Annotated in this window: 57 protein-coding genes and 2 pseudogenes (2 of these 59 running past the window's edge); 25 read left to right on the top strand and 34 right to left on the bottom strand. The window is 60.2% G+C overall.

All coding sequences use genetic code 11. The features are described from left to right. Both ACEN83_RS30615 and ACEN83_RS30610 read left to right on the top strand, forming a co-directional pair. Window positions 1–137: the final stretch of a DUF2782 domain-containing protein gene (locus ACEN83_RS30615; protein WP_104450417.1), read on the top strand. 151 nt of this gene lie to the left of the window's left edge; only the last 137 of its 288 coding nucleotides appear in the window; its start codon lies beyond the left edge, outside the window; the stop codon is at window positions 135–137. Between the two features lie 60 nt (window positions 138–197). Next, a complete protein-coding gene (locus ACEN83_RS30610; protein ID WP_007989412.1) occupies window positions 198–1,148 on the top strand; it encodes a homoserine kinase in 951 nt (316 codons plus the stop codon). Between the two features lie 84 nt (window positions 1,149–1,232). Here ACEN83_RS30610 and znuA read toward each other — a convergent pair whose 3' ends face one another. Then, window positions 1,233–2,153, bottom strand: coding sequence for a zinc ABC transporter substrate-binding protein ZnuA (znuA, locus tag ACEN83_RS30605; RefSeq protein ID WP_495579161.1), 921 nt, complete (start codon window positions 2,151–2,153; stop codon window positions 1,233–1,235). Between the two features lie 66 nt (window positions 2,154–2,219). Between znuA and zur the strand changes: the two genes are divergently transcribed. The 4 genes from zur to ACEN83_RS30585 are packed head-to-tail and all read left to right on the top strand — an operon-like array spanning window position 2,220 to window position 5,022. Continuing rightward, window positions 2,220–2,702: a zinc uptake transcriptional repressor Zur gene (gene zur, locus ACEN83_RS30600; protein WP_007969799.1), complete on the top strand. Its 483-nt coding sequence runs from the start codon at window positions 2,220–2,222 to the stop codon at window positions 2,700–2,702. Next, window positions 2,702–3,487, top strand: a complete 786-nt coding sequence (gene znuC / locus ACEN83_RS30595) for a zinc ABC transporter ATP-binding protein ZnuC (RefSeq protein ID WP_095967855.1) — start codon at window positions 2,702–2,704, stop codon at window positions 3,485–3,487. Before zur ends, znuC begins: the two co-directional genes overlap by 1 nt. After that, window positions 3,480–4,268: a zinc ABC transporter permease subunit ZnuB gene (gene znuB / locus ACEN83_RS30590; protein WP_015092904.1), complete on the top strand. Its 789-nt coding sequence runs from the start codon at window positions 3,480–3,482 to the stop codon at window positions 4,266–4,268. Before znuC ends, znuB begins: the two co-directional genes overlap by 8 nt. A 37-nt stretch (window positions 4,269–4,305) precedes the next feature. Next, window positions 4,306–5,022, top strand: a complete 717-nt coding sequence (locus ACEN83_RS30585; RefSeq protein WP_495579160.1) for a PA5502 family lipoprotein — start codon at window positions 4,306–4,308, stop codon at window positions 5,020–5,022. A gap of 106 nt (window positions 5,023–5,128) precedes the next feature. On the opposite strand, the gene katE is transcribed toward ACEN83_RS30585, so the two are convergent. After that, window positions 5,129–7,267 carry a catalase HPII gene (gene katE, locus ACEN83_RS30580; RefSeq protein WP_495579159.1) on the bottom strand — a complete coding sequence of 713 codons (2,139 nt, stop codon included), beginning with the start codon at window positions 7,265–7,267 and terminating at the stop codon, window positions 5,129–5,131. A 210-nt stretch (window positions 7,268–7,477) separates the two neighbouring features. On the opposite strand from katE, the gene ACEN83_RS30575 reads away from it, so the two are divergent. From ACEN83_RS30575 to ACEN83_RS30565, 3 genes are read left to right on the top strand one after another with little or no spacing between them, the layout of a single operon-like run. After that, window positions 7,478–8,485 (top strand): methionine ABC transporter ATP-binding protein, encoded by a 1,008-nt coding sequence (locus ACEN83_RS30575; protein ID WP_102701561.1) that lies wholly within the window; start codon window positions 7,478–7,480, stop codon window positions 8,483–8,485. Further along, on the top strand, window positions 8,485–9,159 hold the full coding sequence (locus ACEN83_RS30570) for a methionine ABC transporter permease (RefSeq protein ID WP_495579158.1): 675 nt from the start codon (window positions 8,485–8,487) through the stop codon (window positions 9,157–9,159). The genes ACEN83_RS30575 and ACEN83_RS30570 overlap by 1 nt, the downstream gene beginning before the upstream one ends. Before the next feature lie 60 nt (window positions 9,160–9,219). Beyond that, window positions 9,220–9,993, top strand: coding sequence for a MetQ/NlpA family ABC transporter substrate-binding protein (locus tag ACEN83_RS30565; RefSeq protein ID WP_007969811.1), 774 nt, complete (start codon window positions 9,220–9,222; stop codon window positions 9,991–9,993). Between the two features lie 111 nt (window positions 9,994–10,104). Here ACEN83_RS30565 and ACEN83_RS30560 read toward each other — a convergent pair whose 3' ends face one another. The 5 genes from ACEN83_RS30560 to ACEN83_RS30540 are packed head-to-tail and all read right to left on the bottom strand — an operon-like array spanning window position 10,105 to window position 14,007. Further along, a complete protein-coding gene (locus ACEN83_RS30560) occupies window positions 10,105–10,740 on the bottom strand; it encodes an SCO family protein (RefSeq protein ID WP_116579863.1) in 636 nt (211 codons plus the stop codon). Next, entirely contained in the window at window positions 10,737–11,636 is a 900-nt protein-coding gene (gene cyoE, locus ACEN83_RS30555) for a heme o synthase (RefSeq protein ID WP_007969813.1), read from the bottom strand. Before cyoE ends, ACEN83_RS30560 begins: the two co-directional genes overlap by 4 nt. Further along, complete coding sequence (locus ACEN83_RS30550) at window positions 11,624–12,697, bottom strand: COX15/CtaA family protein (protein WP_495579157.1); 1,074 nt, start codon at window positions 12,695–12,697, stop codon at window positions 11,624–11,626. The genes cyoE and ACEN83_RS30550 overlap by 13 nt, the downstream gene beginning before the upstream one ends. A gap of 10 nt (window positions 12,698–12,707) precedes the next feature. Continuing rightward, on the bottom strand, window positions 12,708–13,301 hold the full coding sequence (locus ACEN83_RS30545; protein ID WP_007969815.1) for a PA_0111/PP_0108 family redox-active disulfide protein: 594 nt from the start codon (window positions 13,299–13,301) through the stop codon (window positions 12,708–12,710). Continuing rightward, complete coding sequence (locus ACEN83_RS30540; protein ID WP_495579156.1) at window positions 13,267–14,007, bottom strand: SURF1 family protein; 741 nt, start codon at window positions 14,005–14,007, stop codon at window positions 13,267–13,269. The genes ACEN83_RS30545 and ACEN83_RS30540 overlap by 35 nt, the downstream gene beginning before the upstream one ends. Window positions 14,008–14,078: 71 nt before the next feature. Between ACEN83_RS30540 and ACEN83_RS30535 the strand changes: the two genes are divergently transcribed. Beyond that, window positions 14,079–14,282 carry a twin transmembrane helix small protein gene (locus tag ACEN83_RS30535; RefSeq protein ID WP_008045798.1) on the top strand — a complete coding sequence of 68 codons (204 nt, stop codon included), beginning with the start codon at window positions 14,079–14,081 and terminating at the stop codon, window positions 14,280–14,282. Window positions 14,283–14,315: 33 nt separating this feature from the next. Here ACEN83_RS30535 and ACEN83_RS30530 read toward each other — a convergent pair whose 3' ends face one another. The 5 genes and pseudogenes from ACEN83_RS30530 to coxB form a co-directional block, all read right to left on the bottom strand. Beyond that, a complete protein-coding gene (locus ACEN83_RS30530) occupies window positions 14,316–15,203 on the bottom strand; it encodes a cytochrome c oxidase subunit 3 (protein WP_495579155.1) in 888 nt (295 codons plus the stop codon). 25 nt (window positions 15,204–15,228) lie between these two features. Continuing rightward, window positions 15,229–15,780, bottom strand: coding sequence for a cytochrome c oxidase assembly protein (locus ACEN83_RS30525; RefSeq protein WP_429397221.1), 552 nt, complete (start codon window positions 15,778–15,780; stop codon window positions 15,229–15,231). Between the two features lie 13 nt (window positions 15,781–15,793). After that, window positions 15,794–15,910 (bottom strand): annotated as a pseudogene (locus tag ACEN83_RS30520) (outer membrane lipoprotein carrier protein LolA); the annotation flags it as partial. Then, complete coding sequence (ctaD, locus tag ACEN83_RS30515; RefSeq protein ID WP_007969820.1) at window positions 15,907–17,499, bottom strand: cytochrome c oxidase subunit I; 1,593 nt, start codon at window positions 17,497–17,499, stop codon at window positions 15,907–15,909. The gene ctaD and the pseudogene ACEN83_RS30520, both read right to left, overlap by 4 nt. Window positions 17,500–17,581: 82 nt before the next feature. Beyond that, entirely contained in the window at window positions 17,582–18,709 is a 1,128-nt protein-coding gene (gene coxB, locus ACEN83_RS30510) for a cytochrome c oxidase subunit II (protein WP_007969821.1), read from the bottom strand. A gap of 369 nt (window positions 18,710–19,078) precedes the next feature. Here coxB and ACEN83_RS30505 point away from each other — a divergent pair, with 369 nt between their 5' ends. After that, window positions 19,079–19,729 (top strand): hypothetical protein, encoded by a 651-nt coding sequence (locus ACEN83_RS30505; RefSeq protein ID WP_116579859.1) that lies wholly within the window; start codon window positions 19,079–19,081, stop codon window positions 19,727–19,729. Between the two features lie 109 nt (window positions 19,730–19,838). Here the strand turns inward: ACEN83_RS30505 and ACEN83_RS30500 are convergent, their stop codons facing one another. The 3 genes from ACEN83_RS30500 to ACEN83_RS30490 form a co-directional block, all read right to left on the bottom strand. Beyond that, window positions 19,839–21,365: a SulP family inorganic anion transporter gene (locus ACEN83_RS30500; protein ID WP_495579154.1), complete on the bottom strand. Its 1,527-nt coding sequence runs from the start codon at window positions 21,363–21,365 to the stop codon at window positions 19,839–19,841. A gap of 90 nt (window positions 21,366–21,455) precedes the next feature. Further along, window positions 21,456–22,187 carry a carbonic anhydrase gene (locus ACEN83_RS30495; protein ID WP_007969824.1) on the bottom strand — a complete coding sequence of 244 codons (732 nt, stop codon included), beginning with the start codon at window positions 22,185–22,187 and terminating at the stop codon, window positions 21,456–21,458. A gap of 244 nt (window positions 22,188–22,431) precedes the next feature. Next, window positions 22,432–23,490 (bottom strand): PA0069 family radical SAM protein, encoded by a 1,059-nt coding sequence (locus ACEN83_RS30490; RefSeq protein WP_495579153.1) that lies wholly within the window; start codon window positions 23,488–23,490, stop codon window positions 22,432–22,434. A 209-nt stretch (window positions 23,491–23,699) separates the two neighbouring features. Between ACEN83_RS30490 and ACEN83_RS30485 the strand changes: the two genes are divergently transcribed. Together ACEN83_RS30485 and ACEN83_RS30480 are read left to right on the top strand one after the other, a co-directional pair. Beyond that, window positions 23,700–24,005, top strand: coding sequence for a hypothetical protein (locus ACEN83_RS30485; RefSeq protein WP_116579856.1), 306 nt, complete (start codon window positions 23,700–23,702; stop codon window positions 24,003–24,005). 221 nt (window positions 24,006–24,226) lie between these two features. Beyond that, complete coding sequence (locus ACEN83_RS30480; protein ID WP_495579152.1) at window positions 24,227–24,871, top strand: dual specificity protein phosphatase family protein; 645 nt, start codon at window positions 24,227–24,229, stop codon at window positions 24,869–24,871. Window positions 24,872–25,082: 211 nt separating this feature from the next. On the opposite strand, the gene ACEN83_RS30475 is transcribed toward ACEN83_RS30480, so the two are convergent. Both ACEN83_RS30475 and prlC read right to left on the bottom strand, forming a co-directional pair. Next, window positions 25,083–25,370: a YheV family putative zinc ribbon protein gene (locus ACEN83_RS30475; protein WP_007969831.1), complete on the bottom strand. Its 288-nt coding sequence runs from the start codon at window positions 25,368–25,370 to the stop codon at window positions 25,083–25,085. Next, a complete protein-coding gene (gene prlC / locus ACEN83_RS30470; protein WP_495579151.1) occupies window positions 25,367–27,418 on the bottom strand; it encodes an oligopeptidase A in 2,052 nt (683 codons plus the stop codon). The genes ACEN83_RS30475 and prlC overlap by 4 nt, the downstream gene beginning before the upstream one ends. A gap of 88 nt (window positions 27,419–27,506) precedes the next feature. Between prlC and ACEN83_RS30465 the strand changes: the two genes are divergently transcribed. The 3 genes and pseudogenes from ACEN83_RS30465 to ACEN83_RS30455 form a co-directional block, all read left to right on the top strand. Beyond that, the gene (locus tag ACEN83_RS30465) at window positions 27,507–28,052 is read left to right on the top strand and encodes a gamma carbonic anhydrase family protein (protein WP_056726737.1); all 546 of its coding nucleotides are present in this window, start codon (window positions 27,507–27,509) and stop codon (window positions 28,050–28,052) included. A gap of 26 nt (window positions 28,053–28,078) precedes the next feature. Continuing rightward, window positions 28,079–28,726 carry an HAD family hydrolase gene (locus ACEN83_RS30460; RefSeq protein ID WP_218503749.1) on the top strand — a complete coding sequence of 216 codons (648 nt, stop codon included), beginning with the start codon at window positions 28,079–28,081 and terminating at the stop codon, window positions 28,724–28,726. Window positions 28,727–28,761: 35 nt separating this feature from the next. After that, window positions 28,762–28,839: pseudogene (locus tag ACEN83_RS30455) on the top strand (outer membrane lipoprotein carrier protein LolA); the annotation flags it as partial. 18 nt (window positions 28,840–28,857) lie between these two features. Here ACEN83_RS30455 and ACEN83_RS30450 read toward each other — a convergent pair. From ACEN83_RS30450 to ACEN83_RS30405, 10 genes are all read right to left on the bottom strand, one after another. After that, window positions 28,858–29,484, bottom strand: a complete 627-nt coding sequence (locus tag ACEN83_RS30450) for an ABC-type transport auxiliary lipoprotein family protein (RefSeq protein WP_495579150.1) — start codon at window positions 29,482–29,484, stop codon at window positions 28,858–28,860. Continuing rightward, window positions 29,481–30,419 carry an MlaD family protein gene (locus tag ACEN83_RS30445; protein WP_495579149.1) on the bottom strand — a complete coding sequence of 313 codons (939 nt, stop codon included), beginning with the start codon at window positions 30,417–30,419 and terminating at the stop codon, window positions 29,481–29,483. The genes ACEN83_RS30450 and ACEN83_RS30445 overlap by 4 nt, the downstream gene beginning before the upstream one ends. A 1-nt stretch (window position 30,420) precedes the next feature. After that, on the bottom strand, window positions 30,421–31,224 hold the full coding sequence (locus ACEN83_RS30440; protein ID WP_007969839.1) for an ABC transporter ATP-binding protein: 804 nt from the start codon (window positions 31,222–31,224) through the stop codon (window positions 30,421–30,423). Next, entirely contained in the window at window positions 31,221–32,369 is a 1,149-nt protein-coding gene (locus tag ACEN83_RS30435) for an ABC transporter permease (protein ID WP_495579148.1), read from the bottom strand. The genes ACEN83_RS30440 and ACEN83_RS30435 overlap by 4 nt, the downstream gene beginning before the upstream one ends. Window positions 32,370–32,423: 54 nt before the next feature. Next, window positions 32,424–33,452 carry a DUF5924 family protein gene (locus ACEN83_RS30430; protein ID WP_495579147.1) on the bottom strand — a complete coding sequence of 343 codons (1,029 nt, stop codon included), beginning with the start codon at window positions 33,450–33,452 and terminating at the stop codon, window positions 32,424–32,426. A 144-nt stretch (window positions 33,453–33,596) separates the two neighbouring features. After that, window positions 33,597–34,973, bottom strand: a complete 1,377-nt coding sequence (locus tag ACEN83_RS30425; RefSeq protein WP_495579146.1) for a M16 family metallopeptidase — start codon at window positions 34,971–34,973, stop codon at window positions 33,597–33,599. Between the two features lie 56 nt (window positions 34,974–35,029). Then, on the bottom strand, window positions 35,030–36,688 hold the full coding sequence (locus tag ACEN83_RS30420) for a Na/Pi cotransporter family protein (protein WP_493725546.1): 1,659 nt from the start codon (window positions 36,686–36,688) through the stop codon (window positions 35,030–35,032). Window positions 36,689–36,897: 209 nt separating this feature from the next. Then, window positions 36,898–37,815, bottom strand: coding sequence for an IS110 family transposase (locus ACEN83_RS30415; RefSeq protein WP_495578386.1), 918 nt, complete (start codon window positions 37,813–37,815; stop codon window positions 36,898–36,900). A gap of 312 nt (window positions 37,816–38,127) precedes the next feature. Beyond that, window positions 38,128–38,895, bottom strand: a complete 768-nt coding sequence (locus ACEN83_RS30410) for a TerC family protein (protein ID WP_102669504.1) — start codon at window positions 38,893–38,895, stop codon at window positions 38,128–38,130. An 85-nt stretch (window positions 38,896–38,980) separates the two neighbouring features. Then, window positions 38,981–40,288: a CitMHS family transporter gene (locus ACEN83_RS30405; protein WP_007969845.1), complete on the bottom strand. Its 1,308-nt coding sequence runs from the start codon at window positions 40,286–40,288 to the stop codon at window positions 38,981–38,983. Between the two features lie 417 nt (window positions 40,289–40,705). On the opposite strand from ACEN83_RS30405, the gene ACEN83_RS30400 reads away from it, so the two are divergent. Continuing rightward, a complete protein-coding gene (locus tag ACEN83_RS30400; RefSeq protein WP_258683020.1) occupies window positions 40,706–41,107 on the top strand; it encodes a GFA family protein in 402 nt (133 codons plus the stop codon). Here the strand turns inward: ACEN83_RS30400 and ACEN83_RS30395 are convergent, their stop codons facing one another. Continuing rightward, on the bottom strand, window positions 41,108–41,434 hold the full coding sequence (locus ACEN83_RS30395; RefSeq protein ID WP_015092870.1) for a DOPA 4,5-dioxygenase family protein: 327 nt from the start codon (window positions 41,432–41,434) through the stop codon (window positions 41,108–41,110). Between the two features lie 83 nt (window positions 41,435–41,517). Here ACEN83_RS30395 and ACEN83_RS30390 point away from each other — a divergent pair, with 83 nt between their 5' ends. Next, complete coding sequence (locus tag ACEN83_RS30390) at window positions 41,518–42,183, top strand: NAD(P)-dependent oxidoreductase (RefSeq protein WP_007969850.1); 666 nt, start codon at window positions 41,518–41,520, stop codon at window positions 42,181–42,183. A 43-nt stretch (window positions 42,184–42,226) separates the two neighbouring features. On the opposite strand, the gene ACEN83_RS30385 is transcribed toward ACEN83_RS30390, so the two are convergent. Further along, on the bottom strand, window positions 42,227–43,177 hold the full coding sequence (locus ACEN83_RS30385) for a choline sulfate utilization transcriptional regulator (protein WP_495579145.1): 951 nt from the start codon (window positions 43,175–43,177) through the stop codon (window positions 42,227–42,229). A 114-nt stretch (window positions 43,178–43,291) separates the two neighbouring features. Between ACEN83_RS30385 and betC the strand changes: the two genes are divergently transcribed. The 3 genes from betC (at window position 43,292) to ACEN83_RS30370 (ending at window position 47,457) form a co-directional block, all read left to right on the top strand. Next, on the top strand, window positions 43,292–44,806 hold the full coding sequence (betC, locus tag ACEN83_RS30380; RefSeq protein ID WP_495579144.1) for a choline-sulfatase: 1,515 nt from the start codon (window positions 43,292–43,294) through the stop codon (window positions 44,804–44,806). Between the two features lie 16 nt (window positions 44,807–44,822). Continuing rightward, entirely contained in the window at window positions 44,823–45,743 is a 921-nt protein-coding gene (gene choX / locus ACEN83_RS30375) for a choline ABC transporter substrate-binding protein (RefSeq protein ID WP_495579143.1), read from the top strand. A 145-nt stretch (window positions 45,744–45,888) separates the two neighbouring features. Then, complete coding sequence (locus ACEN83_RS30370) at window positions 45,889–47,457, top strand: SulP family inorganic anion transporter (RefSeq protein WP_495579142.1); 1,569 nt, start codon at window positions 45,889–45,891, stop codon at window positions 47,455–47,457. Between the two features lie 78 nt (window positions 47,458–47,535). On the opposite strand, the gene aroE is transcribed toward ACEN83_RS30370, so the two are convergent. Further along, window positions 47,536–48,357 (bottom strand): shikimate dehydrogenase, encoded by an 822-nt coding sequence (gene aroE, locus ACEN83_RS30365; protein WP_495579141.1) that lies wholly within the window; start codon window positions 48,355–48,357, stop codon window positions 47,536–47,538. Between the two features lie 13 nt (window positions 48,358–48,370). Further along, entirely contained in the window at window positions 48,371–49,285 is a 915-nt protein-coding gene (gene hemF / locus ACEN83_RS30360) for an oxygen-dependent coproporphyrinogen oxidase (RefSeq protein WP_015092863.1), read from the bottom strand. A 163-nt stretch (window positions 49,286–49,448) separates the two neighbouring features. Between hemF and ACEN83_RS30355 the strand changes: the two genes are divergently transcribed. Then, window positions 49,449–50,426: an NADPH:quinone reductase gene (locus tag ACEN83_RS30355; protein WP_007969863.1), complete on the top strand. Its 978-nt coding sequence runs from the start codon at window positions 49,449–49,451 to the stop codon at window positions 50,424–50,426. Window positions 50,427–50,542: 116 nt separating this feature from the next. Here the strand turns inward: ACEN83_RS30355 and tsaC are convergent, their stop codons facing one another. From tsaC to ACEN83_RS30340, 3 genes are all read right to left on the bottom strand, one after another. Further along, complete coding sequence (gene tsaC / locus ACEN83_RS30350; protein ID WP_007969864.1) at window positions 50,543–51,100, bottom strand: L-threonylcarbamoyladenylate synthase type 1 TsaC; 558 nt, start codon at window positions 51,098–51,100, stop codon at window positions 50,543–50,545. 54 nt (window positions 51,101–51,154) lie between these two features. Beyond that, window positions 51,155–52,261 carry a DNA-processing protein DprA gene (gene dprA, locus ACEN83_RS30345; RefSeq protein WP_476199464.1) on the bottom strand — a complete coding sequence of 369 codons (1,107 nt, stop codon included), beginning with the start codon at window positions 52,259–52,261 and terminating at the stop codon, window positions 51,155–51,157. Between the two features lie 81 nt (window positions 52,262–52,342). Continuing rightward, window positions 52,343–53,167: a peptidoglycan-binding protein gene (locus ACEN83_RS30340; RefSeq protein WP_495579140.1), complete on the bottom strand. Its 825-nt coding sequence runs from the start codon at window positions 53,165–53,167 to the stop codon at window positions 52,343–52,345. A 187-nt stretch (window positions 53,168–53,354) separates the two neighbouring features. Here ACEN83_RS30340 and def point away from each other — a divergent pair, with 187 nt between their 5' ends. The 3 genes in view from def to rsmB are tightly spaced (at most 57 nt apart) and all read left to right on the top strand, a layout consistent with a single transcriptional unit that may run on beyond the window. Further along, window positions 53,355–53,861 (top strand): peptide deformylase, encoded by a 507-nt coding sequence (gene def / locus ACEN83_RS30335; protein WP_007969867.1) that lies wholly within the window; start codon window positions 53,355–53,357, stop codon window positions 53,859–53,861. A 57-nt stretch (window positions 53,862–53,918) separates the two neighbouring features. Beyond that, window positions 53,919–54,878, top strand: a complete 960-nt coding sequence (fmt, locus tag ACEN83_RS30330) for a methionyl-tRNA formyltransferase (RefSeq protein ID WP_495579139.1) — start codon at window positions 53,919–53,921, stop codon at window positions 54,876–54,878. Then, window positions 54,875–55,344 carry the beginning of a 16S rRNA (cytosine(967)-C(5))-methyltransferase RsmB gene (rsmB, locus tag ACEN83_RS30325; RefSeq protein WP_495579138.1) on the top strand. 841 nt of this gene lie beyond the right edge of the window, so the window shows 470 of its 1,311 coding nt (coding positions 1–470); it begins with the start codon at window positions 54,875–54,877; its stop codon lies off the right edge, out of view. Before fmt ends, rsmB begins: the two co-directional genes overlap by 4 nt.

Below are 55,344 nucleotides of genomic sequence, written 5' to 3'. Positions count from 1 at the left end.
TTCTGTATGCGATCAAAGTCACGCCCAAAGGCGGCAAGCCGTATTTCCTGGTACGCGCCGACGGATCAGAAGGTAACTTCATCCGCTCTGATTACCCGGATATGCTGATTCCGGCGTGGGAAATTTTTAAGTGGTAAGTCGTCCTTAACTTTAATCGGCGCTGGCTCAATAGCGGCGCCCGTACTGGCAGTTTAAACATGTCTGTGTTCACCCCCCTGGCTCGGCCCGAGCTGGAAGCTTTTCTCGCCCCTTATGGTCTCGGCCGCCTGCTTGATTTCCAGGGGATTGCCGCCGGTAGCGAAAACACCAATTTCTTTATCAGCCTGGAGCAGGGCGAATTTGTCCTGACCCTGGTCGAGCGCGGTCCGGTTCAGGAAATGCCGTTCTTCATCGAGCTGCTCGATGTGCTGCACGGCGCCGACCTGCCAGTGCCTTACGCCCTGCGCACCACCGACGGCGTGGCCTTGCGCGAACTGGCGGGCAAACCGGCGTTGCTGCAACCGCGCCTGGCCGGCAAGCACATCAAGCAAGCCAACGCGCAACATTGCGCTCAGGTCGGTGAACTGCTCGGCCATCTGCACCTGGCGACCCAGGCCAACATGATCAAGCGCAAAACCGATCGCGGCCTGGACTGGATGCTGGAAGAGGGCACGCAGTTCCTGTCGCACCTCGGTGCCGAACAGAAAGACCTGCTGCAACGGGCGCTGGAAGAAATCACCCGACAGAAAGAAAAAATCCTCGCTCTGCCGCGGGCGAACATTCACGCCGACCTGTTCCGCGACAACGCGATGTTCGAAGGCACCCACCTGACCGGACTGATCGACTTCTACAACGCCTGCTCCGGGCCGATGCTCTACGACGTGGCGATTGCCTTGAACGACTGGTGCTCGGACGACGATGGCGTAATCGATGGGCCCCGAGCACGGGCCTTGCTGGGCGCTTATGCGGCCCTGCGACCGTTCACCGCTGCCGAAGCCGAGTTGTGGCCGACCATGCTGCGGGTGGCTTGCGTACGGTTCTGGTTGTCACGCCTGATCGCAGCGGAGTCGTTCGCCGGGCAGGACGTGTTGATTCACGATCCGATGGAATTCCAGCTGCGCCTGGCGCAGCGGCAGACGGTCAATACGCCGTTGCCTTTCGCCCTTTAAAAAGCAAAAGATCGCAGCCTTCGGCAGCTCCTGCACTGATCTCTGTAGGAGCTGCCGAAGGCTGCGATCTTTTTGTTTCAGCAGTTACAACGACTCCAGACACCCCGCCAGATCATTCCCCAATTTCTCCAGGACCTGCTCATAGCCCTGGGCCGACGCCGGCGTGTACCCGCCCAACGCATCCAGTTCCGCCAGCTTCACCGGCAAACCCGCCACCAGGGTTTCCGCCAGGCGCGGACGCAGCGGTGGCTCGCTGAATACGCAGGTCTTGCCGACTTCCTGCAAGCGCGCGCGCATCGCCGCGACATGCTGGGCACCGGGTTGCACTTCGGCCGCGACGCTGAACACACCCACGTGCTTGAGGCCGTAGGCGTCTTCGAAGTAATCGAACGCTTCGTGGAACACGAAGTAAGGCTTGCCCTGAACATCGGCCAGGCGTTTCTTCAGGCGCGCATCCAACGCATCGAGACGCTCGTCGAAAGCTTTCAGGTTGGCCTGATAGCGCACGGCATTGTCAGGATCGGCGGCACTCAGGTCAGCCGCCATTTTCGTGGCGATGACCCGGGCGTTGACCGGCGACAGCCACAAATGCGCATCCAGGCTGCCTGGGCGATGATCGTGGTCGTGGTCGTCGGCTTCTTCGGCGTGGGAGTGGCTATCTTCGGCAAAACGGCGCAGTTTCATGCCTGGCAAATCCTGCACGGCGACACTGGGCAGCGTACGACCATTGAGCACGCGAGGCAGGAAACCTTCCATGTCCGGGCCGATCCAGTACAGCAAGTCCACCGATTGCACCTTGCGTACGTCGGAAGGGCGCAGCGCATAGTTGTGCGGCGAGGCACCCGGTGGCAGCAAGACTTCAGGAATCGCCACGCCGTCCTGCACCGCCGCTGCGATCAACTGCAGTGGCTTGATGCTGGTAAGGACCTTGACCTCGGCCTGCGCCGGACCGATCAGCATAAAACTTGCGAAAAATGCGACAAAGATAGAAAAAAGACGGGACACGATGACCACTCGAAGAGGCGAGAACGGGTAACATAATAACGTCTCTCACAAAACTCGTCGCCGCTCATGCTAAAAACACCGATTGCCAGCCGCCCCCACGACCACTCGCATTGCGTTCATAGCGCTTTGTCCGAGGCCGATGCCCTGTGCGCTCGTCAAGGCCTGCGCCTGACCGCATTGCGTCGGCGGGTGCTGGAACTGGTGTGGCAAAGCCACAAGCCGCTGGGTGCCTACGACATTCTCGCGGTCCTCAGTGAGCAGGACGGTCGCCGCGCCGCGCCGCCGACGGTATATCGCGCGCTGGATTTCCTGCTGGAAAACGGCCTGGTCCATAGGATTTCCTCGCTCAACGCCTTCATCGGCTGCAATCACCCGGAACATGCACACCAGGGTCAGTTCCTGATCTGCCGTGTGTGCCACGCCGCCATTGAGCTCGAGCAAAAGTCCATCAGCGACGCGATCATCGCCAGCGCCAGGGATGTCGGGTTTATCGTCGAAGGCCAGACCGTCGAAGTGGTCGGTCTGTGCTCGGGTTGCCAGGGGGCTTGATGAGCAACGCGCTGATCCGTCTAGAGCAGGTTGCCGTCACGTTCGCCGGACAACCGGTGCTGGACAACATTGAGCTGAGTGTCGAGCCGGGACAGATCGTGACCCTGATCGGCCCCAACGGCGCTGGTAAAACCACACTGGTGCGTGCCGTGCTCGGCCTGTTGAAACCGGACAGCGGTAACGTCTGGCGCAAGCCGAAACTGCGGGTCGGCTACATGCCGCAAAAACTCCATGTCGACCCGACCCTGCCGCTGTCGGTGCTGCGCTTCCTGCGCCTGGTGCCGGGCGTTGACCGTGCGATGGCCTTGGCGGCACTCAAGGAAGTCGGCGCCGAACAGGTCATCGACAGCCCGGTGCAAAGCGTTTCCGGTGGCGAAATGCAACGCGTGCTGCTGGCCCGGGCCTTGTTGCGCGAACCGGAACTGCTGGTGCTCGACGAACCGGTGCAGGGTGTCGACGTGGCCGGCCAGGCGGAGCTGTACAGCCTGATCACCCGCCTGCGCGACCGTCACGGTTGCGGCGTGCTGATGGTCTCCCACGATTTGCATCTGGTGATGAGCACCACGGATCAGGTGGTTTGCCTCAATCGTCACGTCTGCTGTTCAGGCCATCCCGAGCAGGTCAGCGGCGATCCGGCGTTCGTCGAACTGTTCGGAAAAAACGCACAAAGCCTGGCGATTTATCACCACCATCACGACCACGCCCACGACTTGCATGGCTCGGTGGTCAAGGCGCCCGCATCGGGCCAACCCCATGTTCACGGAGATGGCTGCAAGCATGGCTGATTTTCTGCTCTACGCCCTGCTTGCAGGCCTGGCCCTGGCCGTTGTCGCAGGCCCGTTGGGGTCTTTCGTGGTCTGGCGGCGCATGGCTTATTTTGGCGACACCCTGTCCCATGCGGCATTGCTCGGCGTGGCCCTGGGCTTCCTGCTGGATGTCAGCCCGACGGTTGCCGTGACCGTGGGTTGCCTGTTGCTGGCGGTATTACTGGTGACCTTGCAACAACGCCAGCCCTTGGCATCCGACACGCTTTTGGGAATTCTCGCACCCAGCACGCTCTCTCTGGGCCTGGTGGTACTAAGCTTCATGCACGAAGTGCGGATCGACCTGATGGCCTATCTGTTCGGTGACCTGCTGGCAATCAGTCCAACCGATCTGGCCTGGATTCTTGGCGGCAGTGCCGCCGTGCTGGCCTTGCTGGTTGCATTGTGGCGGCCATTGCTGGCGATCACGGTGCATGAAGAACTGGCCAGGGTCGAAGGCCTTCCGGTGGCCGGATTGCGCCTGGCGCTGATGTTGCTGATCGCCGTGGTGATTGCCGTGGCGATGAAAATCGTCGGCGTGCTACTGATCACTTCGTTGCTGATCATCCCGGCGGCGGCGGCACAACGTCATGCCCGCTCGCCGGAGCAGATGGCACTGGGCGCGAGCCTGCTGGGCATACTCGCCGTGTGTGGCGGGCTGGCGTTGTCCTGGTTCAAGGACACCCCGGCCGGTCCATCGATTGTGGTGGCAGCCGCCGCGCTGTTTCTGCTGAGTTTTGTTCTGCCCCGTCGAGGGGTGTAGACTTGCTCGTTTTTTGCGCAAATAGAGAGTCGCAGGAATGAAGTCGTTCGCCTCCCGTTATCTGCTCCTTGTCGCATTTTCTTTGCTGCTGGGCGCCTGCCAAAGCACGCCACCGGCGGTCACCGAGGCCGCCAATGCGCGAGCCACGGCCATCGTGCAGCTGGAACAAAACATCGCCAGCGATGAACTGGCCACCGCCGAAGACCAATTGGCGGCCTTGCAGGCCGAATCGCCCAACGATGCTTCCCTTGAGCAGTACCAGCGGCAACTGGCCGAAGCCTACCTGCGCCGCAGCCAGATCGTGCTGCAAAAGGGTGATGTGGATGCCGCTGCGACCGCCCTGAGCCGTGCCCGCGCGCTGATGCCCAAGGCTCCGGCACTGACCGGCGGAGTCAACGGCTCGATCGCCCAGGCACGCAAGGCCGAACTGGAAAAAGCCGAAGCGGCCCTGAAAGCTGCCGAAGCCAAGCCAAAGGCCAAGGTCATCGATCTGACAGCTGAAAGCACCACGGTCTCGCTGAATATCAACGATATGGGCAAACTGCGTCGCCAACTGGATGCCATCGCCGCCGATGTGGTGAATTTTCAGTGCGACGTGAGCATTCAGGCTCCACGCACCAATGATTACCCTTGGCTGGCGACATTGCTGACAAAACGGGTGAAAAAGCTCGATCCAGAGTTTGACCTGAAGCTGGAACGGCAGATTTTGCGCAGTGTTCCGGCGCAGATGGTTCTGAGTCCGCGTAAACCTTAAAAAGCTTCGCGAGCAAGCCCGCTCCCACACGAGTTCTGCGGCGGGCACAGATCCAATGTGGGAGCGGGCTTGCTCGCGAAGGCGGCCTTTCTGGCAATAAACCTATTCAGGCCGGAATCGCCTTGGCCTTCACCTCCCTGTCCCAAACCCGATGCTGCCCGATCGCGGTCAGAAACGGCTTGATCAGCTTGCCATCCGTCCCCACGATCAATCCCGCATCAGCCTCCAGCTTCAATACATCCAGCAATTGCTTCGCTTCACCCTGCAAGGCGATAGCCTTGAGATGCTTGTACGCCTCCAGCAGGTAATGCAACGCCACGCCGTCCGTACTCAGCGCCTTGATCGACGCGGCTCCGCCCGGCACGAACACCGCGTCGAATGCCACCGACGGCGAGCCCTCCATCGAAGCATCGACCGCCAGGGTTTTGCCATCGGCGGTTTTCACGGGTGCAGAGGTCGGCCCCAGTAACTTCGCGTGAGCCCCCTGCGCTGCAAGCGCTTTCTTCATCGCATCAATCGCGGTGCTATCAACGCCATTGGCCGCCAGAATCGCTACTTTTCGCGTCTTGATGTTCTCCGGCAACAGATTGGCCTGGCTCAATGCCGGAGAGTGATCCGGTGCGGTTTTGCGCACCTCGACGGTTCCTCGAGCTGGCGCAGGCAATCCAAGGTTCTGCGCCACGCGCTTGGCCAACTCCAGATCGATATTGGCGAGAATTTCGTTCACTTCCCGGGCGCGGATCGCCTCACGCTCAACCTTGCCCAACTCAAAGCTGTAGGCCGAGATGATGTGCTCCCGCTCATGCTCACTCATGCTGTGGAAAAACAAGCGAGCCTGGGAGAAGTGGTCAGCGAACGACTCGCTGCGCTGGCGAATCTTGTTGGCGTCGATACGCTCCGGATAACTCTCGAATCCTCCATCCTGCGCCGAAACAGGCGTTTCCTTTGGCCAGCCGCCATCGATGGAGTTCGGCTCATAAGACGCACGACCCTTGTCGATGGTGGTGCGGTGCTGGGCATCCCGCTGACCGTTGTGGAACGGTGACACCGGACGGTTGATCGGGATCTCGTGAAAGTTCGGCCCGCCGAGTCGACTGATTTGCGTGTCGGTGTAGGAAAACAATCGGCCTTGCAGCAGAGGGTCGTTGGAGAAATCGATCCCCGGAACGATATGCCCGGGGCAGAAGGCAACCTGCTCGGTTTCGGCGAAGAAGTTGTCCGGGTTGCGGTTCAGCACCATCTTGCCCAACGGCGTGATGGGCACGAGCTCTTCAGGAATCAGCTTGGTCGGGTCGAGAATGTCGAAATCAAAGGCGTGTTCATTTTCTTCTTCGACGACCTGCACTCCCAACTCCCATTCCGGGTAGTCGCCGATCTCAATCGACTCCCACAGATCACGCCGATGGTAGTCGGCGTCCTTTCCCGCAAGCTTCTGCGCTTCGTCCCACACCAGGGAGCAAGTTCCGGCCGTAGGGCGCCAGTGGAACTTGACGAAACGCGACTTTCCCTCGGCATTGATCAGGCGAAAGGTGTGTACGCCGAAGCCCTGCATGCTGCGCAGGCTTTTCGGAATCGCTCGGTCGGACATTGCCCACATCACCATGTGCGCCGACTCCGGCACCAGCGAAACAAAGTCCCAGAAAGTGTCGTGGGCCGAGCCACCGGTAGGGATCTCGTTATGCGGCTCGGGTTTGACCGCGTGCACGAAGTCGGGAAACTTGATCGCATCCTGTATGAAGAACACCGGCATGTTATTGCCCACCAGGTCGAAGTTGCCTTCGTCGGTGAAGAACTTCACGGCGAAACCCCGCACATCACGCACGGTATCGCCTGACCCTCGCGGCCCCTGTACCGTGGAAAAGCGCACGAACACCGGGGTTTTCTTCGCGGGATCCTGCAGGAAACCGGCCTTGGTCAGCATCGAGTGGTTTTCATAGCTCTGGAAATGACCATGGGCGCCAGTGCCGCGAGCGTGAACGATGCGTTCGGGAATGCGCTCGTGATCAAAATGCGTGATCTTTTCACGCATGATGAAATCTTCCAGCAGCGACGGCCCGCGGGCCCCGGCCTTGAGGGTGTTCTGGTTGTCCGCCACCTTCACGCCCTGGTTGGTGCGCAAGGCCTGCTCAGTGGCATCGGAGCGAAATGTTTCCAGGCTGTCGAGCTTGGCGTTGGTGTTGTGGCGGTCCGGGGTATCGGTCCCGGCCAGGACGCTCTTGGTGGCGGCAGGCTTCTTGGTACTCATCAGGCGTGAACTCCTCAGGCATATTCCAGTGGCCTAAGTAGTGACTGGCGAGCTTATTCAGCCGTTCCTTTTTTCTGACCTTTGATCGCGTTATTGCCAAATGACAGGACAAATGCGAAATAAATGCTAAGAACCTCTATACGGACAGGCTAAAATGCGCGCCCGGCTAACCGCTGACCCTTTTCCAACGCGCCCCACAAGGTTCGCTACGTGATCGAGTTTCAAAACGTCCATAAAACCTACCGCGTCGCCGGTAAGGAAATCCCCGCGCTGCATCCGACCAGTCTGACGATTGAGAACGGGCAGGTTTTCGGCTTGATCGGTCATTCCGGTGCAGGAAAAAGTACCCTGCTGCGTCTGATCAATCGCCTGGAAAACGCCAGTGGCGGCAAGATCACCGTCGACGGTGAAGAAGTCACCGCGCTCGACGCCAACGGCCTGCGCCGCTTCCGTCAGCAGGTCGGGATGATTTTCCAGCACTTCAACCTGCTGGCATCCAAGACCGTCGCCGACAACGTCGCACTGCCGCTGACCCTGGCCGGCGAACTGTCGCGCAGCGAGATCGATTCGCGCGTGGCCGAGTTGCTGGCGCGAGTCGGTTTGTCCGACCACGCGAAAAAGTACCCGGCGCAATTGTCCGGCGGGCAAAAGCAGCGTGTCGGCATTGCCCGCGCCCTGGCGACCAAGCCAAAAATCCTGCTGTGCGATGAAGCCACCAGCGCCCTCGACCCGCAAACCACCGCATCGGTCCTGCAATTGCTGGCCGAGATCAATCGCGAGCTGAAACTGACCATCGTGTTGATCACCCACGAAATGGACGTGATCCGCCGGGTCTGCGACCAGGTGGCAGTGATGGACGCCGGCGTGATCGTCGAGCAAGGCTCGGTGGCCGAGGTGTTCCTGCATCCGAAGCACCCGACCACCAAGCGCTTTGTTCAGGAAGACGAGCAGATCGACGAAAGCGAACAGCGTGACGACTTCGCTCACGTACCGGGTCGCATCGTGCGTCTGACCTTCCAGGGCGAAGCGACCTACGCGCCGTTGCTGGGCACCGTCGCCCGGGAAACCGGAGTGGACTACAGCATCCTGGCCGGTCGTATCGACCGCATCAAAGACATCCCTTACGGGCAACTGACCCTGGCCGTGACCGGCGGTGACATGGAAGCGGCGTTCGCCCGCTTCATCGCAGCCGACGTCCACATGGAGGTGCTGCGCTAATGGAAGCCCTGACAAGTTTCTTCGCCAATATCGACTGGCTCGAAATCTGGCTGGCCACTGGCGACACCCTGCTGATGCTCGGCGGTTCGCTGATGTTCACCGTGCTGCTCGGCTTGCCGCTGGGCGTGCTGCTGTTCCTGTGCAGTCCGCGCCAGTTGCTGGAAGCCAAAGGTGTCTACGCGATGTTGTCGCTGGTGGTGAACGTTCTGCGTTCGCTGCCGTTCATCATCCTGTTGATCGTGATGATTCCGTTCACCGTGTTGATCACCGGCACATCCCTCGGTGTTGCCGGTGCGATCCCGCCGCTGGTGGTGGGTGCCACGCCGTTTTTCGCGCGTCTGGTGGAAACCGCCCTGCGTGAAGTGGACCGCGGCATCATCGAAGCCACCCAGGCCATGGGTGCGACCACGCGACAGATCATCACCAATGCGTTGCTGCCTGAGGCTCGTCCGGGCATCTTCGCGGCGATTACGGTGACTGCAATTACACTGGTGTCCTACACGGCGATGGCGGGTGTCGTCGGCGCCGGTGGCCTGGGTGACCTGGCGATCCGCTTCGGATACCAGCGCTTCCAGACCGATGTGATGGTCGTGACGGTGGTGTTGCTGCTGGTCCTGGTCCAGGTACTACAAACCGTTGGCGACAAGTTGGTCGTCCACTTTTCCCGTAAGTAAGACATGAGCCGGCCATTCGCTGGCAGGCGCCAAACGGGCGCCTCACAAGGAGTTAGCTGAATGAAAAAACTACTCGTCGCCTTCGCTGCCGTTGCCGCATTCTCGGCCCACGCGGCTGACACCCTGACCGTCGCGGCCACCCCGGTGCCACACGCCGAGATCCTCGAATTCGTGAAGCCGACCCTGGCCAAAGAAGGCGTGGACCTGAAGGTCAAGGTCTTCACCGACTACATCCAGCCGAACGTGCAGGTCGCGGAAAAGCGCCTGGACGCCAACTTCTTCCAGCACCAGCCGTACCTGGATGAATTCAACAAGGCCAAGGGCACAAACCTGGTATCCGTCGCTGGCGTGCACCTGGAACCCCTGGGCGCTTACTCCAGCAAGTACAAGACCCTCGCTGAACTGCCTGGCGGCGCCAACGTGGTGATCCCGAACGACGCCACCAACGGCGGCCGTGCTCTGCTGCTGATGGCCAAGGCCGGACTGATCAAGTTGAAGGATTCGAACAACATCCTGTCGACCGTGAAGGACATCACCGAGAACACCAAGGACCTGAAAATCCGCGAACTGGAAGCCGCGACCATCCCGCGCGTGCTGACCCAGGTCGACCTGGCGCTGATCAACACCAACTACGCGCTGGAAGCCAAGCTCGATCCGGCCAAGGACGCGCTGGTCATCGAAGGCAACGACTCGCCGTACGTGAACATCCTGGTGGCTCGCCCGGATGACAAGGACAGCGACGCGATGAAGAAGCTGGTTGCCGCTTTGCACAGCCCGGAAGTGAAGGCCTTCATCCTCGAGAAGTACAAAGGCGCGGTAGTGCCGGCGTTCTGATTCAAAGCTCAAAACAAAAGATCGCAGCCTGCGGCAGCTCCTACAGGGAACACATTGTAGGAGCTGCCGCAGGCTGCGATCTTTTTTTGCCTGTGGGAATGGGCTTGCCGCTTAATTACGTTTGAGCATCACCGGCAACTGCGCCACCAGCTTCGCGTTGTTCAACGGCGCCCGGATGAAGCCGCGCTGCGTGCCGTCCGGCCCGATCACCGCGAGGTTGCCACTGTGGTCGACCGTGTAGTTTGGCTTGTTGGTGTCCGCCGGAATGAACGGAATGCTCACCGCGTTGGCGACCTTTTGCAGCTCATCGATCGACTTTGGCGCGAGGCCGACAAACTGCGGGTCAAAGTAGCTCAGGTACTGCTTGAGCTGCTGAGGCGTGTCGCGATGGGGATCGACGCTGACCAGCACGATCTGCAGCTTGTCCACCGCCTCGGGCGGCAACTCGCTCTTGATCTGTCGCAGCTGGGCGAGGGTGGTCGGGCAGACGTCCGGGCAGAAGGTGTAGCCGAAGAACAGCAGGCTCCACTTACCCTTCAATTCATTGATCGTGACCGGCTGACCATCCTGATTGGTCATCGTCACGTCCGGCAGATTGCGGCTCTGCGGCAGCAAAATGATACCGGCGTCGATCAGCGCCGTCGGATCGCCCTGGTTTTTTCCGGACAGCACCTTGTTGACGGTCAGGCCCAGGATCAGTGCGACCAGGGCGACGAGGATGAAGACGGTTTTCTGGGTTCGAGTCATAGGTTCAACAGTAAGTAGTGGTCTACGAGCAGGGCGATAAACAGCAGGAACAAGTAGTAAATAGAGTACTTGAACGTGTTGATCGCCGCGTGCGGCCGAGTGCCACGGTACAACACCACGGCCCATTGCAGAAACCGCGCCCCCAGCCCGAGCGCGCAGACCAGGTAGAGCGTACCGCTCATGTGAATCACGTAGGGCATCAGGCTGACGGCGAGCAGCGCAAAGGTATACAGCAGGATATGAATCTTGGTGTAGTGCTCGCCATGGGTGACCGGCAGCATCGGGATGTCGGCCTTGGCGTATTCCTCCTTGCGATGGATCGCCAGCGCCCAGAAGTGCGGCGGGGTCCAGGCGAAGATGATCAGCACCAGCAGCAGCGGTTCGGCGCTGACGTGACCGGTGGCGGCGGTCCAGCCGAGCAAGGGCGGCGCGGCACCGGCCAGACCGCCGATGACGATGTTCTGCGGGGTCGCACGCTTGAGGAATCCGGTGTAGATCACCGCATAACCGAGCAGCGAGGCGAGAGTCAGCCACGCGGTCAGCGGGTTGGTAAACGCCAGCAGCATGGCTTGTCCGAGGGCTGCCAATACCAGCGCGAACGTCAGCGCGGCGGTCGGAGATATCCGGCCTTCGGCGAGCGGCCGTTTGTGGGTGCGCGCCATCACTGCGTCGATGCGCCGGTCCACCACATGATTGACCGCCGCGGCGCCACCGGCACACAGGGCGATGCCCAGGTTGCCGAACACCAGCACCGTCCACGGCACCCCGGCACGGGTCGCGAGGAACATCCCCACCAGTGAAGTGATGAGCATCAGCACCACGACCTTGGGTTTGGTCAGTTCCAGGTAGTCACGCCAGATCGCCTGACTGGGACGTTCGCCGATCAGAATCGCCATGGCATCTCTCCTTTTATTGTTATGGGCCCGGCTGAGTGTTTACGCAGGCTGAAGCGCCAGCGCGTTGGCTGCTTGACCCGGACCAGACTGGTTCGGGCGTGGTAGTTGACCAGCACCATGGTCAGCAACAGCGCGGCGCCGCCCGCGTTATGCGCGACGGCCACCGGCAGCGGCAGATGGAACAGCACGTTGCTGATGCCCAGGGTGATTTGTGCGCCAAGGGCAATCAGCACCAGGCCCGCCAGGCGCGTCATGCCGACCGCCTTCAATTGCCAGGCCAGGCCGAGCAATACCAGGATGACCAGCAAGGCACCGATGCGATGGGTCAGGTGGATGGCCGTACGGGCGTCGCTGTCCAGTTGCCCGCCGAGGTAATTCGGGCCGATGTGTTGGGTCAGATGGAAGCCATTGGCAAAGTCGGCAGGCGGCAGCCATTGGCCGTGACAGGTTGGAAAGTCGATGCAGGCCACGGCGGCGTAGTTGGAACTGACCCAGCCACCGAGGGCGATTTGCCCGATCACCAGCAACAGCCCCGCCGTCGCCCAGTGCTGCAAACGTCGTGGCACGGTCAGCGCCGGCAGTACGCCGGACAGGCGCAAGGTCAGCAGAAACAACAGGCTTAAAGTCGCGAAGCCGCCAAGCAAATGCCCGGTGACCACCTGCGGCCAAAGCTTGAGCGTTACCGTCCACATGCCGAACGCGGCCTGGCCAAAGACCACCGCCAACAGAAACAACGGCAACTTCACCGGTTGCCCCGGATGACGGCGATGCAACCACGCACGACCGGCCAACACCGCGATCAACACGCCCAGCGTGCCAGCGAAGTAGCGGTGGATCATCTCGTTCCAGCCCTTGTGGGCCTCGACCGGAGCATCCGGGAAATGCAATTCGGCATGGGCCAGCTGGGCTTCGCTTTTCGGCACGCTGATGAAACCGTAGCAGCCTGGCCAGTCCGGGCAGCCGAGGCCGGCGTGGGTCAGGCGGGTGTAGGCGCCGAGCAATACCACGATCAGTGCCAGCAAGGTGGCAAACAACGCGAGACGAAATCCAGGCTTGGCCATGACGATGCCCTTATCCGATGTTCGACAGTTTCAGCAGGTGGCGTAGATCGTTCAGCAGGTCCTTGCCCTTCACCGACGGGTCGTAGCGCAGCACCAGATTGCCGTGGGGATCGATGATCCACAGGTGCGGCGCGTCATTGCTCTGAGCGCCTTTTGTGTAGGCAGGCAAGTCCAGTGGATAGCGTTGCAACTGCGGGTACTCGCGTTGAAGTTTAGTCTCGTAATCACTGTTCAGCGTCTGCGCGGCGGCCAATGCATGGCTGGCGCGGGACGCATCGCGGCCGAGGCCGATCTGGATCTGCCGCGCCAGGTACACCAGTTGCTGGCAGTCCACCGCGCAATCCTTGGGCGCGGTCACCAGGATCTGCCAACGCTCTTCCTGGGCCTGCACGCCAATGTCCGCGCGGGTCTGACCGTTGCCGATGAGTTCGCCGTGATAACTGCGGCCCTCGGGCACCCAGAAATTCAGCTTGTACATGCCGGTCGCAAGGATCATCGGACCGATCACCCCGAGCAGGATCAGCAACAGTTGCATACGGCCCTTGCGCCGGTTCACCGAAGGTTTCGCCTCAGACATGCTGGGTGGATTCATGGCCGCTCCCATGGTGTTTCTCCTTTGCGTTGTGCCAGCCGAGATAGAGATAAAGACCGAACAGGGCGATCGCCATGGCGAACCACTGCACGGCATAAGCGATGTGTTTTTCCGGGCCCGTGGCGACCACCGGCCAGTCGGCCTGATAAGTGGCCGGGCCGGTTTCGGCGCGTAGCTCAAAGGCAAAGCCTTCGCGGTTCAGCGTCTTCCAGAGACTGGCCGGCTCAACGGCCGTAATCAGCTTCGGCCACGTCGCTGTCGCCGGGTCTGCATGCAACTGAAACGGCACACCGGGGGAGACGTAGACCCACGCGTCGAGGCTGACGGCCTCGGCAGGTGTCTTGAATTGCACGGGTATGCGGCGTTCCGGCCAGGGCAGCCAGCCGCGATTGACCAGCAGCCAGAGCCCGCTGGCCTGATCATGAAAGGGTTGCAACAGCTCGACGCCGACCCTGCCGTTACGTTGACTGTTGTCGAGCAGCAGGCTGTGTTCGGCATCGAAGCGGCCGTGCAGGCGAACCCGGCGGAAAGCCGGGTCAGCGGTGTATTGCAGTTCGGTGCTGGCCATCGGCTCGGCGGCCCGGCGCTCGGCGTAGGTTTGCAACAGCGCGCTTTTTTCTGCGCCCCGGTTCAATTGCCAGAACCCCAGGGACACTAGTAGCGGCAGCAACAGTGCGACCACCAGCGTTGGCACGATACCCGGCCGAAAGCGCTTCATGGCATCGCCAGAAAGTCGGTCATCGCGATAGCTATACTCAAGTGCATCGCTTGTCCCCCCGGAGTCCCACCATGCTCAAAGCAGCCATCGTCCTGATGCTGATTGCCACGGTTGTCAGCCTGTTCAGCGGCCTGTTTTTTCTGGTCAAGGACGACAGCCGTTCAAACCGCCTCGTCATTGCCTTGAGTGTGCGTGTCACGCTGGCCGCCATTACCCTCGGTCTGATCACCTGGGGGTTTTTCAGCGGCCAGCTGGTGTCCCACGTGCCGTGGTAGCTCAAAGCTTCAAGCTTTTAGCTTCAAGCTGCTTTAAAGCACATAGACAAAAACGAACAACCCGATCCACACCACATCCACGAAGTGCCAGTACCAGCTCGCCGCTTCGAAGCCGAACTGGTGCTCGCTATCGAAGTGCCCGCGCATGACCCGCATCAGCATCACGAACAGGATGATGGTGCCAATGGTCACGTGGGCGCCGTGGAACCCGGTGAGCATGAAGAAGGTCGCGCCGTAGATGCCCGAACCCAGGGTCAGGCCCAGTTCGCGGTAGGCGTGCATGTACTCTTCGGCCTGGAAGGTGAGGAATGCACAGCCCAACACTACGGTGAGCGCCAACCACAGCTTCAGTGCGCCGCGATGGCCCTTTTTCAACGCGTGGTGGGCGATGGTCACAGTCACGCTGGAGCTCACCAGCAACACGGTGTTGAGCAGCGGCAGGCCCCAGGGGCTGATGACCTCCTTGGGCGGCGGAAACAGTTTCGAGTCGGGGTTGTCCAGCAGCGGCCAGGTGAACTGGAAGCTCGGCCACAGCATGTGCGCGATGCCCTTGGCGCCTTCACCGCCAAGCGCTGGCCCGGAGATGTGACGCACATAAAACAGTGCACCGAAAAAAGCGATGAAGAACATCACTTCCGAGAAAATGAACCAGCTCATGCCCCAGCGGAACGAGCGATCCATTTGCGCGCTGTACAAGCCGCCGCGACTTTCCTTGATCACCGTGCCGAACCAACCGAACAGCATGTAGGCCAGCAGTAACCCGCCGACGAAAAAGATCAGTGGCCCGTGGGATTCCGGGCGCGCCGCTTTCAGATCGTTGAACCAGGTGGCCAGGCCATACACAGTGGTAACCATGCCGAACGTGGCGATGATCGGCCATTTGCTTTGGGCGGGAACGTAATAATGCTCATGAGTTGCCATTTATTGTTCTCCTTATCGGGCACGCTCAGCCGCCAGTGTTTACAGCTACCGGTGGATGTCGGGCGGTGATATCGAACAGCGTGTAAGACAGCGTCAGGTGCTTCACATCCTTGGGCATGTCACGGTCAACGATGAAACGTACCGGCATCTCGATCCGTTGACCGGGCTGCAGCACTTGCTGGGTAAAGCAGAAACATTCGGTCTTGTGGAAGTACGCCGCCGCGGTGCTTGGCGCGATGCTCGGAACGGCCTGGGCACTCATCGGCTTATCGGTGGGGTTGTGGGCGATGAAGATCATCTCGTTCACCGCCCCCGGGTTAGCGGTCAGTTCGTCATGCTTGGGGTAAAAATCCCACGGCATATCGGCGGTATTGGTCGACAGGAACTGCACACGCACCTGCCGCGAGGTATCGACCGTCTGCTCCCCCTCGTACTGCCCGGCGGTCTTGCCATTGATGCCGAAGGCCTTGCACATCACGTCGTAGATCGGCACCAGCGCAAACCCGAACACAAACATTGCCCCCACTACCAGCAATAGACGGGTGACCAGTTTCTTCAGCGAAATCGAGTCAGCCATGATTGCAAACCTCTACGCATAACCCTGTAGGAGCGAGCTTGCTCGCGAAAAACCTGAGAGCGCCGCGGGGCATCAGGCTTCCAGCGTTATCGTTCACGACCATCGCGAGCAAGCTCGCTCCTACAGTCATTTCACTTCCGGCGGCGTGGTGAAGGTGTGATACGGCGCCGGCGACGGGATGCTCCACTCCAGGCCTTCAGCCCCATCCCACGGTTTGGCCGGTGCCGGCGGGCCGCCGCGAATGGTCTTGATCACGATGAACAGGAAGAAAATTTGCGTGGCCCCGAACATGAATGCGCCGATCGACGACACCATGTTGAAGTCGGCGAATTGCAGGTTGTAGTCCGGAATCCGACGCGGCATGCCCGCCAGTCCCACGAAGTGCATAGGGAAGAAGGCCAGGTTCATACCGATGAACGACAGCCAGAAATGCAGCTTGCCGAGAGTTTCGTCGTACATGTGGCCGGTCCATTTCGGCAACCAGTAGTAGGCCGAGGCGAAGATCCCGAAGATCGCCCCCGGTACCAGCACGTAATGGAAGTGCGCGACCACGAAGTAGGTGTCCTGGTACTGGAAGTCCGCCGGGGCGATGGCCAGCATCAGTCCGGAGAAACCGCCGATGGAGAACAGGATCACGAACGCCACGGCAAACAGCATCGGTGTCTCGAAGGTCAACGAGCCCTGCCACATGGTGCTGGCCCAGTTGAACACCTTCACGCCCGTTGGCACCGCAATCAGCAGGGTGGCGTACATGAAGAAAAGCTCACCCACCAGCGGAATGCCGACCACGAACATATGGTGCGCCCAGACGATGAACGACAGGAACGCGATACTCGCCGTGGCGTAGACCATCGAGGTGTAGCCGAACAGCGGCTTGCGCGAGAAGGCCGGAATGATCGAGCTGACGGCGCCGAAGGCCGGCAGGATCATGATGTACACCTCGGGGTGGCCGAAGAACCAGAACACGTGCTGGAACAGCACCGGGTCACCGCCACCGGCGGCGCTGAAGAAGCTGGTGCCGAAGTGGATGTCCATCAGCATCATCGTCACGCAACCGGCCAGTACCGGCATCACCGCGATCAGCAGGAACGCGGTGATCAGCCAGGTCCAGACGAACAGCGGCATTTTCATCAGCGTCATGCCGGGGGCGCGCAGGTTGAGGATGGTGGCGATCACGTTGATCGCACCCATGATCGAGCTGATCCCCATCAAGTGAATGGCGAAGATGAAGAAGGTCACGCTTTCCGGTGCGTAGGTCGTCGACAGCGGTGCGTAGAACGTCCAGCCAAAGTTCGGCCCGCCACCGGGGGTGAACAGGGTCGAAACCAGTAGCAGGAACGCCGCCGGCAACAGCCAGAAGCTGAAGTTGTTCATTCGCGGCAGGGCCATGTCCGGCGCGCCGATCATCAGCGGGATCATCCAGTTGGCGAGGCCGACGAAGGCCGGCATCACCGCGCCGAAGACCATCACCAGACCGTGCATGGTGGTCATCTGGTTGAAGAATTCCGGCTGGACGATCTGCAGCCCCGGCTGGAACAACTCGGCGCGAATCACCATCGCGAACGAGCCGCCGAGCAGGAACATGGAAAACGCAAACCACAGGTACAGGGTGCCGATGTCCTTGTGGTTGGTGGTCAGCACCCATCGCATCAGGCCTTTGGCGGGGCCGTGGGCGTGGTCGGTGGCGGTATGAACATGTTCATCGATTACAGCAGTCATGTCCTGTCTCCTGCAAACAGATGGGCTGGGCAGGTCGGGATGCGTAGCCCCGACCGGTTCCTTACGTGCGCAATAGACCGGGTCATTTGCTTTCCGCCTGTTTCAGCTCCAGCACTTCTTTTGGCGTGACCATGTCGCCCTTGTTGTTGCCCCAGGCGTTACGTTCATAGGTCACGACCGCTGCGATATCGACTTCCGAGAGCTGTTTGCCGAACGCGGCCATGGCGGTGCCAGGCTTGCCGTGGAAGACAATGCTCAGGTGACCTTCTTTCGGTCCGGTGGCGATTTTCGAGCCCTTGAGTGCCGGGAACATCGGCGGCAGGCCCTGGCCTTCGGCCTGGTGACAGGCCACGCAGGTAGTGTGATAGACCTTGTCGCCGCGCTCCTTGAGCTCGTCGAGGGTCCATTCCTTGCTGGTCAGCTCTTTGAGCTGCGCGGCCTCGACCTTGCGATCGGCCAGCCATTTTTCGTAATCGGCCTTTTCCTTGACCTCGACCACGGTCGGCATGAAGCCGTGATCCTTGCCGCACAACTCGGCGCACTGGCCACGGTAGATGCCGGGCTTGTCGATGCGGGTCCAGGCTTCATTGACGAACCCGGGTATCGCATCGCGCTTGACCGCGAAAGCCGGCACCCACCAGGAGTGGATCACGTCGGCAGAGGTCACCAGGAAGCGCACTTTGGTGCCGACCGGCAGCACCAATGGCTTGTCGACCTCGAGCAGGTAGTGCTCGCCCTTGGCTTCCTTGTTGTGGATTTGATCCTGAGGGGTGGTCAGGTTGCTGAAGAACTCGACGTCCTGGCCCAGGTATTTGTAGTGCCACTTCCACTGGTAGCCAGTGACCTGGATATCGATCTCCGGCTCGCTGGCGTCGTACATCTTGATCAGGGTCGCAGTTGCGGGAACCGCCATGGCCACCAGGATCAGGAAGGGCACGATGGTCCAGAGGATTTCGACGGTGGTGCTTTCATGAAATTTGGCGGCCACCTGCCCGGTCGAGCGGCGGTGGAGAATCATCGACCAGAACATGGCACCAAAAACGATGATGCCGATCACCACACAGATCCAGAAAATGGTCATGTGCAGGTCGAATACTGCGTGACTGATTTCAGTCGCTCCAGGCGCCATATTCACAGTCCAGGCCGCTTGCGCCTGACTGAAAATCGACCACAACAGGAGGCCCATCCAGACATGTGGATGTCGCATCATTGCGGGTTCCCCTTATCGTTCTTGTTATCCCGCCGGCTTTCACCTGCGGCAAGGGAGCGGCTGCATCAGACTACGAACTTGAGCACCGGGCCTTGCTGCATATGCAGTCGGGCGTCATCAGCTAACTCCATTCCACCCCGAGTATAGACAGCACCTCCGACCTCGCAATGCGAAGGCGTAAATCATCTGAAACAGCATTAACTTGCATTGCAGGGCACGAATGGAGAAGGATGCAGACGAATGGTGGCAAACCGATATAACGGGGTCGTCTCAAGGATGAAATAATTATGACAAATGCGTCTTAGCATTTTTCGTAAGCCAGCTAAGTTATGTCTTCCCTATTTCATTGCCTTGTTTCCTGGAGTTTTCATGAACACCGCCGCATTGCGCGAGCAGATCCAAAAAGCCCAACACCACGAAGCCGAGACCGGCCTGCTGACGCGTCAGCTGGAAAGTAAATTGCCTCATCTGCACCCGGCGATCCAATTGCCGGAGGCCGATACCAACGGCGTATTGACGCGATTTGTCGCCGCCTACATCGAAGAAGTGCCCGATCTGCTGGATGCAGCCAATGAAGTCGCCAGGGAAGCGGGCATCGAGTCACAGATCAAACCGGTGCTGAAAATCGCCGAGCAGTACTTCCTCCAGCCGCCAGCCATCATGGCCGGCCATGTCGGGCTCGACAGCCTGTTGGATGAAGCCTATCTGGCGCACCGGTTTGTCGAAGAGGTCAACGACCTGTACATCAAGCATTTCGGCCAGCCACTGATCCCCTTGGACATGACTGTCGCCAACCTGATTGCTCACCAATTGATCGGTGAGTCGTTCGCCAACCAACTGGACGAAGTAGTGCATCACGCCATCGACGAGATGCTCAACGACGAAAGCTTCGCACTGGAGTCGGTGGAAGCCTACCGCGAGAAGCTCAACAGCCCGGACACCGGCGCCGCATGGAAACGCTGGCCGTGCATGTCCCGCCGCCTGGGCGTAGGCCTGGAGCTGGATCAGCCGGCTGCCTGATCCTTGAAACCTGTGGGAGCGGGCTTGCTCGCGAATGCGGCGTGTCAGTCGACATAAACGTTGAATGATTGACCGTATTCGCGAGCAAGCCCGCTCCCACACAGGTACCTCAGCCAGTCGCACCGACGCCGCTATTCGTCCGCACCCGCCCCTCAAGCCGACGCTTCAACCCTCGCGACTCAATCAACAGCTTCGAACCCTTGCCCGCATTGGCTCGTCCCCATTCCTCCAGCAACTCCAGGCACGAGTGATCGATGTAGCTCAGGTTATTGAGCGGCACATGCACCGTCGTACCCACCGGAATGCTGCCCAGCACCTGGGTCAGCGCCGGTACTTTGAGGAAGGTCGCCGCGCCCACCAGGCGCAACTCCATTTCACCTTCCCGAGGCAGGTCGATCAGGCTGATCTTCAAGCGTGAAGCTTTCAGCGCCAGTTTCACCAGGGTCAGGCCAAAGCCAATCAACACGCCCGTCAGCAGGTCGGTAAAAACGATGGCCAACGCGGTTGCCGCGTAAGTGAACATCGGCGCCCGACCATACCGGCCCAACCCCCGAAAGACCTTGAGATCCACCAGTTTGAAGCCGGTGTACACCAGCACACCCGCCAGGCTTGCCACCGGAATGCTTTGCAAGACGCTGGACAGCAACAGCACGAACGCCAGCAGCCACAGGCCGTGGAATATGGTCGAAAACCGCGTGGTTGCCCCGGCCTGGACATTCGCCGAACTGCGCACGATAACGCCGGTCATCGGCAATGCCCCAAGCAGACCACACAGCATGTTGCCGATACCTTGCGCCGTCAATTCCCGGTCAAAGTCCGAGCGCTGGCCGCTGTGCATGCGATCAACCGCCGCGGCGGAGAGCAAGGTTTCGGCGCTGGCGATAAAGGCCACGGCAAACGCCGCGATCAGCAATGTCGGATCGGCCAGGTTAAGCAGGTCCGCCGGCTTCAGCCAATCGATGGCCTCCGTCAGGTTGGCCGGTACCTCAACCCGCTTGACCTGCAACGCCAGCACCAGGCTGGCAAGCGTGGCCAGACCGACACCCAGTAGCGCACCGGGAATGAAGCGCAGGGATTGCGGACGGAATTTTTCCCACAGCCACATGACAGCAATCGTCGACAGACCGAGCAAACCGGCTTGCCAGCCAAACGTGGGCAATGCCTGAGCCAGCGCCGCCGGGAAGGCTGCCAGGTTATCGAGGCCCGAGGGTTTGGGTACGGCATCCAGCATTACATGCATTTGGGACAGGACGATCAGCACACCAATCCCGGCCAGCATGCCGTACACCACCGCAGGCGCCGTCACCCGAAACCAGCATCCCAGCTTCAATCGGCCCGCCACCAGTTGCAGCAAACCCGCCAGTAACAGGATGGGCCCAAGCATGGCGATACCGTGTTGGCGGACCAACTCGAAGACCAGAACCGCCAGACCCGCCGCCGGGCCACTGACTTGCAGCGGCGAGCCGGCCAACCAGCCGACCACCAGACCGCCGATGATGCCGGTGATCAAGCCTTTGGCCGGTGGCAGCCCCGAGGCAATGGCGATGCCCATACACAGGGGCAGGGCGACAAGAAACACGACCACCGAAGCCAACAGCTCCCGTGGCAGAACAGCTTTGAGTCGAGCAGCACGCATGATGAGTCTCCCGAAGTTTTCTTCAGGCATGGCAAAGCCAGGCTGCCTGAACGGCAGCCTCGGCTAAACCACACAACGATTTAGGAGGAGTTAGAAGCGCGCTTTTGGCGTCGCCACGGGAATTGGCAGGCTGCCATTGAGCGGCAGGAAACAGCCTTGATCGGCGTCGTACGCTTTGATTTCGCTGGTTTCGATGTTGTAGACCCAGCCGTGGATAAACAGCTGACCGTTGGCCATGCGCGAGGCAACCGACGGATGAGTACGCAGGTGCTGCAATTGGGCGATCACATTTTCCTCGGTGAGGATGTGCATGCTTTCGCTTTCGTTAGAGCAGTTGCAGTTCTCCTGCACCATGGTCTTGGCCACTTCGGCATGACGCAGCCAGGCTTTGACCGTGGGCATTTTCTCCAGACTGTCCGGATTGAGTACCGCGCGCATGGCGCCGCAGTCGGAATGCCCGCAAATGATGATGTGATGCACCCCCAGAGCCAGTACGGCGTACTCGATGGCCGTGGAAACACCACCGTTCATTTGCCCGTAAGGCGGCACAACGTTGCCGACGTTACGGGTCACGAACAGATCGCCCGGGGAGCTTTGTGTGATTAATTCAGGAACGATGCGCGAATCGGCGCAAGCGATGAACATCGCTCGTGGCCGCTGGGCCGTGGCGAGTTTCTTGAAGAGCTCTTCCTGCTGAGGAAAGATCTCGTGATGAAAATGCAAAAAGCCATCAACGATATGCTGCAACGCTGCATCGGCGGTTTCGGCCTCGGGTTGGGCTGAAGCCGACGCAGCCAACGGCTGTTTATCCTTGTCACTCATCAATTCATCCTCGTTGGCGGGCTCAGGGAGTCATCCCGTGCGGTCCGGTGTGAAGCCAGTGGCTGGTTAAAAAACATCCAGGCCAAACATCTCGACCCATCAGTCACTCGATGAACAAGGTAGCGGCCGAATCTTAATTGAAACTGAATAAAACGCTCTAGAATGCGTGTTCCAGGTCACAAAAAACGTGACCCGCCTAAGGCGCGAGCGCGATCTTCAGTACTCAACCATAGGTCAATTGTCCTCAAATCAACGACATTTGGCGACCGGGCGGACAAAAGGCATTGCAGTCCAGGTCAAAGCCTTCCCGGTGATTGAGCCCCAGGCGCTTGATGGTTTTGGCAAAGCGCTGTGCCAGCAGGTCGGCGAAGGGACCTTCGCCGCGCATTCGGGCGCCAAAGCGGCTGTCATAGAGTTCACCGCCACGGCTCTGGCGAATCAGGCTCAGCACATGCGTCGCCCGTTGCGGATAGTGGGCACCCAGCCATTCTTCGAACAACGGCGCCACCTCCAGCGGCAAGCGCAGCATCATGTAGGCGGCACTCTGCGCCCCGGCCGCATGGGCCTCGGTTAGCAGGCTTTCAAGCTCGCTATCGTTGATCATCGGGATCATCGGTGAACACAGAACGCCGACCGGGATACCCGCCTCGCGCATCACCCGGATCGCCCGCAACCGCGCCTTGGGCGCTGCGGCGCGGGGTTCGAGGATGCGCTTGAGTTCGTCGTCCAGGGTGGTCAGGCTGATCATGACCGCCACCAGTCTTTGGCTGGCAAGCTCGGTCAGCAGGTCCAGATCACGAAGAATCAGCGATCCCTTGGTCACGATGGTCACTGGGTGCCGATAGCGCAGCAGCACCTCAAGGGTCTTGCGAGTGATCTGGTATTCGCGCTCGATCGGCTGGTAAGGGTCGGTGTTGGAACCGAGGTTGATCGGCGCACATTGATAACCACGTTTGGACAGCTGCTCCTCAAGCACGTCCACGGCGTTGGTCTTGGCGATCAGTTTTGTCTCGAAATCCAGCCCGGGCGACATGTCCCAATAGGCATGGCTGGGGCGCGCATAGCAATAAATGCAACCGTGTTCGCAACCGCGATAGGGGTTGATCGAGCGATCGAAGGGCAAGTCCGGTGACGTGTTGCGGGTGATGATGGTTTTCGCCGTTTCGATGCGCACCTCGGTGCCTTGGGTGAGCGGTACTTCCTGGTACCAGCCGTCGTCTTCGGCCACCGAATGACTGGGGGCGAAACGGTTGTGCGGGTTGGTCGCAGTGCCGCGGCCACGGGGAGGAAATGGCGTGTGCATGAAAAACACCCGATAACTGTATGTGCATACAGTACATCGATCAAAGCCACTCGACCAGCGCCGTTCGGCACTATCTGATTATTTGTCATGCACGCTTTGCGTGATGCAACCGGGAGAAACATATAAAGCCTGGATGTTGCGACAAAACTGCATGTACCATTTTTTCGCTGCAAAACATAAACACCGATATTCTATAAAAGGATTTATTTATGTCGTTTTTTAATCGCCGCGGTATTTTTTTGCAAAAACTTGGACCGACTGTAGTTGATCCCGATGAAGTACTGGTATCGATGCAGTTCGCACTCAAGGAAGAAGGCTGGGATGAAGAAAACTCGGTCGCGACCACCTCTTTGCTGGACTCCACCACGCTGATTGCGTCCTCATACGACGGCGGCCAGACATTTAATATTGGCAGTGTCGACAAAGATATTGATGGTAACGGGACCATCAATTCCGATGACAAGGAAAAACTGCTGGCTCTGGCCAAAGCGTACGCCGGCATTGCGAAACCTTGAACCAAAGGTCCAGGCAAATATATTGTGATTAATCAGGTCCGGTCGAAGTTAATAATCGATCGGGTTTGATTTTTTATCGCCTATAACATTGTTCTTTCAATGAACGAGGCTCGAATCCCGTCAGCTTCACGATTCTTTGACAGTCCGCTCACAGGCCTTTGACCGTGCATGCCTGATCCTTGCCAGCATCTTCCCGTCCCTTTCAGAACGGTCGCTCAAGCATGCCTCTATCACGTTTTTTATCTGCAATATGCCTGTCGCTGGTCACACTCGTTAACCTGACACCGGCATTTGCTGACGACAGAGCGATGCACCGTCCGGCAGACTGGGCTCAACCGATCGAGAAACAATACAACCTCTTTCAAATGTCCCCTACCCTCTACCGCAGCGCCTTGCCGGACAAGGACGCGATGCCGTTGCTGGAGAAACTCAAGGTCGGCACGGTGATCAACTTCCTGCCTGAAGCAGACTCCAGTTGGCTTTCCACGCCAGGCATCACGCAAGTACAACTGCCTTATCGCACCAACCATGTGGATGATGCCGATGTGCTCAAGGCTCTGCGCGCCATCCAGTCTGCCGAAGCCAAAGGCCCGGTGCTGATGCATTGCAAACACGGCTCCGACCGTACCGGCCTGATGGCGGCCATGTATCGGGTGGTCATCCAGGGCTGGAGCAAGGAAGAGGCCCTGAACGAAATGACCCAGGGCGGCTTTGGTGACAGTACCCACTTCAAGGATGGCATCCGCTACATGATGCAGGCCGACGTCGAAAAACTGCGCACGGCCCTGGCCAATGGCGATTGCAGCACCAGCCCGTTCGCCGCTTGCTCGATGAAGAGCTGGTTCAAGTCCGCTCATATCGAATAAAAAAAGGTACTTCACGTAATTCCGGGAAACTGTAGGAGCTGACGAAGGCTGCGATCTTTTGATTTTGATCTTCAGAAATCTCCAGATCGCAAAAGCAAGATCAAAAGATCGCAGCCTTTGGCAGCTCCTACAGAAGACATTTCGTAATCTGTGCCGTGAAGAACCTAAAAAAAAGCCCCCGTTGCATGACGCTACGGGGGCTTTTTTACACTCAATGCTGTTCGTCGGGCTTTTTCTTCAGCTTCGGATTCGGGAAGAACTGAACCGCCTGAACCTTGGTGTCCGGGGCTTTGGGTGCGGTGGTGTTGACCCGCGTGCCAAGCTCCTTGGGCACCGACAGCCCTTGCTCATTGAGTGTGTCGGAGTAACCGCAGGCCACGCACTCCCGGTGCGGGACCTGGTCTTCGTTCCACATCATCAACTTGTCCGGCTCGCTGCATGCCGGGCAGACCGCCCCGGCGATAAAGCGTTTTTTCGTAATCACAGGTCCCTCACTCATGCTGCCGCGTCCTCACTCAGGCCGCTGTGGCGCAAGAGTGCGTCAATCGATGGCTCACGGCCACGGAAGTCGACGAACAGCACCATCGGCTCCTGGGAACCGCCACGGGCGAGGATCGCTTCGCGGAAGGCACGGCCGGTGTCGGCGTTGAGCACGCCTTCTTCTTCGAACTTCGAGAACGCATCGGCCGAGAGCACTTCCGCCCATTTGTAGCTGTAGTAACCCGCGGCATAACCGCCGGCGAAGATATGCGCAAAGCTGTTGGGGAAGCGGTTGTAGGCTGGCGGACGCATCACCGAGACCTCGTCGCGCACACCTTCGAGCACTTGCAGCACGCTGCGGCCGTCGCCATGGGTCGCGTGCAGTTCGAAGTCGAACAGCGAGAACTCCAGTTGGCGGACCATCATCAGGCCGGACTGGAAGTTTTTCGCCGCGAGCATTTTCCCGAGCAAGTCCTGAGGTAGTGGCTCGCCGGTTTCGTAATGACCGGAAATCAGCGCCAGGCCTTCCGGCTCCCAGCACCAGTTTTCCATGAACTGACTTGGCAGTTCGACGGCATCCCAGGCCACACCGTTGATGCCGGACACGCCAGCATGCTCGACGCGGGTCAGCAGGTGATGCAGGCCGTGACCGAATTCATGGAACAGGGTGGTGACTTCATCGTGGGTCAGCAGCGCAGGTTTACCGCTGTCAGCCGGAGTGAAGTTGCACACCAGGTTCGCCACCGGGCTTTGCAGCACGCCGCCAGCCGTGCGGCGACGGTCGCGGGCGCCATCCATCCAGGCACCACCGCGCTTGTTGGCGCGAGCGTAGAGGTCGAAGAAGAAGCGGCCGACGTGCTGGCCGTTTTCCTTGATCTCGAACAGACGCACATCCGGGTGCCAGGTGTCGAAGCCTTTGAGTTCGGCAATCTCGATGCCGTACAGGCGCTGGACGATAGCGAACAGGCCGCTGAGCACCTTGTCGATCGGGAAGTAGGCACGCAGGGCTTCCTGAGCCACGCTGTAACGTTGTTCACGGAGTTTTTCGCCGTAGAAACCGCTGTCCCAGCTTTGCAGGTCCGGGCAACCTTGCTCGGCCGCATAAGCCTTGAGCTGTTCCAGATCCTGGGCGGCGAACGGCTTGCTGCGCTTGGCCAGGTCGCGCAGGAAGCTCAGCACCTGATCGCTGGATTCGGCCATTTTGGTCGCCAGGCTCAGCTCGGAGAAACTGCTGAAACCCAACAGATTTGCCAACTCCTGGCGCAGGTCGAGGATTTCTTCCATGACCGGGCCGTTGTCGTTCTGGCCGGCATTCGGCCCCTGGTCCGACGCACGGGTGCAGTAAGCCGCGTAGACTTCTTCGCGCAGTGCGCGGTCCTGGGCGTAGGTCATCACCGCGTAATAGCTCGGGAATTCCAGGGTGATCAGCCAGCCGTCCAGGTCCTTGGCCTGTGCCGCGGCAGCCATTTGCGCCTTGGCCGAATCGGTCAGGCCGGCGAGGGCGGCCTCATCTGTGACGTGCTTGGTCCACGCCTGAGTGGCATCGAGCAACTGGTTGGAGAAACGGCTGCCCAGTTCCGACAGCTTGCTCTGCACCTCGGCGTAACGTTTCTGTTCGGCTTCCGGCAGGTCGATACCCGACAGACGGAAGTCACGCAGGGAGTGTTCCAGGATAGTTTTCTGCGCCACGTCGAAACCGGCGGCTTCAGGACTGCCGGCCAGGGCTTCGAAGGCCTGGAACAGCTCGCGGTTCTGGCCCATTTCGGTGGAGTAGGCGCTCAAGGCAGGCAGGCAGGACTCGTAGGCTTCACGCAGTTCGGCGCTGTTGCACACGGCATTGAGGTGGCTGACCGGGCTCCAGGCGGCACCCAGGCGGTCGTTGAGTTCGTCCATCGCCAGCACCAGGCCGGCCCACGTTGGCTGCTTGGCCTGGGTCTTGAGGATCTCGACAATGGCGGCGCGGTTGTCAGCCAGGATCTGTTCAATGGCCGGTTGTACGTGTTCGGCGCGGATGGCGGAGAACGGCGGCAGGTCATAGGACTGCAAAAGAGGGTTGTTCACGCTCACGGTTGATACCTTGGCTGGAGAAACATGCAGCCATCTTAATTACAATCGACGTTCACCGCAGCTATCAGCAACAGAGAGAAACCCTATCGTGAACCTTCGCAAGTATCAGAACCACACGCCGCTGCTGGGTAAAGGCGCTTTTGTCGATGGCTCGGCGGTGGTGATCGGCGACGTCGAAATCGGCGAAGACAGCTCGGTCTGGCCGCTGACGGTGATCCGTGGCGACATGCACCGCATCCGCATCGGCGCGCGCACCAGCGTGCAGGATGGTTGTGTGCTGCACATCACCCACGCCGGTCCGTTCAACCCTGATGGCTTTCCGTTGCTGATCGGCGATGACGTGACCATCGCCCACAAGGTCATGTTGCATGGCTGTTCGGTAGGCAGCCGGGTGTTGATCGGCATGGGTAGCATCGTCATGGACGGCGCCGTCGTCGACGATGACGTGATCATCGGCGCCGGCAGCCTGGTGCCACCGGGCAAGCACCTGCAAAGCGGCTTCCTGTATGTGGGCAGCCCGGTGAAGCAGATCCGCCCGCTGACGGACAAGGAACGCGCCTTTTTCACCTACAGCGCGGCGAACTACGTGAAGCTCAAGGACCTGCATCTGGCCGAAGGCTACGACCAGCTTTGACCCGGCCCCCTCATTCAGGACTCAACATGCATTACCAAACCGTTTTGTTCGACCTCGATGGCACCCTGACCGACCCGCGCGAGGGCATCACCCGTTCGATCCAGTTCGCCCTGGGCAAACTGGGTATCGATGAGCCGGATCTGGGCAAACTCGAACACTTCATCGGCCCGCCACTGTTGCAGGCCTTCATGCAGTTCTACGACTTCGATGAGGCCAGGGCGTGGGAGGCGGTGAATTTCTACCGCGAACGCTTCAAGGTCACCGGACTCTACGAGAACCGTGTGTTCGACGGCGTCACGCCGCTACTGGAAACCCTGAGCGGACAAGGCCGGCAGCTGTACATCGCGACCTCGAAACCCTGGGTGTTCGCCCGTGAAATCGCCCGGCATTTCGATTTTGCCAGGCACTTCAAGGTGATTTACGGCAGCGAACTGGACGGCACCCGGACCAACAAGGTCGATCTGATCGCTCACCTGATGGCCGAAGAAAAGCTGGACCCGGCCAACACCCTGATGATCGGCGACCGCAAGCACGACCTCATCGGCGCGCGCAGCAACGGCCTGGATGCAGCGGCGGTGGGTTACGGGTTCGGCAGCCACGAAGAGCTGAGCGCCGAAGCGCCGGCGTATCACTTTGAAACGCTGGCTGAGTTGCATCAGGCGTTTTTGCGCTGATACGACGTCTCCCTGTAGGAGCGAGCCTGCTCGCGATGGTCGTGAACGATAACGCTGGAAGCCTGACGCCCCGCGGCGCTCTCAGGTTTTTCGCGAGCAGGCTCGCTCCTACAAAGGAATTGCGCAGGCCTTCATGGCCGTGGTGGCGGCGCCAGTTTCTGTCCTTGCTCCACCGCCCAGTTCACCACCTGCGTGGTCAACTGATCATTCGCCTGACCGAACCCGACCACCACCGCCGGGACCTGCACATCGCTCAACGGCTGGCGCACTTCGAAGCGGCGACTGGCGAGGATTCGCTGGTCGTAACTGCGCACCAGCAATGCATCCAGACGCACGACCACGCTGGCATTCGGGCCCTGGTACTCAGTCTGGAACGCCTGCAGGCTGCCGCCCAATTCAAGGTCGGTCTGGAAAATACTGTCATCGGTGCTCAACAACGGCACACGCCCGTCATGCTGGAAACCTTGCAACAGGCGATTGCGCACCAGCACCGGCGCCGGGTCGCTCCAGCGCGAGCCCTTGTAGTGGCTGATCACGTCGCCCTGAGGAATGACTGCAATGTTCGGACTGTTCAACGCTTCACTGGACTGGAACTTGGTCAGGCGCAGCGACCAGTGCTGCGGCGTGCCATGGCTGGCCGGCGTGCTGCTCTGGGCTGAGGGCAATCGATAGACCTCGAAAAGCTCTGGCTTGGGCAGGATCGAGCACGCGCCGATCAGCGTGAAGCCAGCGAGGAGGGCAATCCGGATCAGCTTCATGGCGTGAATTCCTTGGTCTTGTCACTGCCCAGCAGGTAACCGCTGGGGTCGGCCTCCAGACGTTTGGTAATGACGCGCAATGAGGACAGGGTTTCGCGCATCTCGCGCACGGCCGGGCCCAGGCCATTGAGGCCTTGCATGCCGCTGTTGAGCGAATCCTGATTGGCGCTGATCAGTTTGTTGAGGGTGGCGCTGCTCTCCTGCAGCGACTTCATCGCCTGCTCGGCGCTGCCCAGCGCTTCCTTGCCATGCTCGTTGAGCAGCCCGTTGGCATTGCGCATCAGCGTCGTGGTCTGCTCCAGCATGTTGTTGGCCTGTTTGCCCACCGAAGCCAATTGCTGCATGGCCTGGCGGATATCGCCGCGCTGTTCGGCGATGGTTCCGGTGGTTTGCTCCAGATGCTCCAGGGTGTTGCTGATGCGCTCGATGTTTTCCGTGGAGAACATCAGGTTGGCGTTATGCATCAGCGTGCTCACCCCGGCCATCAGGTCTTCGCTGTCATTGAGCAGGCGGGCGATGGGTGAGGGCGAGGCGACAATGGTCGGCAGGTGGCCGTCCTTGCCCTTGAGCGTCGGGCTCTGAGGCGTACCGCCGCTGAGCTGGATGATAGAGGTCCCGGTGACGCCGGTCAGGGCCAATTTGGCCTGGGTGTCTTCCTTGACCGGGGTATCGCCGGCCAGGCGGATTCGCGCCAACACCCGGCGCGGGTCTTTCGGGTCCAGGCGCAGCGAGATCACATCGCCGACCTTGATCCCGCTGTACTGCACTGAACTGCCCTTGGACAAACCGCTGACCGCCTCGTTGAATACGACCTCGTAGTCCTTGAACTCGGTGTCGACACTGGACTTCGCCAGCCACAGACCGAACAACAGCGCGGCCGTCACCACAATCACGGTGAACAGGCCGATCAATACATGATGGGCTCGGGTTTCCATGTCAGACCTCGTTGAGCTGTTGGGCGGCCGTCAACGCCGCGCGGCCGCGAGGGCCATGGAAGTATTCGTGAATCCACGGATCGTTGGTTTCCGAGACCTTGTCGATGGCGTCCGCCACCAGCACCTTTTTCTGCGCCAGCACCGCCACCCGGTCGGTGATGGTGTAGAGCGTGTCGAGGTCGTGGGTCACCAGAAAGACACTCAGGCCCAGGGCATCGCGCAGGGTCAGGATCAATTGGTCGAACGCGGCAGCGCCGATCGGGTCGAGACCGGCGGTGGGCTCGTCGAGAAACAGGATGTCCGGGTCCAGCGCCAATGCCCGGGCCAGCGCGGCACGCTTGATCATGCCGCCGGACAGCGACGCGGGGTACTTCTCCGCCGCCGACAACGGCAACCCGGCCAGGGCCATTTTCACCGCCGCCAGATGCTCGGCGTCACTGCGGCTCAAGCCGGCGTGCTCGATCAGCGGCAGGGCAACGTTCTCGGTCACGGTGAGCGAAGAGAACAGCGCGCCTTTCTGGAACAGCACACCGAATCGCCGCTCCACCAGCGAGCGCTCGTGCTCGGACAAGCTTGGCAGGTTCTTGCCGAAGACTTTCACCACCCCTTCGCTGGGCTGGCGCAGCCCGACAATGCTGCGCAGCAGCACTGATTTGCCGCTGCCGGAACCGCCGACCACGGCGAGGATCTCGCCCTTGTACAAGTCCAGGTCGAGGTTCTCGTGCACGCTCTGGCTTCCAAAGCGGTTGCACAGTCCACGGACTTCAATCACCGCCTCGGAAGGCGCTCTGGGGATACGACTCACCAACCCATCTCCATGAAAAACATCGCGGCGACCGCATCCATCACGATCACCACGAAAATCGACTGCACCACACTCGACGTGGTGTGCGCGCCCACAGATTCAGCGCTACCACTGACCTTGAAGCCTTCGAGGCAACCGATGGCGGCGATAAGGAAGGCGAAGATCGGGGCTTTGACGATCCCCACCAGAAAGTGCTGTACGCCGATGTCCGTTTGCAGCAGCGACAGGAACATCGCCGGCGAGATATCCAGCGCCACCGCGCAGACCACGGCCCCCCCGATAATCCCCGACAGCATCGCCAGAAAGGTCAGCATCGGCAGGGCGATCAGCAGCGCCAGGACCCGCGGCACCACCAGCAACTCCACGGGGTCGAGGCCCAGGGTGCGGATGGCATCGATTTCCTCGTTGGCCTTCATCGAACCGATTTGCGCGGTGAACGCACTGGCGGTGCGCCCGGCCATCAGGATCGCGGTCAGCAACACACCGAATTCGCGCAGGAAGGCAAATCCCACCAGGTCCACGGTGAAGACCGTGGCGCCGAAGGTGGCCAGCACTGTCGACCCGAGGAACGCCACGACGGCGCCCACCAGAAAAGTCAGCAACGCAACGATGGGGGCGGCGTCGAGACCGGTCTGTTCGATGTGGGCGATCATCGGCGTGACGCGCCAGCGCTTGGGACGGAACAGGCCGCGGACGATGGTTTCGATGATCAGGCCAACGAAACCCAGCAGTTGCAGGGTGTCCTGCCAGACGGCGTCCACCGCCCGACCAATGCGGGTCAGCAACTGAATTGAAACACTGATTTCCGGTTCCTTGATCGGTACGCAGAAATCGGTCAACGAACAGTAGACGGTTTGCAGCAACGCCCGATCAGCAGCGGAGAGTGTGCAATCAGGATGTTCGGCGGAGCGACCGAGGCGCTCGGAGCCGAGCAGTTCGACCAACAGCGAGGCGCCAGCGGTGTCGAGGGCGCCGAGACCATTGAGGTCGATAGGGGTGTTGGCGTCGTACTGGCCGTGGAGTTTTTCACTCAACAGCTTGAGGTCAGGGTAGTGGGCAAGCGTCCAATCGCCCGTCACCCGCAACCGTGCCGGGGTGAGCGACGTGTCCAACTGGGCGTTGCCGGCCATCGTGCTGCTGATCATAAGCTCCGTGCTTGTTCAGTGATTGGGCAGCTCTACGTAATAGCACGAACCGTACTACTTTTCTTTGATCGCTGTGCTGTCCGTGACCTTGAAACGCAGCACGCCGATGACCTGGCCATCTTCGGTCAGCACCCGGACCTGCCATTTGCCGGCCGGGTTGCCCGGGAAATTCTGCTTGTGGGTCCAGGCACGGTACCCTTCCTTACGCCCGCCGTGAATATCCAACGGGATGCGGTCGACTTCTTTGCCGTTGAACTGCCAGACGTGATAAATCCGTTCGTCCAAACCCCGCGGGGCATTGATCGCGGTGTAGGCGTAAAGCCCGCCATTGCGGATCTGCTCGGCGCTGACTTCCTCGAGGCTGGCGCCAGGCGTTCGGTCCTGCATTTGCGTACTGATGGCCACATCGGTCATCCACAGCGTCGCCGGTGGGACCCACGAGCGCAGCTCCCACCCGACGGCGCCAATGCCCAGAGTGATACTCAAAATCGCCAGCGCGCTGCGCAGGGTACGAATCGGGAAGATCGACGCCAGGCTCGGGAACGACAGCAGCACCGAGATACCCAGTGCCCATTTGAAACTTTGCGCGGTGGTCAGGTGCATGATCACCGGCAACGCGGTGAGGAGCGCGGCGAACAAGGTCAGGGTGTGCAGGGCCAGAAACGCCCAGCGCCGTGGCGCCAGCCACTTGTAGTACAACGGGTCGATGATCGAAATCAGTGCCGCGACGCCCAGCAGCCCGGTGAAAAACAACTGGCCGCTGTTCCACGTCGTGGTGATGAAGAAGAACGGCAGGACAAAGAACAGGCTTTCCTGATGGATCATCTGCGTTGCGTAACGCAGCAAGGGTTCCGGGATTTCGCGCTTGAAAATGCGCGTGAACAGCTTGGTCAGGCTGTTCTCCAGCATCAGCCAGATCCAGCTGATCAGCATGATGGTGGTGATCCAGCTCGCCAGGCCTTGCTGGCGATCGACCAGGATGAAGCTGCCTACCCCGGAGATGAAACCAGCGAGCGCAATGACCCCGGGGTAGCGCTTCATCAATTCGAGGATGCGCTGTACGAAACGGGTCAGGTTTTGCATTCGGCGGTTTCACAGTGGTTGTAGGAAAAAACCTCGACAGGGTAGCGCTGGTGCGGCGCTGTGGCGAGGGTTCACGGTCAGTTACACCACGCTCCCACAGGGGATTGTGTTTCCCACAGGCAGTTTTCTTGCCAAACAGAATGATTACTTCCTGCGAAGCAAACGCCAGCCCACCAGCATCAACACGATCAAGCCCGCCCCACCAACCACCAACCACATCAACTGGTCATAGCTGAACAACGGCTTCTCGATCCGCAAATACCCCGGCTGCAACAGCAGTTCACGCACCGCCTTGTTCGCCTCTTCCAGCGTCACCCCCTGCAGCTCCCTGGCCGGATTGGTGAAGCGACCGTCCTCGTAGTCGCCGATGGCGCTCCAGTAGTAGTCGGCCAACGCACTGTTGCCTTGTACGGCCCAGGCCTGGCGGGCGATCGCGGCCTGTTTCAGGCGGTTGAACGTGTCGGCATTGAGGCCGTCCCTGAGCAGTTCGGCCTTCAAGTCATCGAGCACTTGTTCGGCCTCGGGCACGTCGTCGCGTTCAAGGTCGGCATTGAGGCTCATGAAACCCACGCCGCCGAACACTTCGCGTTCCGCCCACGGGCCATAGGACAAACCATGAGCCAGGCGCAGTTGGCGATAGAGCGCCCAATCCAGATAGTCCTTGAGTAAATCGAAGGTTTGGTCGTGACCGTCTTCCAGCACCGGCTCCGGCACCAGCCAGTGCAACTTGGCGCCGTTGCCGACCAGACCGTGGGGCAAGGTGCGCTCATGGGCGGCGCTGGCCCGGATTTGCGGCAGCGGCGGATGCTCGCCGGGGGGGATCGCTTCCAGCGCGCCATACGCCCGCTCCAGATAGGCTGGCAGCAACTTGTCGAGGTCGCCGACCACGATCAGGGTCATGTTGTTCGGCGCATACCAGTCCTTGCGCACCTGCTCCAGTTGCTGACGGGTCAAGTCATCGACTTGCGCACGCTCCGGGCATTTGAGGCCCAACTCGACGGCCAATTGGTTGCTGGCCGTGTGGCCGAGGTCCTGGCGATCGAGCCAGCGTTGCAGGTGCGAGTAGTGACCACCGTCTTCACGCTCGACCACCTGCTTGGCCGCGTTGATGGCGCTGTCGTCGAAGCGGGTCTGGGTCAGCAGCGCCAGCAACAGGTCGAGTACCTTGCGCTGGTTTTTCGCCGGGGCCTCGATGACGAAAGTCGTATCGGCATTGCTGGTAAAGGCATTCCACTCACCGCCCAAGGCCTGCATGCGTTCCTCCAGGCCACCTTCGCCACTGGCGTCGATGCCGCTGAACAACAGGTGTTCCAACAGATGTGGCAGTTCCTTTTCTTCGCAGCCGAAATCGTCCAGGCCAACGCCGACCACCAGCCGGATTGCCACATGCCCGCGATCAGTGCCGGGTTTGAGCAGCAACTGCAAGCCATTGCGCAGCGTGTAGCCCTCGACCTGAAAGCGATCCAGGGCGAATGACGGGAGTGAACCAAGCAACAGGCAGGCGAACAACAGACAACGCATAACAAGCTTCCATACGACCAGCGTAAGTTCAACAGACTTCAGGCGACTGTGGACGTTCAGGGTGAATGAGTGATGTCGCTCAAATCGTCGACCACCAACGCACCGGTGTCCGATGTTTCCAGCACCACGTAGGCACTGCTGCAAAACAGCGAATTCAGACGCTTCATGTCGGCGATCAGCTCCAGGTGCAACGAGCTGGTTTCGATACTTTGCACGATTTTACGGTGTAAACGGCTGACATGAGCGTGGGCCAGACGCCGTTCCTGTGCACGGAAACGACGTTTTTCACGCACCAGCTGGCGCGCACTTTCCGGGTCACCACTGAGAAACACCGACATCCCGAGCCGCAGGCTGGAAATCAACTGAGTGTGCAGTCCGGTCAGTTCGTCCAGCCCGACTTCGGAAAACGACCGGCGCTGTGAGGTTTTCTGCTGCTGAATCTTGCGCAGCATGCGTTCGATCAAATCGCTGGAGAGCTTCAGGTTGATCGCCAGCTCAATGATTTCCGCCCAGCGCCGGCTGTCCTGGTCACTGAGGTCTTCCCGGGGCATTTGCGCCAGGTACAACTTGATCGCACTGTAGAGCGCTTCGACATCGTCGCTCAGGCGACGGACTTCCTGGGTGACGGCGGTTTGCTTGCCACGCAACACATCGAGCATGGCTTCGAGCATGTTGTCGATCAGGTCGCCCATGCGCAAGGTTTCCCGGGCCGCGTTGGCCAGCGCCAGACCGGGCGTGACCAAGGCCGTGGGGTCAAGATGCCGGGGCTTGGCCGTGCCGTTGGCCAGCGGGCGCTCCGGTAGCACCCAGGCGCAAAACCTGGCCATCGGTTCGAGGCTGGGCAGCAGGATCAGGCAGCGCACGGTGTTGTAGAGCAGGTGAAAGCCAATGACCATTTCCTGAGGGCTGAAATCCAGGCCATCGAGCCAGTGCACCAGCGGGTCGAGCACCGGAATGATCAATAAAAGACCAATCAGTTTGTACAGCAGGCTGCCCAGCGCCACTTGGCGTCCGGCGGCGTTCTGCATACTGGTGCTGAGGAAGGCAAGTATACCGCTGCCGATATTGGCGCCGATCACCAGCCCGATGGCCACCGGCAGGCTGATCACATTGGCACCCGCCAGGGTCGCTGTCAGCAGCACGGCGGCCAGGCTGGAATAGGAAATCATCGCGAACAGTGCCCCGACCAGGGCGTCGAGCAGGATGTCGCCAGTGAGTGAGGCGAAAATTACCTTCACTCCTTTGGCGTGGGTAATCGGATGCGCCGCCTCGACAATCAGTTGCAGCGCCAGAATGATCAACCCCAAGCCAATGGCAACACGGCCCAACTGCCCGAGCCGGGTCTGTTTGCGCGACAGAAAGAAAATCACCCCGACAAAAATCAGCAATGGCGACAGCCACGACAGATCGAACGTCAGCACCCGCGCCATCAGCGCCGTACCGACGTCCGCGCCAAGCATGGTGGCCAGCGCCGGGGTCAGCGCCATCAGGCCCTGGCCGACAAAGGAGGTGACGAGCATGGCAGTGGCGTTGCTGCTCTGGACCATCGCCGTCACGGCGATCCCGGAGGCGAACGCCAGCCAGCGGTTGGCCATGTTATGGCTGATGACATGGCGCAAATTGGTGCCGTAGACCCGCAGGATGCCGGTTCGGACGATGTGCGTGCCCCAGATCAGCAGGGCCACGGCGGAAAGCAAATTGAGCAGGGTGAGCATAATGACCCCCTGTGGTGTAGCGCCCCAAAGGAGCAAATTGACGGTACCGCGCGACGTTCTACGTTCTGTACTTAAGCTGTAGTTGGCTAACGGTCTGCGCGCCAGCATCGCACAGCCAAAGAAGGGATTGAAACAAAACTGTCATGAAATCCCGTTTAAGCAACCCGCAAAAAACAAAGTGGGAGCAACTGTCTTCCCCCTGCCACTCGTCACCGCCATTCGGTGCCGTCCCGCAACATGGCATTCAGCCTAATCAGTAAGACCCGCATGCAGGCGATGAGCGCGACTTTCGCGCTCTTGCCTCGCTCCCGAAGAGCGTCATAACGTGCCTTGAAGTCTGGCTGATGACGGATCACGACCCAGCAAGACATGTAAAGCGCACGTCTGACACGGGCTCTGCCTCCATAGATTTGACGTTTTCCGCTGTGATTGCCGCTGTCGTCGTTGTACGGCGCAATTCCCGCCAAGGCCGCCACTTCACGACGATCAAGCTCTCCCAATTCAGGCAGGTAAACCAGCAAGCTGGCTGTGGCCACCGTACCGATACCTTTAACGGAAATGAGTCGCTCGGCTTTTTCGGCATCCAGTTCATGCATGCTCTGATGGATGGTTTTATCGAGCTGCTTGATCTGCACTTGCAGGTAGTGAACAAGACCTTTGATCGCCTCGATAACAACGGGTAGCTGGACTTGCTGAAGCCGGCGCTTGTTGTCGTCTCGTTGCTGAACAAACTGCTCGCGCAACTGGATCAGCTCGCGCAGCGCTTCACGTTCCGGCGAAATGATCTTGTCGCGGGATGCATGCAGCACTTCAGCGAAGTCCGCCAGCACGGCCGCGTCGATGGGGTCGGTCTTGGCATTCTTGCCCATCGCCACGGCGAAGGCTCTGGCCCGGCGGGGATTGATTCTGAGCACGTTGAAGTCGGCGCCCTGCAGTGCCGCCATGACCTTGCTCTCGTAACCACCGGTGGCCTCCAGCAGAACCCGGCCAACCTCGTACCGGCTCAGGCGCTCAATCAGCTCAACAAAGCCTTCTGACGTATTGGGAAGGTCAAAACCTTCACCCTGAGGTTGAACCCATACAACCAGGTTTGATTTGGAGATATCGATGCCGACCCAGGAAATCATGGCAAAACCCTCTTACACTCAGGAGTGAGAGTGCTCTGGCTTTGCCCACGCTTGTGATTCGAGTGGCGCTCGTCCAACTGTTCGGGCTTATGGGCCAGAGTGGAAAGGTGGATGGCAGCTTGGCTCCCACACGTGCTTTTAGCACCGCGGACTCACAGCTTGCCATCCACCCCTCTCACCTCGAAGTCTATTCCTGGATCTAGACACAAGCGGGCTTGCTCGCGAAGGCGTCGTATCAGTCAACATTAATGTTGTCTGACACATTGTCTTCGCGAGCAAGCCCGCTCCCACAGGGTATTGCGTACTACCGGGTTACTGGCCCGGAATGTCCTTGCGCAGCTTTACCGGATCCTGCTGTTTCTTCTTTTTCGCGATGGCCGTGCGCATCCTGATGTTGATCGCTTCCACCGCCAGCGAGAACGCCATGGCGAAGTAGACGTAGCCTTTTGGCACGTGTACGTCCAGGGATTCGGCAATCAGCACGGTACCGACGATCAGCAGGAACGACAGCGCCAGCATCTTCAGCGACGGGTGCTTGTCGATGAACTCGCTGATGGTGCCGGAAGCCCACATCATCACCAACACCGCCACGATGATCGCCGCGACCATGACCGGTACGTGGGAGACCATGCCGACCGCGGTGATGACCGAGTCCAGCGAGAACACGATGTCGATGATCGCGATCTGGATGATGGTGTAGAGGAAGTTGCCGCCCTTGCCCGAAGGCTCTTCGTTGGTTTCGTCTTCACCTTCCAGCGCGTGGTACATCTCTTGCGAGCTCTTCCACAGCAGGAACAGACCACCGAAGAACAGGATCAGGTCACGTCCGGAGATGCCCTGGCCGAACACGACGAACAGGTCGGCGGTGAGGCGCATGACCCAGGTGATCGACAGCAGGAGCAGGATTCGCGTGATCATGGCCAACGCCAGACCGAAAATCCGGGTACGCGCCTGCATATGTTTGGGCATGCGGCTGACCAGAATCGAAATCATGATGATGTTATCGATGCCCAGAACGATTTCCAGGGCGGTCAGGGTAAAGAAGGCAACCCAGATTTCAGGGTTGGTCAGCCATTCCATGTGTATTCCTTTGAGCGATTGTTAAACCACAAAGGGCCCGGGCTTCAAACAGCGAAGCCTGGACCCGAAGTGGTGAGTCTTGGGCTTATAGAGTGCTGAACATCGGGAAAGTCCCCAACAGCAGTGCAGCAATCAGTATGCAGATACAAACCAGCACTGCCCACTTCAGGGTGAAACGCTGGTGGTCACCGAAATCGATACCGGCCAGGGCCACCAACAGATAGGTCGATGGAACCAGCGGGCTCAACAGGTGGACGGGCTGACCGACGATCGAGGCACGTGCCATTTCCACCGCGGTTATACCGTAGTGACTGGCGGCTTCGGCAAGTACCGGTAACACGCCGTAATAAAATGCATCGTTCGACATGAAGAAGGTGAACGGCATGCTTACCAGCGCCGTGATCACCGCCAGGTACGGGCCGAGGAAATCCGGAATCACCGACAACAGGCTTTTCGACATGGCATCGACCATGCCGGTGCCCGACAGGATACCGGTGAAGATGCCGGCCGCAAAGATCAGCCCGACCACGGCCAGTACGCTACCGGCGTGAGCCGCGACGCGATCCTTCTGCTGTTGCAGGCAAGGATAGTTGACGATCATGGCGATACTGAACGCCACCATGAACAACACCGGCAACGGCAGCAGGCCGGCGATCAGGGTGCACATCAGGCCCAGTGTCAGGGCGCCGTTGAACCAGATCAGTTTCGGACGACGGGCATCCGGGAACTGCGAGACACTGATTTCGCTGTGGTCGACTTCATCGCCCACCAGGTGCAGTTCACCCAGACGCGCACGTTCACGTTTGCCGTAGAAGTAAGCGATGGCCAGGATCGCCACCACACCGGCCAGCATCGCCGGGATCATCGGTACGAAAATAGCCGACGGGTCCACGTGCAGTGCGCTGGCGGCACGGGCGGTCGGGCCGCCCCATGGGGTCATGTTCATCACGCCACCGGCGAGGATGATCAGGCCGGCCATGATCCGCGGGCTCATGCCGATGCGGCTGTAGAGCGGCAGCATGGCGGCCACGCAGATCATGTAGGTGGTCGCGCCGTCACCATCGAGGGAAACGACCAGCGCCAGTACAGCGGTGCCGACCGAAACCTTCAGCGGGTCGCCCTTGACCATTTTGAGGATCTTGCGCACGGCCGGGTCGAACAGGCCGGAGTCGATCATCAGGGCGAAATACAAAATAGCGAACATCAGCATCACGCCGGTCGGCGCGAGCTTGGTGATGCCTTCGAGCATCATCGGGCCGATTTTGGGGCCGAAGCCGCCGAACAGGGCGAAGATGATTGGAATGAGGATCAGGGCGATCAGCGCAGACAGGCGCTTGGTCATGATCAGGAACATGAACGTGATGACCATGGCGAAGCCAAGGAAAGTCAGCATGGGAGTACTCCAGGCGTAGCGCGGCTAGGGAATGGGCGGATCGGGCGGGATCAGCGCAGAACGGGAAGCACGAGAGGTACGGACGGAGGCACAGCGAAGTGGCGGGTAGAAGAGGACATCAGAATCACCATTGTTGTTGTTAAATGGGCCTGGCGAGCAATCGAACACTCGCATTGGCCACCGGTCTTTTGCCGGTAGTGGCGGCGATCCTAATCGGGGAAGCTTTCAGCCAGCTTTCGCAATTGAAAGCTTTGACCGGATGCACGACCGGTCGTCGGACGGGGGCAGGGAGGTGAACCGGGTTACGGCCTTCGCGAGCAAGCCCGCTCCCACACTGGATCTGTGTCGTACACAAAGCCAATGTGGGAGCGGGCTTGCTCGCGAAGGCGTCAGTCATTACGCAGCAGGAGGAATGTCATGACCAATGTTCACACCGGCGGCTGCCACTGCGGGCAGCTGCGCTATCAATTCAGCGGGCCACTGCACGATATCGTCCACTGTCATTGTTCGATTTGCCGACGGGTCAGCGGCGGCATCGTGACCACCTGGATCACCGTGCCGGCATCCGCCTTTCAATGGCTGGCCGGGACGCCGTCGCGGTACGACTCTTCATCCACCTGCGCGCGTTACTTCTGCGGTCACTGCGGGGCGCAACTGGCGGTGGTAACGCACCTGAGCCCGGACAGCATCGACCTGACCATCGCCACCCTCGACCACCCCGAGCAGGCACCGGCGCAGCGGCACATCTGGACCGACAGCCGCTTGCCGTGGCTGCATCTGGACGAACACTTGCCCGGCGAGGCAGAAGAAACACTCTGATCAAAAAATAGACAGGTCCAGCGGTCGAATCGCGCCCATCCAGATCGCATGCTCGGTGTGGTCTCGCAGATCGTCGCCGGTGTCCGGGTGTAAAAACACCACCAGGCCCTTGCGGTTGAGCGCCAGCCACGGCAGCACGTCGCCCAGCACCTGCGGCTCGAACGCCAACTGGCAGCTCCAGTCCGGGTGTGGACCGACCGGGCGCTCGTGCACACGGCCCATTTTCACTGGAAACAATTGCGCCGCCTGCTCACACAGCGCCCGCGCCTGCCCTATCGAGTCGGCATCGAAGTAAACATGGGCGTGATAGCCCGTGATCTGCTGCATTGCAATCCCTCTGAAAGCTGTTCGAACCCTCACCCTTTCCTGCGGGTCACACGTCATATAGACGCTGGAAAAAGGGTTCAGCCATGAAAAATGCCGAAACCCCCGTTGTGAAAGTGGTGCTTTATGGTGCCATGAGTAGCCTGGGCAGTGCGCTGATGGCTGAAATGCTGCGACGCCAGCATGAAGTGATCGCGATTCTCGATGACCTCAATGCGCTGGCACCCCGTCCGGGGCTGCGCACCAAGACTGGCGACCTGTTCGACGCGCAACGGGTCAAGCAGAGTGTGGCTGGCAGCTCCGTGGTCATCTGTTTGCTGGACGCTCCTGGCTTACCGTTCAACAGCGAACACGTGGAAAAAACCATCGTACCGGGTCCGGTCGAGCAAGTGCTGGCAGTCGACGCCTTGATTGAAGGCCTGCAGGGGGCAGGCGTTGCCCGGTTGTTTCTGGTGGGAGATTTCGCGGTGCTGGACGAGCCGGAGCTCGAGGACAGCCTGCAACGTCACGCCGCAGAGGAAATCCGCGAGGCACTGCAAAGCAGTCCTTTGCAGTGGACGCTGGTCAACGAACCGCGCGGGGTACCGGGGCTGACCATCGAACATTTCGCCAAACCCGGCGGCAACCTCGAGCCGGGACTGGCCGAACCGCTCGGGCGATTGGCCCGTACCGCCGTGGGCATTGCCGATGAATTGCACCTGAAACTGCACATCGGCGAGCACGTCAGTTTCATCGCGACCTCGGAACCTTGAAAGATCGCAGCCTTCGGCAGCTCCTACAGCGATCTTTTGACACTCAAACCGCAATCGAAGGAAACGCCAACCCCGTCAACGACCCCGCGCTGCCCGCCTGCTCAGCCATCAACCAATCCACAAACTGCTGGATCAACACCCCGCGCCGTTTACGCTGGGGCAAAACCACGTAATAGCCCAGCCGGGACATCACCGTTTCGCCGATCGGTCGACATAACAACCCTTGCGCCAGCAAGTTATCCACAAGGTGACGCCAGCCGATGGCCACGCCCTGACCACCAATCGCCGCCTGAATCAGCAAGGTGTAGTTGTCGAAACGCAGTTGACCGGGTGCCGGGGGCGAGGTGATGCCCAACTCGCGGAATACACCGCTCCAGTCGAACCAGTTACTGCTGTGTTCCCCACGCAGATGCAGCAACGGAAACTCGAGCAAGGCCTGGGGGGGCAAGGGCAGGGAACGTTCACCCAGCAACTGCGGGCTGCACACCGGAAACACTTCCTCACTGAACAGCCAATGGCTTTCACCCTGCTTGAAGCGGCCATCGCCGAACAGTATCGCCACGTCGATATCGGTACGTAGCATGTTATGGCTGCGTTCACTGGTGACCAGGCTGACATCCACCTGCGGATTAGCCGCGTGAAAGCGGTGCAGACGCGGCATCAACCAATAGGCGGCAAAGGCAAAATCCGTGGCCACCTGCAGCACCTCATGCTGTTGCTGGGCGCTAATTGCGCTCAATCCTGAATCGATATTCTGCAATCCGAGCTGAACCTGCTGAAAAAGTATCAGCCCGGCCTCAGTCAACTCGATACCGCGATAAATGCGGTCGAACAATCGGGTCGCCAGTTGTTCTTCAAGGCGCTTGATCTGCTGGCTGATGGCCGGCTGCGTGGTGCCGAGTTCAACCGCCGCCGCGGTGAAGCTGCGCTGACGGGCTGCCGCTTCGAAGGCACGAAGCAGATCCAGTGACAGGTCACCAAGGGCGTCATACATAAGCTGTGCTTATCCTAGTCATTGCCGTGCATGGGCTTTACCGCAAAGAGCTTGGGTTTCATTCTCGAAGCCAGCACTCTCGCATAAACATCCACTATGGAATGCCGCGATCACATGAAGCGCAAGAACATTCTTTTCATCATGGCCGATCAAATGGCCGCGCCAATGTTGCCGTTCTACGGTCCATCGCCCATCAAGCTGCCCAATCTCAGCCGCCTCGCCGCACAAGGCGTGGTGTTCGACTCGGCTTATTGCAACAGCCCCCTGTGTGCGCCGTCGCGCTTCACCCTGGTCAGCGGCCAGTTGCCGAGCAAGATCGGCGCCTACGACAACGCCGCCGACTTCCCCGCCGACGTACCGACCTATGCCCATTACCTACGCCGCCTCGGCTACCGCACCGCCCTGTCGGGCAAGATGCATTTCTGCGGGCCGGACCAGTTGCATGGCTACGAAGAGCGCCTGACCAGTGACATCTACCCGGCCGACTACGGCTGGGCGGTGAACTGGGATGAACCGGATGTGCGTCCGACCTGGTACCACAACATGTCCTCGGTTCTGCAAGCCGGACCCTGCGTGCGCACCAACCAGTTGGATTTCGACGAAGAGGTGGTATTCAAGGCCCAGCAGTACCTGTTCGACCATATCCGCGAGGATGGCGACCAGCCGTTCTGCCTGACCGTTTCCATGACTCACCCACACGATCCGTACACGATTCCCAAGGCTTTCTGGGATTTGTACGACGATGCCGATATCCCGCTGCCTGTAACCCCGGACCCGCATGACCTCGATCCGCACTCGCAGCGTTTGCTCAAGGTCTATGACCTGTGGGACAAGCCACTGCCTGTGGATAAGATCCGCGATGCCCGCCGTGCCTATTTCGGCGCGTGCAGCTATATCGACAGCAACGTCGGCAAACTCCTGCAAACCCTTGAAGATACCGGGCTGATCGACGACACCATCATCGTGTTTTCCGGTGACCACGGCGACATGCTCGGCGAGCGCGGCCTCTGGTACAAAATGCACTGGTATGAAATGGCCGCACGGGTGCCGCTGCTGATCAGCGCACCGGGGCAGTTCGGTGCCGGCCGGGTCAGCGCCAGTGTTTCCACGGCGGACCTGTTGCCGACATTCGTCGAACTGGCTGGCGGCTCGCTGGAACCGGGCTTGCCGCTGGACGGCCGCTCACTGGTACCGCACCTGCAAGGGCAGGGTGGCCACGATGAAGTGTTCGGTGAATACATGGCCGAAGGCACCATCAGCCCGCTGATGATGATCCGCCGCGGGGCCTATAAATTCATCTACAGCGAAGACGACCCTTGTCTGCTCTTCGACGTACACAATGACCCTCACGAACTGGAAGAACTCAGCCATTCGCCGCAACATCGCCAGCTGTTCGACGATTTTCTCGCTGAGGCGCGGGCGAAATGGAATATTCCGGCCATCCACCAGCAGGTGCTCGCCAGCCAGCGGCGCCGGCGTTTCGTGGCCGAGGCGTTGACCCTCGGCAAGCTGAAGAGCTGGGATCACCAGCCGCTGGTGGACGCCAGTCAGCAATACATGCGCAACCACATCGACCTCGACGATCTGGAACGTAAAGCACGTTATCCACAACCCTGCCAAAACCAATAATGTTAAGGGGAAGTCCATGCAAAGGTTATCCACAGTACTGACGATCGGGCTCCTGGCTCTGGGCAGCGCATCGGCGTTTGCCGACCAGAGTTGCGAGACCGTGAAGATGGCCGACCCGGGTTGGAGCGACATCGCCGCGACCAATGCCATCACCGGGTTCCTGCTGGACGGCATGGGCTACAAGGCCAAGGTCGACACCCTCGCGGTGCCGATCACTTTTGGCGGGCTCAAGGATGGCCAGGTCGATGTGTTCCTGGGTAACTGGATGCCGGCGCAGCAGGGCTTCTATGACAAGTTCGTCGCCAATGGCGATGTCACACAACTGGCGAAGAACCTCGACGGCACCGAATTCACCCTTGCCGTTCCAGACTATGTGTGGGACGCGGGTGTGCATAACTTTGCCGACCTGAACAAATACGCCGACAAGTTCGACCGCAAGATCTACGGCATCGGCTCCGGCGCCCCGGCGAACATCTCGCTGCAAGAGATCATCAAGAAAAACGATTTCGACATGGGCCAGTGGAAACTGGTCGAGTCCAGCGAGCAGGCCATGCTGGCAGAAGTGTCCCGCGCGGTGAAAAAGCAGAAATTCGTGACCTTCCTCGGCTGGACCCCGCACCCGATGAACGTGCAACTGAAAATGCATTACCTCAAGGGCGGCGAGAAGTACTTCGGTGACACCGGCAGCGTGCACACGCTGACCCGCAAAGGTTATGCACAGGCCTGCCCGAACGTCGGCAAACTCCTGACCAACCTGAGCTTCACCCAGGATATGGAAAACAGCATCATGGCCGAGGTGGTGAACAACAAGGTCAGTAACGCCGACGCAGCCAAGGCATGGATCAAGGCCAACCCGGCGGTATTGGACAAGTGGCTTGATGGAGTGAAGACCGTGGATGGCAAGGACGCGCTGCCCGCAGTGAAAGCCAAGTTGTAACCAATACTTGTGGGAGCGGGCTTGCTCGCGAAGGCGGTGGATCAGTCGACATTAATGTTGTCTGACCCACCGCCTTCGCGAGCAAGCCCGCTCCCACAGATCATGTCCTGCTACCCTTGCGCAAAATTCCAGACCGAGAGGCCCCATGGCCCTGCCAAGCCGCCATTCACTCTTTCCATTCCTCAGTTGGTTGCCCAAGCAAACCCGCACCAGCGTCGGCCGGGACCTGGTCGTCGGCCTCAGCGGCGCGATTCTGGCGTTGCCGCAATCCATTGCCTACGCGCTCATCGCCGGTCTCCCACCGGAATACGGCCTGTACGCCGCAATTATCCCGGTACTGATCGCCTGCCTCTGGGGCTCGTCGTGGCATTTGATCTGCGGTCCTACGGCGGCCATCTCGATTGTCCTGTACGCCAGCGTCAGTCCCCTGGCCGTTCCGGCGACGCAGGACTACATCACCGTGATCCTGTTGCTCACCTTTCTGGCCGGCATCTTTCAATGGCTGCTGGGTTTGCTGCGATTTGGCGCGCTGGTGAATTTCGTCTCGCACTCGGTGGTGCTCGGCTTCACCCTGGGGGCTGCCGTGGTGATTGCCATCGGTCAATTGCCTAACCTGCTGGGACTGGACTTGCCCAGCCAAGCCACCGCGCTGGACAGTTTCATCACGTTATTGCGCCATCTCGGCGAAATGGACAAACCTTCGCTGGCGCTGGGACTGGCAACGGTGGTGGTGGGCGTGATCCTCAAACAGCTGTTGCCACGCTGGCCGACGCTGCTGATCACCCTGATCCTCGGCGGATTGCTGGTCTGGCTCTGGCCATCGATGTTCGGGCACGTGCAACTGGTCAGCGCCTTCACCGGCAAGCTGCCGCCTTTCAGTCCTTTGCCGCTGGATCTCGATCTGATCCTGCGCCTGCTGCCCAGCGCCGTGGCGGTCGGCATGCTCGGGCTGGTCACCAGTCTGTCGATTGCCCGCTCGATCTCCGCACGTTCGCAGCAATTACTCGACGCCAACCAGGAAGTTCGTGCTCAGGGCTTGTCGAACATGGTCGGCGCGTTTTTTTCCGGATCGCTGTCCGCTGGCTCCTTCACCCGCTCGGGTCTCAGCTACGAGGCCGGCGCTTGCTCACCGCTGGCGGGGATTTTTTCGGCACTGTGGGTGGCGATGTTCGCCCTATTCGGCGCGCGGTTGATCGAACACATCCCGATTCCGGCCATGGCCGGCAGCATTCTGTTGATCGCCTGGGGCCTGGTGGACCATCGCGGCATTCGCGCATTGTTGCGGGTCAGCCGCGCCGAGTTCGTGGTCATGGCGCTGACCTGCGTCGCCACGCTGCTGCTGGAATTGCAGACGGCGATCTACGCCGGCGTACTGGCCTCGCTTTTTTTCTATCTCAAACGCACATCGCAGCCACGGGTGCAGCACGTACGCGATGGCGAGGAGGACATTCTGCGGGTCGGCGGTTCGATCTTTTTCGGTGCCAGCCACTACCTGCAAGTACGCCTGCAACGCATGCACGGCGCGCGCGTGGTGATCGAGGCGCAGCAGATCAACTTCATCGATTACTCAGGGGTGGAAATGCTGCACCAGGAAGCGCGACGATTGCTGCGCCAGGACCGCAGCCTGACGTTACGCCGGGCACGACCGCAGGTGGTGGAAGAGCTTAGGAAGCTGGAAGGGGCCGAGAAATGCCCGATCCGGTTTGAGGATTAAACAGATCGCAGCCTTCGGCAGCTCCTACAAGGTTTTGTGAATGTCTGTAGGAGCTGCCGAAGACTGCGATCTTTGAAGTTAAAGGGCCAACTGCCGACGCAACTCAGCCAACACCGGCGCAGTGTCCGGTCGCACCCCGCGCCACAGGAAAAACGCTTCCGCGGCCTGCTCGGCCAGCATCCCCAAGCCATCCATCGCCACCGCAGCCCCGTGTTCGCTGGCCCAGCGGCAGAACGAGGTCGGCTCCTTGCCGTACATCATGTCGTAGCACACCGTTTTGCCTGGTTCGATCAGGCTCGGTGCAATCGGCGGCACATCGCCCGTGAGGCTCGCGGAAGTCGCGTTGATGATCAGGTCCACCGACTCCTGCAACCAGTCGTAGCCACTGGCCGAGACCGGCCCCAGATCGCAGAACAGCTCCGCGAGCAACTCGGCCTTGTCCACCGTACGGTTGGCGATGATCACCGAGGCGGGTTCTTCGGCCAGCAAAGGCTCCAAAGCACCGCGCACCGCGCCGCCAGCGCCGAGCAACAGGATGCGTTTGCCCTTGAGGCTGAATCCGGCGTTGACCGTCAGGTCCCGCACCAGCCCGGCACCGTCGGTGTTGTCGCCCAGCAGGCTGCCATCGGCCAGTTTGCTCAAGGTATTGACCGCACCGGCGCGCTGCGCCCGCGCCGTCAGGCTGTTCGCCAGCCGGTAGGCTTCTTCCTTGAACGGCACCGTCACATTGGCGCCGCGTCCTTCAAGGAAAAACGTCCGGGCACAGGTGGAAAAGTCGTCGAGTGGCGCCAGCATTGTGTTGTAGTCCAGCTTTTGCGCGGTCTGCTCGGCAAAGAGGCGGTGGATCAACGGTGATTTGCTGTGGCCAATCGGGTTACCGAATACGACATAACGGTCCATCAGGATTCCTCGTTCAAGCTTCGGCCAACCAATCGCGGTCCTGCAGGAAGTACTCGGTCAGTCGCGCTTCTTCGCTGCCAGGCTCGGCCTTCCAGTCGTAGCCCCAGCGCACTTGCGGTGGCAGCGACATCAAGATCGACTCGGTACGCCCGCCCGATTGCAGGCCGAACAACGTGCCGCGGTCGTAGACCAGATTGAATTCTACGTAGCGGCCACGGCGGAACTCCTGGAACTCGCGCTGCTTGGCCGTGAACGCGTCGTTCTTGCGACGCTGCACGATCGGCAGGTAGGCATCGATGTACGCGTCGCCAATGGCGCGCATGAAGGCGAAGCTGGTGTCGAAATCCCACTCGTTCAGGTCGTCGAAAAACAGCCCGCCGATGCCACGCGGCTCGTGACGATGCTTGATGTGGAAGTAGCTGTCGCACCAGGCCTTGTAACGCGGGTAGACGTCCGGGCCGAACGGTGCACAGGCCTGCTCGGCGATGCGATGCCAGTGGATGCAGTCTTCCTCGTTACCGTAATACGGGGTCAGGTCGAAGCCGCCGCCAAACCACCAGACCGGTTCTTCACCTTCTTTTTCAGCAATGAAAAAGCGCACGTTGGCGTGGGAAGTCGGCACATGGGGGTTGTGTGGGTGAATCACCAGCGACACGCCCAAGGCTTCAAAGCCACGGCCCGCCAGCTCCGGCCGGTGGGCGCTGGCTGAGGGTGGGAGACCGCTGCCGAAGACGTGGGAAAAGTTCACGCCACCCTTTTCAATCACCGTGCCGTTTTCAATCACGCGGGTGCGACCGCCACCGCCGGCCGGCCTGGTCCAGGCGTCTTCGACGAATTGCGTGCCACCGTCTTCGGCTTCCAGGGCGGCGCAGATACGGTCTTGCAGGTCGAGCAGGTAGGCTTTTACGGCCTCGGTGCGGGTCGTCATGTCATCACCTTGAATCGGGCAAAACAACGCGGCGCTCCATTGGAGCTCAGCCTGCGCAAATGGGCGCGTAGCATAACATCGCAAGTTACCCCTTCGCAGTTGACGAAAATCAAGCTTAGGAGTCCGATAGGGCGCTTGGTAAAACGACCTATGGAGAGTTTCGATGGCAAAGCGTATCCAGTTCCGCGCCCATGGTGGCCCCGAAGTGCTCGAGTATGTGGATTACCAACCCGCCGAGCCAGGTCCGAAGGAAGTGCGCGTGACCAACAAGGCCATCGGCCTGAACTTCATCGACACCTATTACCGTAGCGGCCTGTACCCGCCGCCATCCCTGCCATCTGGCCTCGGCTCGGAGGGTGCGGGCGTGGTCGAGGCGGTCGGCAGCGACGTGACCCGCTTCAAGATCGGCGATCGCGTGGCCTATGGCAGCGGCCCTCTGGGCGCCTATAGCGAAGTTCATGTGTTGCCCGAGGCCAATCTGGTGAAACTGCCGGACGCCATCAGCTTCGAACAGGCCGCTGGCGTGATGCTCAAGGGCCTGACCGTGCAGTACCTGCTGCGTCAGACTTATGAGCTCAAAGGTGGCGAAACCATCCTGTTCCACGCCGCGGCCGGCGGGGTAGGCTCACTGGCCTGCCAGTGGGCAAGGGCCTTGGGCGTGAAGCTGATCGGTACGGTCAGTTCGCCCGAGAAAGCCGCACTGGCCAAAGCCAACGGCGCTTGGGCAACCATCGACTACAGCCATGAAAACGTCGCCCAGCGCGTGCTGGAATTGACCGACGGCAAAAAAGTCCCGGTGGTGTATGACGGCGTTGGCAAGGACACCTGGCTGACATCACTCGACAGCGCCGCACCGCGTGGACTGGTGGTGAGTTTTGGCAATGCGTCCGGTGCGGTCGACGGCGTGAACCTGGGGATCCTGGCGGGGAAAGGCTCGCTGTACGTGACCCGGCCAACCCTGGGCACTTATGCGAACAACGCCGAGAACCTGCAACGCATGGCCGACGAGTTGTTCGAGATGATCATCAGCGGCAAGCTGACCGTGGACATCAGTCAGCGTTTTCCACTGGCTGACGCGGCGAAGGCGCAGACCGAGTTGTCGGCACGGCGTACGACGGGTTCGGTGGTTCTGTTGCCCTGAATGGGTAGTTGACTGGTAGGGCCCCTTCGCGAGCAAGCCCGCTCCCACACTGGATCTGTATCGTTCACAGATCCAGTGTGGGAGCGGGCTTGCTCGCGAAGGAGGTCAATCCGGTCTCAGTCCGGGCGCACAACCTTGCCGGTCGCCAGATCGCGAATCACGCTCGGGTTCTTGCGCCCGCCCAGATTGCCACCCAGTACCAGATCCAACTGCCCACGGAAGTACTGCTCGACGCGAAGCCGCGTGCGTGCCGCCGGGCGTCCCTGCGGGTTGGCCGACGTCGACACCAGCGGCCCGACCAGTGCGCACAAGTCCCGCACCAGTGGGTGATCACTGACCCGCAGCGCCACGGTTTCATGCACACCGGTAATCCACTGCGGCAGCAGGTTCTGGTGCGGCACCAGCCAGGTGTTCGGACCTGGCCAGGTACTGGCCATGCGGTCCATCCACAACTCGGGGAAGTCATCGAAGAGGAAATCGAACTGACGGATGTTGTCCGCGACCAGGATCAGCCCTTTATCCTCGGACCGCCCCTTGATCAGCAGCAGACGCTCCACCGCCTCCTCGTCCCACGGGTCGCAACCCAGGCCCCAGACTGCTTCGGTTGGGTAGGCAATCACCGCCCCGGCGCGAATTGCTTGCGCGGCTTGTTGCACACGCCAACTGTTGACCATGAAAAACTCTCCAGAATAAGGCTCTGCGCAGTTTACCGATCTTGTTTATAAAACCTAGCTCACCCGTGCAAACCAGCGCCCGCTTTCGCAAATAGCGCGACCGTCCATTTCAAGTTCGGTCAACGCCGCCAGCACTTTCGGCAAGGTCCAGCCGCTTGCGTCGGCCAGCGCTTCACTGGTCAGAGGTGCGGCATGCAGCAACTTCAACAGGGGGTGAGTCGTTTCAGGGGTAAAGGATTCTGTGGATAACGGCAGTCGTTGCCAGCCGCGCAAGGCTTCGAGGATATGTTCGATGGTTTCTACCAGCACCGCACCGTCGCGAATCAACTGATGGCAGCCGCGGGCACCGGGATGATGGATCGACCCGGGCATCGCAAACACCTCGCGCCCCTGTTCCGCTGCCAGCCTCGCGGTAATCAGTGATCCGCTGGCGACACTGGCTTCGACCACCAGCACCCCGAGGGACAAACCACTGATGATCCGGTTGCGCCGAGGGAAGTTGCCGGCGCTGGGGCCTGCATCCAGCGGGAACTCCGAAAGTACCGCGCTGCCCGAGGCGATCATGGCGTCCGCCAGGCGTCTATTTCGCTGTGGATAAAACTTCTCGAGCCCCGTGCCGAGCACACCGACCGTTTGCCCGCCAACGTCCAATGCGGCCTGATGTGCGGCGGCGTCAATGCCCAGGGCCAGGCCGCTGGTAATGACAAAACCGGCACCCGCCAGACTGCGGGAAAACGCGGCAGCGGTGTCCATCCCCGGTCGGGACGCACGACGGCTGCCGACCATCGCCAGTTGTGGTTTTTCCAGAATGCCGGGATCGCCGGCGACAAATAACAGCGGCGGTGCATCGCTGATTTGTGCCAGCAGTGCCGGGTAGTCCGGTTGGTCCCACATCAGTAAATGCTGGGCCGGATGCTCCAGCCAGGCCAATGCATGGCTGGCGCCGTCCCGGATCTCAGCGCTACGCCTGGCCTCGGAACAGGCCAGTGGCAAACCCAGCGCACGCCAGGCGCTGGCAGGTGCACTGAGGGCTTTGGATGCCGAGCCGAAGGCTTCGAGCAATTTCTTGAAACGCGCCGGGCCGAGTTCCGGCAAACGGTGCAGACGTAAACGAGCTTCCAGTTCCGCGGGGGAAACCGGTGTAACGGCAGGCAGCGACATGGATCATCCTTGATCGTTATGAGCACCCGTACAAACGGGAATAAGCTGTGGATAACTCTGTTGGTAACTTGTGAAGCACTCTTACGGATTTCGTACCTTGTCCATCACCGACAACGAGCGCGAAGCGCTAAGCACCAGCCCATAACTGAGTTTGTCGTAGGTACGGAAAACCATCAGCAGACCGGCGCGCTCATCGGGAATCTTCAATGGCTGGCCAGTGATCCGGTCCCGTACTGTTTCGCCGGTTTTCATCACTGCCAGCAGATTGCCTTCGACCAGACCGTCGCGCTGCCCCTTGTTCAGGGTAACCACGTCCAACTCGCCGATCTGCGTGACCCCGCGCGGAATATCGATGATCAGACCGTTGATTTCGTGGCTCGGTGCCCTGGGCGTGAAGGTCGAGTTGATCGCGTGCTCTTCACCGCTGAACAAGCGATCGCCGAGGCGGACCTCCTGGGTCGTGCGTTGCAACTCCAGGGTGGCGACGTCACCTTCAATGGCCACGACATCGCCGCCGCCGATGTCGTCGGCGTTGATCCCCAGGATTTCCTTGCTCTGCGGATCGGTGTAGACCTTGCCTTGACGGAAGATGCCGTACGCCGGTTGCGCCGGATCGAAATGGCCGCGGGCAAAGATGCGGTCACCCGCGCCGCTGAGCACCCGTTCGGTATCACCAGCGACAATGTAAGGCGCCTTGGTGAAATCCTCGGCCTTGTCGACGATGCGGTTGCTCAGCAGAAAGCTGTTGATCGATTTGAGCGCAATGCCGGGGATAACCTCGGCCACCGGGCTGCTGCGAACCTGAGGCGACAGCTTTATGGTGGGAATATCTTCCCGAAGTTGCACCTGCCCGTACGCCCAGCCTGCCGAAGCCAGGAGCAGCAGGGCGAGTAGTGATTTCCTCATGCGGTGAATCCCTTTATTATGTGCATTCGCGTGAAACGCCAGAGCCGTCAGTGGCTCGCTCCCGGCTTGCTTGTCAAAACTTGCTTGTCAACAGAAGGGAGCTACGTTTTACAACGGTAGCCTGCATTTCTTCGGACCCGCCAGGCCATCGACCCGACCTTACTTCACACGTGCACTGATCAAGCTTATGGCCATTTTAAACATCCTCGAATTCCCTGATCCGCGTCTGCGCACTATCGCCAAGCCAGTGGCCGTAGTGGACGACGAAGTGCGTCAGTTGGTCGACGACATGTTTGAAACAATGTATGAAGCGCCTGGCATCGGCCTCGCCGCTACCCAGGTCAACGTGCACAAACGTATCGTCGTGATGGACCTCTCCGAAGACCGCACCGAGCCTCGAGTGTTCATCAACCCCGAGCTCGAACCGCTGACCGACGACATGGGCCAGTACCAGGAAGGCTGCCTGTCGGTGCCGGGCTTCTACGAAAACGTCGATCGCCCGCAACGGGTCAAGGTCAAGGCACTGGACCGCGACGGCAAGCCCTACGAACTGATTGCCGAAGATTTGCTCGCGGTGTGCATCCAGCACGAATGCGACCACCTCAATGGCAAATTGTTCGTCGATTACCTGTCCACGCTCAAACGCGACCGCATCAAGAAGAAACTGGAAAAGCTTCATCGCCAGAACGCCTGATGCCCATCTTCAAAGGCTTGCTGCGGCAAGCCTTTTTCTTTTCAAGAGACGTCACCCATGACTGAGCCACTGCGCATTGTCTTTGCCGGCACCCCGGAATTCGCCGCCGAACATCTCAAGGCCCTGCTGAGCAGCCCTTACGAGATCGTCGCGGTCTACACCCAACCGGATCGTCCGGCCGGTCGCGGGCAAAAACTGATGCCGAGCCCGGTCAAGCAGCTTGCGCTGGAGAACAACATCCCGGTGTTGCAACCGCCAACCCTGCGCAACGAAGACGCGCAAGCCGAACTCGCCGCGCTGAAACCGGACTTGATGGTGGTGGTCGCCTACGGCCTGATCCTGCCGCAAGTGGTGCTGGACATTCCGCGCCTGGGTTGCATCAACAGCCACGCCTCGCTGTTACCGCGCTGGCGCGGTGCGGCGCCGATCCAGCGTGCCGTGCAAGCAGGTGATGCCGAAAGCGGCGTGACCGTGATGCGCATGGAAGCCGGCCTCGACACCGGGCCGATGCTGCTTAAAGTCACCACGCCGATCAGCGCCGAAGACACTGGCGGCAGCCTTCACGACCGTCTGGCCGAGATGGGTCCACCGGCCGTGGTTCAGGCAATTGCCGGCCTCGCCGCGGGTACGCTGGAAGGCGAAGTGCAGGACGACAGCCTGGCCACCTACGCGCACAAATTGAACAAGGACGAAGCGCGCATCGACTGGAGTCGCCCGGCGCTTGAACTGGAGCGTCTGGTGCGTGCCTTCAACCCGTGGCCGATCACCCACAGCACCTTGAATGGCGAAGCCCTGAAAGTGCTGGCCGCAAACCTGGCCGAAGGCAAAGGTGCACCCGGTGAAATCCTCAGCGCCAGCAAGGATGGCCTGATCGTCGCGTGCGGCGAGCAGGCCTTGTGCCTGACCCGTCTGCAATTGCCCGGCGGCAAGGCGCTGAGCTTCAGCGACCTGTTCAACAGCCGCCGTGAGAAATTCGCCACCGGCACGGTCCTCGGTCAAGCGGCGGACGCTCAATGAATCCGCGTCTGGCCGCCGCCAAGGCACTTGCCGCTGTCCTGAGCGGAAAAGCCTCGCTCAACAGTTCACTGCCGACGCAGTTGGACAAGGTCGAGGACCGTGATCGCGGCTTCACTCAGGACCTGGCGTTCGGTACCGCACGCTGGCAGCCACGGTTGTCGGCGCTGGCGGCCAAGTTGCTGCAAAAGCCGTTCAAGGCTGCCGATGCCGATGTCGAGGCGCTGCTGCTGGTCGGCCTCTATCAGTTGCTCTACACCCGCGTCCCGGCCCATGCCGCGATTGGCGAGACGGTCGGTTGCGCCGACAAGTTGAAAAAGCCATGGGCCAAGGCCTTGCTCAACGCTGTCCTGCGTAACGCTCAGCGCGAAAGCGAAACGATTTTCGCCGAACTGGAACGCGATCCGGTGGTGCGCACGGCCCACCCACGCTGGCTGCAGAAATCCCTGAAGGCGTTCTGGCCAGAGCA

The organism is Pseudomonas sp. Pseusp49 (assembly GCF_059491875.1).
The sequence above is the reverse complement of the archived record's forward strand: the minus strand, read 5'-3'. Positions and strand labels throughout refer to the sequence as shown.

Coding starts and splice junctions, on each gene's coding strand:
- aroE (WP_495579141.1), bottom strand. CDS start 48,357: ATGGACCGTTATGTCGTATTCGGTAACCCGATTGGCCACAGCAAATCA.
- hemF (WP_015092863.1), bottom strand. CDS start 49,285: ATGACGACCCGCACCGAGGCCGTAAAAGCCTACCTGCTCGACCTGCAA.
- ACEN83_RS30570 (WP_495579158.1), top strand. CDS start 8,485: ATGGAAGCCCTGACAAGTTTCTTCGCCAATATCGACTGGCTCGAAATC.
- ACEN83_RS30405 (WP_007969845.1), bottom strand. CDS start 40,288: ATGCTGACTTTCCTTGGCTTCGCCATGGTCATCACGTTCATGTTCCTG.
- ACEN83_RS30530 (WP_495579155.1), bottom strand. CDS start 15,203: ATGGCAACTCATGAGCATTATTACGTTCCCGCCCAAAGCAAATGGCCG.
- ACEN83_RS30415 (WP_495578386.1), bottom strand. CDS start 37,815: ATGATTTCCTGGGTCGGCATCGATATCTCCAAATCAAACCTGGTTGTA.
- ACEN83_RS30585 (WP_495579160.1), top strand. CDS start 4,306: ATGAAGTCGTTCGCCTCCCGTTATCTGCTCCTTGTCGCATTTTCTTTG.
- ACEN83_RS30485 (WP_116579856.1), top strand. CDS start 23,700: ATGTCGTTTTTTAATCGCCGCGGTATTTTTTTGCAAAAACTTGGACCG.
- ACEN83_RS30475 (WP_007969831.1), bottom strand. CDS start 25,370: ATGAGTGAGGGACCTGTGATTACGAAAAAACGCTTTATCGCCGGGGCG.
- ACEN83_RS30490 (WP_495579153.1), bottom strand. CDS start 23,490: ATGCACACGCCATTTCCTCCCCGTGGCCGCGGCACTGCGACCAACCCG.
- betC (WP_495579144.1), top strand. CDS start 43,292: ATGAAGCGCAAGAACATTCTTTTCATCATGGCCGATCAAATGGCCGCG.
- ACEN83_RS30395 (WP_015092870.1), bottom strand. CDS start 41,434: ATGCAGCAGATCACGGGCTATCACGCCCATGTTTACTTCGATGCCGAC.
- ACEN83_RS30610 (WP_007989412.1), top strand. CDS start 198: ATGTCTGTGTTCACCCCCCTGGCTCGGCCCGAGCTGGAAGCTTTTCTC.
- ACEN83_RS30430 (WP_495579147.1), bottom strand. CDS start 33,452: ATGCAAAACCTGACCCGTTTCGTACAGCGCATCCTCGAATTGATGAAG.
- znuB (WP_015092904.1), top strand. CDS start 3,480: ATGGCTGATTTTCTGCTCTACGCCCTGCTTGCAGGCCTGGCCCTGGCC.
- ACEN83_RS30400 (WP_258683020.1), top strand. CDS start 40,706: ATGACCAATGTTCACACCGGCGGCTGCCACTGCGGGCAGCTGCGCTAT.
- def (WP_007969867.1), top strand. CDS start 53,355: ATGGCCATTTTAAACATCCTCGAATTCCCTGATCCGCGTCTGCGCACT.
- ACEN83_RS30460 (WP_218503749.1), top strand. CDS start 28,079: ATGCATTACCAAACCGTTTTGTTCGACCTCGATGGCACCCTGACCGAC.
- ctaD (WP_007969820.1), bottom strand. CDS start 17,499: ATGACTGCTGTAATCGATGAACATGTTCATACCGCCACCGACCACGCC.
- ACEN83_RS30540 (WP_495579156.1), bottom strand. CDS start 14,007: ATGAAGCGCTTTCGGCCGGGTATCGTGCCAACGCTGGTGGTCGCACTG.
- ACEN83_RS30495 (WP_007969824.1), bottom strand. CDS start 22,187: ATGAGTGACAAGGATAAACAGCCGTTGGCTGCGTCGGCTTCAGCCCAA.
- ACEN83_RS30410 (WP_102669504.1), bottom strand. CDS start 38,895: ATGGAATGGCTGACCAACCCTGAAATCTGGGTTGCCTTCTTTACCCTG.
- znuC (WP_095967855.1), top strand. CDS start 2,702: ATGAGCAACGCGCTGATCCGTCTAGAGCAGGTTGCCGTCACGTTCGCC.
- katE (WP_495579159.1), bottom strand. CDS start 7,267: ATGAGTACCAAGAAGCCTGCCGCCACCAAGAGCGTCCTGGCCGGGACC.
- ACEN83_RS30420 (WP_493725546.1), bottom strand. CDS start 36,688: ATGCTCACCCTGCTCAATTTGCTTTCCGCCGTGGCCCTGCTGATCTGG.
- ACEN83_RS30545 (WP_007969815.1), bottom strand. CDS start 13,301: ATGGGAGCGGCCATGAATCCACCCAGCATGTCTGAGGCGAAACCTTCG.
- ACEN83_RS30355 (WP_007969863.1), top strand. CDS start 49,449: ATGGCAAAGCGTATCCAGTTCCGCGCCCATGGTGGCCCCGAAGTGCTC.
- ACEN83_RS30450 (WP_495579150.1), bottom strand. CDS start 29,484: ATGAAGCTGATCCGGATTGCCCTCCTCGCTGGCTTCACGCTGATCGGC.
- ACEN83_RS30435 (WP_495579148.1), bottom strand. CDS start 32,369: ATGATCAGCAGCACGATGGCCGGCAACGCCCAGTTGGACACGTCGCTC.
- zur (WP_007969799.1), top strand. CDS start 2,220: ATGCTAAAAACACCGATTGCCAGCCGCCCCCACGACCACTCGCATTGC.
- ACEN83_RS30425 (WP_495579146.1), bottom strand. CDS start 34,973: ATGCGTTGTCTGTTGTTCGCCTGCCTGTTGCTTGGTTCACTCCCGTCA.
- ACEN83_RS30550 (WP_495579157.1), bottom strand. CDS start 12,697: ATGGCCAAGCCTGGATTTCGTCTCGCGTTGTTTGCCACCTTGCTGGCA.
- dprA (WP_476199464.1), bottom strand. CDS start 52,261: ATGTCGCTGCCTGCCGTTACACCGGTTTCCCCCGCGGAACTGGAAGCT.
- ACEN83_RS30565 (WP_007969811.1), top strand. CDS start 9,220: ATGAAAAAACTACTCGTCGCCTTCGCTGCCGTTGCCGCATTCTCGGCC.
- ACEN83_RS30390 (WP_007969850.1), top strand. CDS start 41,518: ATGAAAAATGCCGAAACCCCCGTTGTGAAAGTGGTGCTTTATGGTGCC.
- ACEN83_RS30445 (WP_495579149.1), bottom strand. CDS start 30,419: ATGGAAACCCGAGCCCATCATGTATTGATCGGCCTGTTCACCGTGATT.
- tsaC (WP_007969864.1), bottom strand. CDS start 51,100: ATGGTCAACAGTTGGCGTGTGCAACAAGCCGCGCAAGCAATTCGCGCC.
- fmt (WP_495579139.1), top strand. CDS start 53,919: ATGACTGAGCCACTGCGCATTGTCTTTGCCGGCACCCCGGAATTCGCC.
- ACEN83_RS30525 (WP_429397221.1), bottom strand. CDS start 15,780: ATGGCTGACTCGATTTCGCTGAAGAAACTGGTCACCCGTCTATTGCTG.
- ACEN83_RS30480 (WP_495579152.1), top strand. CDS start 24,227: ATGCCTCTATCACGTTTTTTATCTGCAATATGCCTGTCGCTGGTCACA.
- ACEN83_RS30505 (WP_116579859.1), top strand. CDS start 19,079: ATGAACACCGCCGCATTGCGCGAGCAGATCCAAAAAGCCCAACACCAC.
- coxB (WP_007969821.1), bottom strand. CDS start 18,709: ATGATGCGACATCCACATGTCTGGATGGGCCTCCTGTTGTGGTCGATT.
- ACEN83_RS30385 (WP_495579145.1), bottom strand. CDS start 43,177: ATGTATGACGCCCTTGGTGACCTGTCACTGGATCTGCTTCGTGCCTTC.
- choX (WP_495579143.1), top strand. CDS start 44,823: ATGCAAAGGTTATCCACAGTACTGACGATCGGGCTCCTGGCTCTGGGC.
- ACEN83_RS30340 (WP_495579140.1), bottom strand. CDS start 53,167: ATGAGGAAATCACTACTCGCCCTGCTGCTCCTGGCTTCGGCAGGCTGG.
- ACEN83_RS30370 (WP_495579142.1), top strand. CDS start 45,889: ATGGCCCTGCCAAGCCGCCATTCACTCTTTCCATTCCTCAGTTGGTTG.
- ACEN83_RS30535 (WP_008045798.1), top strand. CDS start 14,079: ATGCTCAAAGCAGCCATCGTCCTGATGCTGATTGCCACGGTTGTCAGC.
- ACEN83_RS30500 (WP_495579154.1), bottom strand. CDS start 21,365: ATGCGTGCTGCTCGACTCAAAGCTGTTCTGCCACGGGAGCTGTTGGCT.
- cyoE (WP_007969813.1), bottom strand. CDS start 11,636: ATGGCGATTCTGATCGGCGAACGTCCCAGTCAGGCGATCTGGCGTGAC.
- ACEN83_RS30560 (WP_116579863.1), bottom strand. CDS start 10,740: ATGACTCGAACCCAGAAAACCGTCTTCATCCTCGTCGCCCTGGTCGCA.